This window comes from Streptococcus sp. 27098_8_73 (genome assembly GCF_041432495.1).
Taxonomy (GTDB): domain Bacteria; phylum Bacillota; class Bacilli; order Lactobacillales; family Streptococcaceae; genus Streptococcus.
In genome coordinates, this window is record NZ_JAPVZT010000006.1 from 114,864 (window position 1) to 166,226 (window position 51,363).

Sequence of the window (51,363 nt, forward strand, 5' to 3'; positions counted from 1 at the left end):
CACTGCAAAGTCAGGAATCGGCAATCCAGCAGCCTGCATTTTCAGCAAATGATAGGCCTTGCCTCCGACCTGGTCAAGCCCTGTCTGCTTGATTCTTTTCATCAAAGCACCCCCATCAAGAGATAAACAGCAACGGACAGAACCATGGTCGTCTCCGTGATATAAGTATAGCGCTCCACCCGCTCCCGGATATTAAAGCGAGTCGGATCCTTGATAAACTGCTCAAACTGGACGGTCATCCAGATGACATTCAGCACCAAGACTACCACTCCGACATGGGAAATATTCCAGAGGAGAGCGAAATTGGTCAAGATATCCAGCAGAGTCACCACCTCGATAAAGCGAGTGGCTTTTTTGTAGCCAAAAAGCATAGAATAGGTCACATACTCAGTCTCGTCTTTTGGTGCCCGAATCTTGCGACAGACTTCCCATATCAGACTTGGGAAATACATGGTAAAGGCCAGCAAGACAGTCGGCAAGGACAAGAGAGGCAGATTGTACTTGTAGCAGACAAAGGAGATAGTATAGAGATTCAAAATCATCATGACCGGATTATGGGTTACTAGAGCCAGTGGCAGAGAATTTTGAATCTTGTCACGCTTGAAGAACCAGAAGGACATGAGAGTTCCGTAGATATAGAGAAAGAGGAACCAGCCGATATTGTTCATAAAGAGAACATTGAGAAGTACAGACACAGCTACGATAAAGCTGAGGGCAACAGCCAAGTCCTTCTTTTTCACTCGTCCAGATGGCAATGCCCGATGAGGAAAGAGCCGTCTATCGGTCTCGTAGTCCTTGAAATCATCTGCGATCCGCAGAATCATCAGAAAGACAAAAATCGTAAAAATTCCGATCAACTCCTGATGGTCAAAGTGAAAGGTGGTCACTCCGTCATTGAGCAGGAGAACAAAATAAATCTCAAAAAACATGATGGCAGCCACAAAAAAGCGCGGCAGCAAAGGGAACATTTCCTTATAATAAACAGCTAATCGTTTAAACATAGCTTTTCTCCAATCTTTTCCCCCATTTGAATTTGGGTTTCTATTCCGAGGTCTGAGTAAGTCAGAATATCCTGATCCAAGCGAATCGTGTCTGCTGGATAGAGGACAAGAATGGTTGAGCCACCCAGACCAAAGCAACCCTTCTCCTGTCCCCTAACCAAATGGTCCTGACTGTGATTGTATATTCTTCCGACCAAGAGAGCTCCTACTTCCATCTGCAGGACAGGACCCAGGTCGGTATCTAAAAGACAGTATTCTCTTTTATTTTCCTTGTAAATCAAGCGCCGCTTCTGGGCTACCTGTCTGACCGTATGCAGGCGCCCCTTGATTTTTCGTCTTTGGATAATTCTTCCGGATTCAGTAGCCAAATAGCGGTGCAGGTCTTCCACTCCCAAGCGATAGACTAGCGCTGTTCCACTACTGAACTTCTGAGCTAATTCTTTATCCAACAGTAAGTCAGCTAGCCTGTATGTCTGACCCTTTATCGTCAGCCGCAAGTCCTGACTGATGGTAAAAGCCTCTAGCTTGGCATCCGCCACTGCCAGTACTTGACTGTCAGGACAGACTGGACGCAGACCAGGTTTGATTTTCCGCTGAAAGAAAGCCGCGAAGCTAGAATAGGGGCCATCTTCATAGTCAGCCAGATCCAGCTGATAATTTTCTACAAAAGCTGCTATTTTCTTGCGAGAAAAAGGAGTGTAGTCTTTCAAAGTCAGAAGATAAGACAGGCTAGGTCGGGTCAAGATAGGCAATAGGAATCGACCCCAGGCAGTACCATAAAGCTTGTCTAACAGACCCGCCTTGTATTCAATCGGTTCCAGTACTTGGCCAGTCTTTCTTTGATAGACCTTAACCATGCGGGAGAACCCCCAGACCAATCAGACTTGCAACTGCTAAAATCGCAAAGACCAGATAGGCCAGTTTATTTGGCTTGGGAATTCGGCAGTTGTAGACAAATAGGAAGGTCAGCAAAAGAGACAAGGCCAGCCACGCCCAAGCAAAGAAACCAGGCGCCAGCCATTGACATACCAGATAGGTCAGAGGTAAAAAGAGGGCGCTGTAAGTCACGGGCAAGCCGATAAAATAAGCGCCCGATCCTTCATCATGCTTGGCCAAGCGGTTAAAATGCGCCAAGCGCGTGACCGCAGCCAAGACATAGAGGACAGCCAAGATGATATTGGCCGCTCCCAGGGGTAGCTGGGTCATGAGGAGCACAGCCGGAAGAGCCGCAAAGCTAATCATGTCGCAGAGCGAATCAATCTCAATGCCGAAGCGCTTCTGACTTTCAGTCCGCTTCATCCGTCGAGCCACCACACCGTCAAAGAGGTCACAGATACCGCTAACGATAAAGGCCATCATGGCTAGCCGCAGCTGGGACTGAATGATGGCATAGACTGCCAAAAGTGCAAAAGCAGCGCCCATATAGGTTAGGATTACAGATTTGTCGTATTCACCGATAAACAAAGGTTCATTCTTCTTCATGAATTCTTATTTCTCCTCTTCTTCCATCTAAAGTTACAAGCATGCCAGTTTCTAGCAGCTGAGTTGCATTCTTGGCGCAGACCAGAGCTGGAATCCCGCATTCCCGAGCGACAATGGAGGCATGGCAGAGAACTCCACCGTACTCTGTCACTAGACCGCCTAGAATACCGAAAACATAGCTCCAACCCGTATCTGTATAGCGAGTGACAAGAATTTCTCCCGGCTCAATCGTCTCAATATCAGCCAAATCCAAGAGGACTCGAACCCTACCTGTCACCTGACCACTGCTGGCTGGCATTCCCGTAAGAAGCGCTTGACTATCATGGGCTACTTCTTCCAAGCTCATCTCTTTGTCGGTCAAATCACCTACTGGCTCAAAATTTCGATAGGCCTGGCAATAATGCTGATTATCAGCAGCCTCTTCTTGAAGCTGGTCGGCAGTCTTTTGCCCTTTCATAAAGGCAGTCAGGCTTTCTTTCTTAATGTAAAAAATATCTTGAGAAACTTTCAGAAAGCCTCGCTTTTCATAGGCTCGGCCGAGTTTAAGGCTAATCTGGCGAATGAGGTGGTAATAGCGCGTGGAAATATCCTTGAACTCCTCTCGCCACCAGAGCAATTTCCGCAAGTCTTGACTGATTTTTTCTATCTTTTTCTGCTTGGCTCGAGATAGATGGGCAAGATTCAGTTCAGACTCTGAGACAGGACTGAGCGAGGCTTTGGCCGCTTGGTAATACGCTGAATCAGCAACCAACTGCTGGACTGCTGTCAGGACCTGATGAGCATCTTCTTCGTAACTCGCTACTCGCAAGTCCAGCTCCCGAGCCGAGTGGTAGCCAAAGTCCTTTTGAAAATCCTGAATCTTGATAAAATCTGCTCGCTCAGGATATTGTGCTGCCAGTCGCTGCAACTCTTCCACCGATAACTTCAGCCAGTCGTCTATCAGCTTCTCGTCTGCCAAAATAAGATCCGCAGCTTCCAGCATTCGAGCTAAAGGCTTGGTATGCGAAACATTTCCTAATTTAGCTATCAGTTGGAAAAATTCATCAACCGTCAGGCATTTGAGCAGACTGGTCTTTTTCATGGACAGCTGGACCGTATTGATGTAGGCCTGCCAGAAATATGTTCCCTCACTGTCTAAATAAGCCCGATTTAGCACTAACTGCCAAAGACTCTCGACCTGCTGTAGCGGGCTTTGGTCGTTCAGTTCTCGTATTTCTTGATTCAGGCGGGTAAATTGCTGGCGCAGCTCCTGAAGCTTCTGTGGTGCCTGATGCAGAAAATTCTTAGTTACTTTTTGAGTTTTCAAAGCTACGCGCAGGAAATTCAAGAGCAAGGCTGGACTTAATTTACTGGTAAAACCTTGACCTTGGTAGTCTTTATTAACTCCCAGCTCATCATCAAAGTCTCGCTCAATATAACCCGGAATCTGCTCCATACCTTGCTTGACCACGCCTAAGTTCCAGAAGGGTCGGGCATAATGCAGGCGCATCAGCGGCGGCATCACTCCTTCAGGCTCTAAGCCAATTGCCAGCAAAAAACTGGAGAGTGCCTCTTGCCAAGAATGGCGGTAAAGGCTCCACATCAGATTTGGACAGGACAGGGCTGGGCCGCCACGCCACCATCCCGAAAATTCGCCGTCGTCCAGCGGCCACTGTCGATTTTAGTTGGTACTGTCGTGATGGGCCGAGCCTGCAGCAAATAGACTTGCTCTTGGACAGCACACCACTCAATATCCATCGGCCGACCAAAATACGCCACAATCTGCAAAACCTGGGCATGCAGCTTCTGCAAGACTGCCAGAGAGATTTCAGCCTTTTCAAACTGGAGCCAGTCTGGCTTGTACCAAGGAAGAGTCAGCTGCTCAGGATTAACTTGGCCACTAACCAAGCTCTCAGCCGAGCCTTTTACATACTCAAGCAGCATGGTCTGGTCCTGATTAGTCGCCACATCAAGGGAAAAGCAGACGCCGCTGAAGTCAGGCTCAATCTGCTCCTGAATCAGCACTGCCATGGCACAATTCTGCTCCGCCAGACCCTGACGCTGCCAGTAGGCCAAGGCTTCTGGATTAAAAAGAGAAAGCAGACAGGAACGAATGCCCTGCTCAATTTCTGACAGTGTCCGGCAGTCACCAATCGAGTCATATTGACCAGCAAATGACATGGTCTGTCCGTCTTCTAAGATGGCACTGCTGCGAACGATATAAGCTTGATTTTTCTGACAAAAAGCTGCTAACTCCTGTAGCCAAGCTGGCTCCAAGGGATAATGCTGCAAACGCTCGGCAATTTCCTCCTTGCCCAGTTTGATTAACTCTTCAAGTCCCTCTTTTGAATATTCTGGCAGAGCCGCTCTTAGCCAAGCCATTACTTGATCCGCAGGCAAAATCAAACCCTTAGGAACCGAAAGCCCCAGCTGACAGAGGTTGATTAACTGATTGATTTTACCGCCATAGTCGGTCGAAGGCTCTTTTTCCAGCCATAGTTCTTTCATCAAAAACTCCCATCTCACATACGATTTTTTCTAAGCTTAGCCCAGTAGAGCAAACGATTGACTCCTAGATGCGTGCCCGCCCCTAGGATTAGAATGCCCAGCATCTGCTGCCAAGACAGAGGGATATAGAAAAGCAAGAAAATGATACAGCCAATCAAGGAATCAATCTGGTCGATCCAGATAAAGATCCATTTCCAGCCATTCTCCGCCGTCTTGCCCTCTCTGATTTCCAAACGGCGCTTGATGAAGCTATTGGGCAACTCAAACAAAACATAGGCCAGCCCCAAAAGAGCCCCAAACACTAGATTAAAGAGCACGGTATTTTCGTAGAAGGCATAGACCAAGTGCAGCTTCTCTAGGGGAGGAATACTCTTCAAAAGCAAGCCCCAGACAATCTGCGCCAAAGCTCCCCAGACAATCATGCCAAAGAAACCTTTCCAGGTCTTGTTGTCTCCAAAAAGCCTCTTCCCATCCTTTAACATCAACCCAGCATCCATTGGTCGGTATGCCGCCTCTAGCAGTGAAGACTTGCAAAAGATCATATTGAGAACCCCAGCCAGAATGACCGGCATCAGGGTGATATATAAAGCAAGAATCGAGCGCATACTTATTTCCTATTCTTTTTATGAAAATCAGTTTGAAAAAAAATCAAGAGACTCCTCAAACTTATATATATCATTATACCATAAGTCGTAAAGCCCCTTTTCCAATAAGCCCTACACATCTGTCGCATCTGACAAGGAGCAACCCATGTCTGCCATTCCGATTTATCAACTTCAAATCCGTCATATATTAGAATAATGTATCTTTTAAACCACACAAAAAGCCTCATAAGAACTTCTAAGGAAACCAGCATCTGGTCTATTAAAAGTTACTTATGAAGCCTATAAATATCAGTTTTCTCTAGAAAAGAAACAAACTATTTTTGCTTGGTCTTAAACCACTAACCTTCAAAAGGCGCGCAATTCTTTCATCGATTTTTAGTGTCTAGCAGAATGGTCACTGGGCCATCATTTACCAATTCCACCTGCATATCTGCTCCGAACACGCCAGTCTTGACTGGCACTTGCTCAGCTAACAGCTGGTTAAACTTGTCATAAAAGAGACTAGCCATGTCCGGCTTGGCTGCACCTGTAAAGGCTGGCCGATTTCCCTTTTTGGTATCTGCATGGAGGGTGAATTGGGAAATGGAAAGAATCTCCCCTCCGATATCTTGAACAGAAAGATTCATCTTATCTTCCGCATCGGAAAAAATCCGCATATTGACAATCTTCCTGACCGCGTAGTCCATATCTTCCTGACTATCATCAGGCCCGACACCTACCAAAAGCAGGAGACCTTGTTCAATGCTGCTATGCAGCTGCTGGTCAATACTAACCTGAGCACGTTTGACACGCTGAATGACAATTTTCATATCTTTTCCTTCATTTCTGACTACTATCTACTCTGACAGGCTCGCACTTAGCCATTGGTTCGTTTGACCGAATACACCTCTGGCACACTCTTGATCTTATCCACCACCGTCGTCAGCATGGACAGGTTGGCAATGCCAAAAGAAACATGGATATTAGCAAATTTCATATCCTTAGTTGGCTGGGCATTAACCGTTGAGATGTTTTTGGTGGTATTAGACAGCACCTGCAACACATCGTTAAGGAGGCCAGACCGATTGAGACCATAAATGTCAATGTGGGCTATATACTCTTTGGTCGAATTATTTTCTTCCCATTCCACATCAAGCAAGCGCTGCTCGTAATTTTCCTGAGCCTTGAGATTCATACAATCTTGCCGATGAATAGCTACGCCGCGTCCTTTGGTAATGTAACCAACAATATCGTCACCAGGCACAGGATTACAGCACTTAGCAATCCGAATGAGGAGACCAGACGCTCCCTGAATGACCACACCGCCTTCGTGCTTGACCTTAAGGGTGTCTTTTTTATTTTCAACCTTAACTTCACCACCCTTGACCAATTCCTCTGCTTCTGCTCTAGCCTTGGCTCGCTCTTCCTCACGGCGCTCTTTTTCTGTCAGACGGTTGAAAATGCTAATGGCACCGATCTCACCGAAACCAATTGCCGCAAAAAGCGCTTCTTCGGTCTTATAGCTGGTCTTTTGTAGCACATCTTCCATGTGCTTCTTGTCCATGTACTTATTCGCTACATAACCATTCTCCTGAAATTGAGCCTGCAAGAGCTCCCGTCCTTTAGAGATAGACAGCTCCTTGTCTTGATTTTTAAAGAACTGACGGATTTTATTTCTGGCCTTGCTGGTCTTGACGATATTGAGCCAGTCGCGGCTTGGTCCAAAGGAGTTAGCATTGGTGATGATTTCCACCTGATCCCCAGTCTTCAGCTTGGTATTGAGCGGCACCATGCGGCCATTAACCTTGGCTCCTGTCGCCTTCTCCCCAACCTTAGTATGGATCTCATAGGCAAAATCAATGGGTCCTGAGTCCTTAGGCAAAGAACGCACTGCTCCATCCGGTGTGAAGACATAAATTTCCTCAGCCAGGTAGCTCTCCTTAACCGAATCAACAAATTCCTTGGCATCACCAGACTGGTTCTGCAACTCCATCAGTTCCTTGATCCAATTCATCCCGATGGCAGATTCCTTGCTGTCAACCTGACCCTTCATTCCTTTTTTATAGGCCCAGTGAGCAGCAACCCCGTATTCTGCCACTTCGTGCATTTCCTTGGTTCGAATCTGGAACTCAATCGGACCTTTAGGACCATAAACGGTCGTATGGATAGACTGGTAACCGTTTGCCTTGCGATTAGCAATATAATCCTTGAAACGCCCCGGCATGGGTTTCCAAAGCTCATGGATGTAGCCCAGCATGGCATAGACATCACTGTGAGTGCTCAAAATGCAGCGAATGGCAATCAGATCATAGATCTCATCAAACCGCTTCTTCTTGTCCTGCATTTTGCGGTAGATGGAGTAAATATGCTTGGGACGACCATAAATCTTCCCATGCAGATTGCGCTCACCAGCGTAGGTTTCAATCTTGTGGACAACTTCCTCTACCAGAGCTTCCCGCTCTCGACGTTTCTCCTTCATCATGTGGGAGATTTTATAAAACTCCGTTGGATTGAGATAACGGAAAGACAAGTCTTCCAATTCCCATTTGACACTGGAAATCCCCAAACGATGAGCCAGAGGAGCATAGATTTCCATCGTTTCCTGCGAGATCCGCTCTTGTTTGTCTGGCCGTAAATGATTCAGAGTACGCATATTATGCAGACGGTCAGCCAACTTGACCAAGATCACTCGAAGGTCTTCTGACATGGCCATGAGCATCTTGCGATGATTTTCCGCCAACTGTTCTTCGTGAGACTTGTATTTGACTTTCCCAAGCTTGGTTACACCATCCACAATCACGCGCACATCATGGCCGAATTCCCGCTCCAGATCGTCCAAGGTCGCCGCCGTATCCTCTACGACATCATGCAAAAAACCACAGGCTACTGAAACAGCATCCAGCTTGAGCTTGGCTAAAATTCCCGCCACCTGAATCGGATGGACAATATAGGGCTCTCCCGACTTACGAGTTTGCCCACTATGACATTCCATCGCATAAATCAATGCTTTTTGAACAAAAGCCACATCCTCTGCAGCTAAATATTTTTTTGTTAGGGCTACAACCTGATTCCCCGTTAAATTTTCTTCTTTTGGCATGCATTCTCTCCGCTTTCTTGCCTACTATTTTAACATTTTTAAATCAATATGAAAACCAAGAGGACTAGAATATCAGGGAGGCGCTAGGATGGCACTAAAGTTTCAAACATCCAGCTTGCCTCCCTGTTGCTGAGCTCAGTATTAAAAACTTTCCCAGACCTTACAAATAGTCCCAGCCCCACGAGGTTGCTCGGCAATCCATGGCTATCGAGCAAGCAGTTGCAACCTCAAGGATCTCTTTCTAATAAAAAGCGAGGTCGAGACACTCTTGTCTCAACCTCCGTGATGAAAATGATGTACTTTCTCCATATGAGCTATATCTTTTAGAAACTCATAATAGGCATAGATGAGGTAACCAGCAGAGACCACACCCAAAATAGCTATTGATACTTCAAATAAGGTAGACAAAGACATGATAAACCTCCTCTCCTTATTTCAAACTGCGATGTGCAAAGCGACCATTAGCGGCTGTTTCGTTCCCGATTTTTTCCTTTCTAGCCTGCCTCTGGATTCACCTTCATTATACCAAATTTAAGAGAGGAAAACAATGGAAATCCCTTTATAAAAATACTTTTTCAGGTTTGATGAAGCAAATGATCTGCTTCAGTTGTCCATTTCTCCACCTACTCTTTAATCAAAAAAGTTAGGATTACTTTCCTAACTTTCTTTTTTATCAAGGAACTCTCAGATCAGTCAGTTCGTTCTTAAAAAGGGAGCTCTTCTTCTTCCAGTACCAAATCTGCTAGGTTTGCTCCAGTATTATTCTCACGGAGTGCTCTCTGGGCTCGGCTTTCTAAAAGCTGAAAACCACTGCAAAGAACTTCTGTCACATAATGAGTGGTTCCATCCTTTTCATAGCGGCGGCTCCGCAATTCTCCATCCAGAGAAATCAAACTCCCCTTACTAGCGTAACTTGCCAAGGTTTCAGCCAAGCGCCCCCAGACAACCAGATTTACAAAATCCGCCTCACGCTCCCCATTTTGGCTCTTATACTGGCGATTCACAGCCACTGTCGCACGCGCGACCGACTTGTCATTTGCTGTCTTGTGTAGCTCTGGTGTAGCCGTCAACCGGCCAATGATGATGACTTTATTATACATATTCTTTCCTCCTATCTATTTATTCGCGAGAAAAGACAAAAAAATCGTGAAAATCACGATTTCCTTTAGTAAGTCTTAAGACTGCCAGTGTTTAGCTGGGTCAAAGGCCGTTCCGACCGTTTCACTATCCGCCAATTCAATGATACCACGTTTTTGCGGCGCATTTGGCAACTGGAGCTCCCGCGGACTGCACATCATACCAAAACTCTTTTCGCCACGAAGTTCTCCTGGAAAGATGAGATTGCCCTTCGGCATCATAGCACCAGGCAAGGCCACAATCGTCTTGAGGCCGACACGTGCATTCGGAGCACCAGCCACGATTTGAACTGTCTTGTCGGCTGCCACCTGCACCTGACAAATATTGAGGTGGTCACTGTCAGGGTGGGCTATCATCTCAAGGATTTCCCCCACAACAAACTTAGGATCACGGTCGTTAACCAGCTCAGCTTGGAAGCCTTCTTTGGTCAATTCTTGGTTGAGAGTCGCAACTTGCTCATCCGTCAGCTGAACTTGTCCGCGCTCTGCAATTTCAAAAAGATTTGACAGTTCAAAAATATTCCAAGCTACTGTCTGTCCATTATCTTCGCGGTAAACACGCGCTACATTTCCTTTGCGCTCAGCGCTTAGCTTAGCTCCCTGATCATCAGCAGCAATGACCATGAGAACATCTCCGACATGCTCTTTGTTGTATGTAAAAATCATTTCTTCCTCCAAAAATACTTTTAAAACTTCTTATAAACTCGCTAAAAAATCATTGATTTGACTCTTGGTCTTGCGGTCGCGATTGACATAGCGACCAATCTCTCGTCCATCTTCCACAACAACCAGACTAGGAATCCCATAAACATCCCATTTTTGAGCTACAGCCATATACTGATCCCGATCCACCTCGACAAAGGTAAAGTCAGGATTTTCAGCTTCTATCTCTGGCAGAAAAGGCTTGATAAAGCGACAGTCTCCGCACCAATCTGCTGTGAAAAAGAAGACAGTCTTCCCCTTATGATCCACATAAGAAGCCAGCTCCTCCATACTTTGCGGCCGAATCATCACTCTTCCTCGTAGGTCAACTGACCATTCTCATAGACGAAGGTGAAATGACGGTCGTCTTCTAGGACAACCCCTCCAACTGTACGGCTGTCAGTTGATTCATAAAGTTCCACATAAACCGTTGCAATCGGTCCTCGGCTGGAAAAAAATTCCCGCACGATTTGAACAATTTCTTCTCTATTGCGCAGCCTTTTTTGCTCCTGCACAAGCTTGGCAGCTCCAAAGGCCACGGCTCCTGCCCCCAAAAGAGCTGTTGTGGTTAAAATGATTTTTTTAGCTTTCATGTAGAATATTTTAACACAAAAGCGCAGAGGCGACAAACAATATTACAGATTTCTAAGCTTCTTTTAGTTCATCCTGTTATTCCCTCTAAAAAAGTGATAAAATAGAGGCAGAAAGAAGGTAAATTTATGTCTGACTTATTTTCAAAAATCAAGGAAGTGACCGAGCTTTCAGCAATCTCTGGTCACGAGGCACCTGTCCGCAGCTATCTGCGAGAAAAAATCACTCCTCACGTTGATGAGGTTGTTACCGACGGTCTAGGCGGCATCTTTGGGGTTCGGCATTCCCAAGCTGAAAATGCTCCCCGAGTTCTGGTTGCGGCTCACATGGACGAGGTTGGCTTCATGGTCAGCGAGATCAAGCCCGACGGGACTTTCCGTGTAGTGGAAATCGGTGGCTGGAATCCGTTGGTCGTGAGCAGTCAACGCTTCAAACTCTTCACCCGTCAAGGTCGGGAAATCCCTGTCATCTCAGGCTCTGTCCCTCCTCATCTGACACGCGGTGCTGGAGGACCAGTCATGCCACAGATTGCGGACATTGTCTTTGACGGCGGCTTTGCGGACAAGGCAGAAGCTGAAAGCTACGGCATCCGGCCAGGAGACACCATCGTGCCAGACAGCTCTGCTATTCTCACAGCTAACGGTAAAAATGTCATCTCTAAAGCCTGGGACAACCGCTACGGCGTCCTTATGGTCAGCGAATTGGCTCAAGCCTTGTCTGGTCAAGAACTAGGAAACCAACTCTATGTCGGCGCCAATGTTCAAGAAGAGGTTGGCCTGCGTGGTGCCCATGCTTCTACGACAAAATTTGCCCCTGAGGTCTTCCTAGCTGTGGACTGCTCCCCAGCAGGTGACATCTATGGCGGCCAAGGAGCCATCGGTGATGGAACGCTGATTCGTTTCTTTGATCCGGGTCATCTCATGCTGCCAGCTATGAAAGACTTCCTCTTGACAACCGCAGAAGAAGCTGGCATCAAGTATCAATACTACTGCGGCAAGGGCGGAACGGATGCTGGCGCTGCCCATCTCCAAAGCGGTGGCGTACCATCTACCACCATTGGTGTCTGCGCCCGCTACATTCATTCCCACCAAACTCTCTATGCCATGGACGATTTCCTGCAAGCCCAAGCCTTCCTGCAAGCTCTGGTCAAAAAGCTGGATCGCGCAACAGTGGACACGATTACCAACTACTAATTTCGAAAAGCAGCCCGTTCTTCATTCGGGCTGCTATCTATTTTATCTAATATACTTTCTTTTAATTTTCCAATTTGAAGAAAATTTTGTTATAATGCTTAGCAGAGGTGAAACTATACATGAAAAAAATTGCTTTTGATTCAGAGAAATACTTAAACCTGCAGCGCGACCATATCTTGGAGCGCATTAATCAATTTGAGGGCAAATTGTACATGGAATTCGGCGGTAAAATGCTGGAAGACTTCCATGCTGCCCGCGTCCTGCCAGGCTATGAGCCGGACAATAAAATCAGACTGCTCAAAGAGCTCAAGGACCAAGTGGAAATTGTCATTGCTATCAATGCTAATAATATCGAGCACTCAAAGGCACGTGGCGATTTGGGTATTTCCTATGACCAAGAAGTTCTGCGCCTGATCGATACCTTTAATGAGCTGGATATTTATGTAGGATCAGTGGTCATTACCCAGTATTCTGGCCAGCCAGCAGCCGACCTCTTCCGAGCTCAGCTAGAAAAGAACGGGATTGATTCCTACATCCACTACCCAATCAAGGGCTACCCGACCGACATGGACCATATCATCTCACCTGAAGGAATGGGCAAGAACGACTATATTAAGACCAGTCGAAATCTGGTCGTAGTGACTGCGCCTGGTCCTGGTTCTGGTAAGCTAGCTACTTGCTTGTCCAATATGTACCACGACCAAATCAATGGCATCAAATCAGGCTACGCCAAGTTTGAAACCTTCCCCGTTTGGAATCTGCCCCTGCACCATCCGGTCAATCTAGCTTATGAGGCAGCGACGGCAGACCTCGACGACGTCAACATGATTGACCCTTTCCACCTGCAAACCTACGGCGAAACCACTGTCAACTACAACCGTGATATCGAAATTTTCCCAGTCCTTAAGCGTATGCTGGAGCGCATCCTAGGCAAATCACCTTATGCTTCTCCAACAGACATGGGCGTCAACATGGTCGGCTTTGCCATTGTAGATAATGATGCGGCTATCGATGCTTCTCAACAGGAAATCATCCGTCGCTACTACCAAACTATTCTGGACTTCAAGGCAGAGCGGGTCTCTGAATCTGCTATCAAGAAAATCGAACTCTTGATGAATGACTTGGGCATCACACCGCTGGATCGTAAAGTAACCGTTGCTGCGCGTGCCAAGGCTGAAAGCACTGGCGAACCAGCTCTGGCTTTGGAATTGCCAAACGGCGAAATCGTAACCGGTAAGACCTCTGAGCTCTTTGGCCCTACGGCTGCTGTATTGATTAATGCCATTAAGAAGTTAGCCAACATTGCCAAAGAAACCAAGCTGATTGAGCCCGAGTACGTTAAACCAATCCAAGGTCTGAAAATCAATCATTTGGGCAGCCGCAATCCGCGCCTTCACTCAAATGAAATTTTGATGGCTCTGGCGATCACAGCCATGGAAAATCAAGACGCTGCACAAGCCATGCAAGAGCTTGGAAATCTCAAGGGCAGCGAAGCTCATTCAACCGTAATGCTGACAGATGAAGACAAAAATGTTCTGCGCAAACTAGGCATCCATGTAACTATGGATCCTGTTCATCAGTATGATCGACTTTATAGAAAATAAAAACAAGCTCTGTTAAAAGCTTGTTGAGAAAGCTGGCCCTGCCAGCTTTTTTTGTTAATAGCGCTTGGATAGGAGAAAACGCAAGAGATAGTAAAGTCCCAAAACTAGGATAATGGTCAAGGTCAGAAACTGATTGAGATTTAAAATGATAGGAAAAATCATAGACAGAAGGCTCAGCCCTGCTGCCAGCAGCAAAAGGATATCAAACAGCAGGGTGCGAGTCTTTTCGTCAATCATCCGATTACGCTCATCCGTCACCTGAATGTAGAGCCTATTAAAAGCTTCCTCCCGTTTCAAGGCAAGGTTATAACGTAGAACCATCAAGGAAAGCCCTAGAAGCAGACCAACCATGACCCCTTCCTGCTGATCATCCAAAGAATGAAAGTGGCTCCAGGCCAGTCCCAGCCAGAGGGCTAGAATTAGGATGCGACCGATGATCACTTTCTTTTGTAGTTTTTTCCGAAATTCTTGTTTAGTTATTATTTCCATATCAGCCTCCTATTTTTCATACGGTTGGGAAATTTTCAAGATCACCACAATCAAGATAACTCCCACAAAAGGCAGAATTTCCTTAGGGATAAGATTGGCTTGCAAATGGAGATAAGATAAGCCAACCACCACCAAAATAGCCAATAGCCATTTAGACAAATAAGTCCATTTCATGATTCATCCTCCTCAAAGAGAAACACTTCCTCAATCCTTAAATTGAAAAAGGATGCAATTTTATGAGCCAAAAGGAGCGAAGCATTGTAGCGGCCCTTTTCCAAAGAAATAATCGTTTGTCTCGTAACCTCTAGCTTCTCAGCCAGCTCCTCCTGGCTGAGCTTTTTTCTTTTTCGTAATTCTTGAATTCGATTTTCCAAGGTTGCCTCCTTTTGTCACGTAAAACAAGCTTTACTTTTCAGATATAGTATAGTCTCCTTTACATCTTTTGTCAAGAAGAAAGCGGCAAAAAAAGGGCTGGGACAAAAGTCCTAGCCTCTCAATTGTCTTTGGATCGTCGAGCAAGACGCAGTGGTTGAGTGGGCTCTATTACGCTGATTTCATCAGCTTTTACAGCCCTACTCAACTGTGCGGAGGTGGGACGACGAAATCGAATTCTAACGAATTACCGATTTCTGTCCCACTCTCTTTTATCATCTTTATTGACTTCCTTTGTTATTTGCTTTTTAAAGCCACAGTCAACTCGACACAAGCTCCTCCTTGGTCTGGATTGAGCAGGGTCAGACGACCACTGTGCAAGAGAGCGACCTGCTTAGAAAAGGCTAGGCCGATACCATGATGGGGGTTAGCTGAATTACGGCTTTGGTCACTCTGATAAAAGAGCTGTTCCGCTCCCAGCAGCATCTCCTCTGAAAATGCAGGGCCGTTGTTCCAGATAGCAAAAACCAACTGGTCCTGCTGCACTGATACCGTCAGCTTCACTTCCTTTTGGTTCTGGTCAGCATGTTCAAGCGCATTTAATAAGATATTGAGTAAAGCCCGCTTAAGATAGTCTAAATGAATCGACAAAATCAGACTAAGATCGCAATCTTCTTGGAGATAAAAACGATAGCTTTCCTGTTTGCTGAACAGTGCCCAGTCGTCCTGTAGATCAGCCAAAAAGTCCCCTAAGGAAAGCTGACTGAACTGATTAGAATCAATCTGAAAAGTCTTAGCGTAATCAATCAAAGAGCCACAATACTCTTCCATCTTGTGACTAGCCTGCAAAATCTCAGCAGCATAGTCTGCCTGTGGATGGCTCAACTGCGCCAACTCCAAGAGCTCGGCATTCCCCTTAATCACAGTTAGGGGCGTCTTCAAATCGTGCGATGTCGCTGATAGCTGTAAAATCAACTCCTGATTATGCTGCTGCTCTCTTTCTAGAAGACGAGCATTTTCTTGATGGCTGCTCCGTAAATCGCTATAAACTTCGAGCATTTCCTCGATCCGAAAAAGCTGGCTTTGATTTTCTTCTAAAAGCTTCTTGCTCGTTAGCATTTTTATTTCCCTGTCGATTTTTCGGAGCAATTTCAAAATATGATAAAAAGTAATCAGCAGCAAGCTCCCTGCCCAAAAGAACAAGATGAAAAGGGCATAATCGCTGCCTTGCGTAAATTCATAGCCGATAAGCACAAAAATCAAAACATGGAAAAAGACGATTTTTAGACTGGTTGTCCAGACTAGGCTTTTGAAATTTCGGGTTCTAATTGCCATCTATAGCCTACTCCTCTCACTGTTGCGATTGCTTGCAGCCCTTCTTGTTTGCATTTTTGGCGAATCTGATATACGTATTCTGAGATGGAGCGAAGCTGTGTTTCTGAGCTTTCTGGATAAAGCAAGGTATGCAGGCGTTCAGCTGAAAAGGTCTGCTTGGGATTGCTAGCTAGTAAATGCAGCAACTTAAACTCTCGCTCTGAAAATTTCAAGACTTTACCAAAACAGGCAACTTCATAGCGCTCTGGATAAAATTGACAAGAAGCAATTTCAGAATATCGCTCCTCCCGTCTTTCCTCCCGCCGAAGATGAGCCCTGACACGCGCCAGCAATTCTTTGGTTCCAAAAGGCTTGACAATATAGTCATCTGCTCCACGAAAGAGCCCTTCCACTTTGTCCGCCTCCAACTCCTTGGCCGTCAGAAAGATGATTGGACACGAAAGATGAGGACGAATATAGGAACACAGCTCAAAACCATTAACAGGCTCCATCATCACATCCAGTAGAATCAAGTCATATCCGACAAAATGCGTCAGCTCTAGCTCTTCTATCCGATCAAGCGTCGTCACATCATAAGCATCGAGCTCTAGGACACTTTTCACTAGCTTCAAAATGCTCCGGTCGTCATCAACCACTAAAATACGATACTGTCTCATAATTTCCATTATAGCATACCTCTAGCGAACATCTCGTTTCAAGCTTAAGAATATAGCAGAGCTCCAAACCAAAGCTAACCATAACAGCTGTATTCCCAGCCCTGATAGATCTATTGAATGCTGAAGTCCTTCATACTCAAAAAGATTTAGGGTAGCCAGATCGGGCAGGTATTTTGCTTCTTTGATAAAAGTTGCCAATAAACGGCTGAGACCAATCAGGAGAGGAAAGAGCACCGACACCGGCACAATCCAAGATTGAAAGAGCAAAGCGAGGCCAGCAGTTAAAAAAGCCAGAAAAAGATTGCTGAGAAGACCAAAAGAACTGTAATAAAGGAATTTCCCCAGCAAGGACCAGCTAAAGTCTAGGTCAAATCGAGCCAGCATAACAAAGAAACAGCTACTTATAATGACACTATAGAGAACCAAGAGCAGCAAGAACAGAAAAAGGATTTTCCCAGCCAACCAAGCCCTTCTATTTGATACGGTTAGAAAATTCGTTCGCATCCCAGACTTGACAAACTCCTGGGCAAAATAGAGGGAAGTAAAGATGACGATGACAGGCTGTGCCAGATAGAGGGCATGCAAAGCCTCACTCAGAGCCTTTGTCTGGCCAACTGCTGTTTGACTGTAGTCAAGATTCATCAGAAAAAATGGAACAGCTACCAGAGCCACCAAGGCTGCACCAAGAGCGAGATAGTAAGAACGGAACTTAATCCATTCGCTTCTAAGTAGAGCTTTTATCATCAGTATCGCCCTCCTAAATCCGTCTTCAAAAAGCGCAGAGAGGTCATACCGCCGATGACTAGTAACCATGCACCAAGTATCAACAGCCCTTGCAAGGGATTGTTGGCATATTGGGAAGTTGGCGTTGCCGCAAACAATTCTCCTGCTGGCTGTGGCAAATAAGCCCCCCAACTCGTGTGAGCTGCCAGGTAGTTTCCCAGATTATAGACCTGTGGCACAAGAAAAAGCAGAGGAACCAGCATGGTCCGAGCCAATAAACCTAACAAAAATGAAAGGATTCCCAATAAGGTTAGAGATAAGGTTTTCCACAAAATCAAACTCCAAGCTGCCTGATTGAGCAGAATTGGATCAAGCCCCTCCTTTCCTAAAGCCAGGTGCATGACCATATAACTAAAGTAAATCGATAAAAAGCTACTGGCAAGAGAAAAGCAAACAAAGGTCATGAGTTTCCCCACAAGCAACTTCAGGCGGTTATTACAGGATAAAAGACTGGTTCTCAAGCTATGAGACTGAAATTCCATAGCCCCCAAAATTCCAGCTAAGATGACCAAAACCATGCCTGCCATAGAAGCCCCATTGAGGCCTAGATATTCCAGCGGGTCAATGGCTTCTGCCAGGCCGGGAACCGTCTCAGGCGTGGCATCCAAGCCGACAGATAAATACTGTCGACCCTCCAGCCAAGATACGGCAGGCACCAATAGCAGCATGAAGGCCATACTCACTTTGAAAGCCTTGGTTGAGCGAATTTTCAACCATTCTGAATGCAATAAGGACATCGTTTCTTTCATTTTAAACCTCCTCTGTCAAATCAAAGAAGAGATCTTCTAGACTGTCTGAATCTTGCAGCACCTCTTCCAATCGTCCCTGCTCAATAATTCGCCCATGATGAATCAAGACGACATCATCTGTCACCATTTGCACCTCTGACAGGATATGAGAGGATAGAAGTACCGTTTTCCCTAAGTCAGCCTGCTGACGGATAAAATTTCTAAACCACTTGATCCCACTTGGATCTAGTCCATTAGTCGGCTCATCTAATATAAGAAACTGAGGATCACCCAGCAAAGCTGCTGCCAAACCCAGCCGCTGACTTTCCCCTAGAGACAGGCTTGACAAGAGGTCCTTCCTCTTATGAGCGATTCCAGTCATCTCCAAAACCTCATCGATCCGAGACTTGGGAATAGCATTACTCGCCGCAATAATCCTCAAGTGGTCATAGACCTTTCGATTTGGCAGACCGCCAATGCCGTCAAAGGCTGCGCCTACCGTTCTGAGCGGATAGGTCATTGACTGATAGGTTTGCCCATCAAAAGTCGCAGTCCCAGACGTCGCCCGATCTAACCCCAAGAGAATCCTCAAGGTCGAGCTTTTCCCTGCACCATTTGGACCCAGAAAAGCTGTAATCCGACCGCTTCTAGCTGCAAAAGAAATATCTTCTAAAATCTGCTTGCTGCCATGCTTTTTGCAGACTCCTTCTATTTTCACCATATGTTCCATACTGAACTCCTTTTGTTTTTTCTTTAGTATACAGGGGCAAGTTCAGAGAAAGTTCAGACAATAAAAAAACTTGCCTTGCGACAAGTTTCTTTTCTCATTTTTCAACCGCATCCCAGAGTTGGCGGATGCTTTTTTTCTGCACGGGATCGACAAAGTGTGGGGTGATTTCCACCAGAGATTGCAAGACAAAAGCCCGCTCAGCCACATAAGGATGAGGAACAATCAAATCTGGACTGTATATCTCCTCCTGCCCTATGTAAAGGATATCCAGATCAATCACACGCGGTCCCCATTTGATTTCCCGCACGCGCCCTAGTTCCGCTTCGATGCCCAAGAGCGTCTGCATCAGCTCCTCAGGATTGAGCCAGGTTTCAACTTCAACAACTTGATTGAGAAACGGATCCTGCTCAACCCCACCCCAAGGCTCCGTCTCGATACGACTTGATGCCTGCAAAACTCTTATATTTTGCTCTGCCATTTTTTCCAGAGCAGCATCCAGATTGGCAGTTGGGCTGCCTTGATTGCTGCCCAAAGCTATAAAGGCCTTCCGCTTTCGACGCACTAGCTTGACCGAGCAGGTCTCTAAAGGCAGCGGCACTGGTGCCCAAGGCTTCTTGACCTCCAAGCTGACCTTCTGTACTAAAGGGTGAGTCAGAAAAATCCGATCAATCAGCTTGTAAGCCAGCGTCTCAATCAAGTCTTCCTTGCTCTCCTGACACCAGTGGGTCAGATCCTGAGCCAATTCTCCATAGTGGATAGAAGCTGTCAGGTCGCCTGTTTTAGCCGCCCGAGTCATATCATAGTCCAAAATCAGATCCAGCACAAAACGCTGGCCCAATTCCTTCTCTGCTCCAAACAGACCGTGATAGGCATACACTTCCAAATCCTTAATGCGCAGCTGATCCATTCTCTTATCCTTTCTGATTCAAGTTTCTGCATTTCATCCTTAATAAAACTATCTCGCCCTTCCTGACATGCTCCACCACTGATAAGATCAATGTCCCATCAGTTTGTAAGCTTCATTTTTCAGATCCTTGTCCGTCGCTAAAACGCCGCGCGCTGCTGTTGTAACTGTTGCAGTGCCAGGCTTTCTGACTCCACGCATATTCATACACATATGCTCAGCTTCCACCCAGACCAGGGCCCCTTGAGCACCCAGATAGTCCATCAAGGCCTCAGCAATCTCTACGGTCAATCGCTCTTGAATCTGCGGTTTCTTGGCATAGACCTCTACCGTTCGAGCCAGCTTGGACAAGCCTGCTACCCGACCATTAGGTACATAGGCGATATGAACCTTCCCGTAAAATGGCAGGAAGTGGTGCTCACACATGGAATGAAAGAAAATATCCTTCTCCACTACCATATTATTGTCAATGATTTCAAAAGACTTAGCCAGATGCTCCTCAGCAGTCTCACCCAGCCCAGCAAAAATTTCCTGGTACATTTTAGCAATACGCTGTGGCGTCTCCTGCAAACCTTCGCGGCTTCCGTCTTCTCCAACCGCCTCAATAATCTGGGCAACAGCTGCTTCAATTTTCTTCGTGTCCATATTCACTCCTAGATTCTTTTTCTTTGTCAATAATATAGGCCCTGACCTGAGCCAGGAAATAAAGGGAGCCCGTAATCAGCAAGAGCTCATCGTCCCTATGCTCAGCTTTCAAATAAGCCTCTAAAAAGTCCTGCCAATCAGCATAGTTCAATCCCTGCTCGCAAGCCAGCTCCTCCATTTTTTCTTTGGAAAAGCTCCGTGGATCTGCAAAATTGGTCAAAATTAGCTGACTCTTAGGCACCTGCTTGAGCTGACCCACCATTTCCTCCAGAGACTTAGTCTGGATACAGCTGAAAAGGATTTTCTTATCCAAGTCTGGATAATGCTGGCTTAAGGTCCTCGTCAATCTCTCCATAGCGTGAGGATTGTGGGCGCCATCAAGCAAGATGCGAGGCTGGTTCGAAATCTGCTCCATCCGACCCGGCCAACTGGTTACTAGTAAAGCCGCGCCAACTTGATCTTCTGTTAACAGCGGTAGCTGCCTGCTCTGACAATAGAGGTCACAGAGCTCAATCGCCAAGCCAGCATTATCTACCTGATGTCGTCCCAACAGAGGCGTCAGATAAGGCGCCACCTCCCGATGAGCATTGGAAAAGCTAAAATGCTCTCCTGAGTCAGTCCCGCCCAAGCTCTGAACTTGATAAGACTGCCCATAAACATAGTGAGGCGCTTGCTTTTGATGAGCCTTGTCCTCGATGACCACCAGAGCTTCTGGCTCAAGCCGTCCAGTCACCAAGGGCACATTTGGCTTGATAATCCCCGCCTTCTGCTCGGCAATTGCTGCCAGAGAATGCCCCAGCAGAGCCACATGATCTAAGCCAATGGTCGTAATAGCCGTCAAATCTGGGCGGCAGACATTAGTGCTATCCAAGAGGCCGCCCATACCGACCTCCATAATGGCCACATCAACCTCTTCCTGAGCCAAATAATCATAGGCCAAAGCCGTCATGATTTCAAACTCAGTCACTCCCTGCAAAACCTCATCATTCGCTTGCTCTTCAAAGAGAGCTCGATAAGTCTCTAGCAGGCGCGACAAATCTTGATTGGGAATAGACCGACCATTGATGGCGATTTGTTCATTGTAGCTGATCAGATAGGGGGAAGTAAAGGTTCCTACACGCAGACCTCGCATTTCCAATAGGTGACGCAGGTGGGCAATGGTTGAGCCCTTCCCGTTGGTCCCTCCTATATGAATCACTGACAGCTGCAAATGAGGATTTCCCCGCAGCGCCAGCATCCGCTCTATCCGCTCCAAGCCAAAATTAGGACTATCCGTCCGATAGGCTTCCAGCCAGCTTAAATCTGGCAATTCTTCTTTTATCATACTCACTTATACTGCCGTAAATTTAGATCTTCCATTTTCTGAGCCAGTCGAATAGCATCGCCAATCTCGGCTGCCATTCGGTGGACCTCCACATCATGCACTCGGACAGCCTCGATACCCTGACTGGCTGCAATGCTGGTCAAATGAGCTGAAGCCAGGTCTCTGTTTTGAAAACCAGCTTCCGTCTCTGGGTCAGTTTCAAAACCATTTTCTTCTAATATATTGACCAAAAATCGCTTGCGAGAGACACCCAGAAAAATAGGAAAGCCAGCCTGATGAATGCTATCTAACTCCTGTAAGAGCAAGAGATTTTCCCGCTTTGTCAAACCAAAGCCAATCCCTGGATCCAGCATGATTTGCTCCCGCTCCAGCCCAGCTTGCTTAGCTTTCCCCAGTGTTCTTTCAAAAAATGCCCACATGAGCGCCTGAATACCCAGCTGTTCAAAATTTGCTAATTCTGACTCGGTAAAAGCAGGCCCAAAGCCGAAAGTCGGAAAGATTTTCGAGCTAGCATGTTGGGGCCGAGCCATGACTGGATTGAACATGGCGATAACTGGCGCTCCAGCCTTGGCAGCCACAGCTGCCATTTTCTCATCACCCAAGAGTCCTGTGATGTCATTGATGATATTAGCTCCAGCGGCCAAAGCTACTTCTGCAACTGACGCCTTCCAAGTATCTACAGAAATGAGAATATCAGTCTCCCGACGAAGAGCCTCAATGACTGGTACCACACGACCTATCTCCGCTTCGATGTCCACAAAATGGCTGCCCGGACGAGTCGACTCACCACCGATATCCAGCAGATGAGCTCCCTGAGCTATCATCTTGCGCGCCTGCTCCAGAGCCTTTTCCACCGTATTATATTTGCCCCCATCCGAAAAGGAATCTGGGGTAACATTAAGGATCCCACAAAGGGCCGTCTTGCCCTCTGGAGCAAGTTGTCTTAGATTCATCGTATTTCCTTTCCCCTTGCTACTACTGCCTTTCAACAAAAAAGGCACACCCATCTAGTGTACCGCAAAGCCAACAGCAGATGCAGCATCCAGTCCTATGAACTGCACTTGACTTCACAAGTAGACCTCATCTGCCCCTTGTTTCATTTACCATTTTACCACAATTCCCCTATTTAAGAAAACACTTTTTACAAACAGAAAGGCAAAAGGAGAATCAGAAGTAAATTCCGAAGAAGATGAGCCAGTAAGGACAATTCTAGAGAGCTAACCCAGGCTTTTAAGAGCTGGACAAAAGCCATGCCTAAGCTTAGATAAATTAGAAAACAAGATGATTCTCCGGGATTTCTCAGGAAAGCAAAGAGAGTGATTCCCAAGGCAATCCGCCAACTCTTCCTGTATTTCATCTGCCTGTTTTGCTTAGCCTGTGATGACATACCAAATAAATCCATGCCAAGCAATAGCAAGGAGGAAGCGGAAAAACTGTTTGAGATAAGCTGCTGCAAAGGCGTTAGCTCAGAACTCGACTGCCCACAAAGGAGAACAAGACTCGCTGCGTTGCTTGCAATCATCAAAAAATAGAGGTAGCGCAAGTGCTGAAACCGCTTGGAAGCACGCAACTCTATCTTAAAATCCCGCCACTCACGAGAAAAATAAGAGGCATATCCTAAAAGAATGAACAAAAACAGAGAGATAAAAAGCAAGTTAGGCCTCGATAAAGCGAAACGATTGGTCATCGGATGAACCAAAAGCAGCAAGACCGATTGCATTAGCATAGCTACTAATAAGATTTGGATAGATTTTTGAAATTTGAGACGCATATTTTTCACTCCCTAAAGCTAAGATACAATTATCATTCTAAATCAAAAGATTCGCTCTGTTGGCTCGCTGCGCTAAAAAGTCACTTTTTATCCCTGAAATGTCAAAAAAGAGGTCAATCTGACCTCTTCATCCATGAATGATATCTAGTTAACTTTGTGAGATGATCATCACCAAAATAGCAATGGCATTCCGTAACATATGGGCTAAAATTCCCATTTCCAAACGCTTAGTCTGGTGAACCACCAAAGCTAGAACGCCCCCCATACCAGCATAAAGGACAAAACTACCGATGTTGGTCGGACCGTGGAAAAAACCAAAAAGGATAGAACCAACTATCAGACCAATCAACTCATGCTTTGGAAACAGCTTTTGGGGAATCAAACCACGGAAAATAATCTCTTCCAAAATTGGCGCTGAAAAAACAGCTCCCACAATAAGCAAAACAACGGGCGTACTCTGAAACAAGTTTTGCAAAGCAGTTTGATTGGCTGTCGTTCCTGAAAGTTGGCCCTCTAGAACCATAATAATCGCAGCAAAAATACTAACTCCGAAAGTTATCAGATAGGATAATACTAGCCAGATCACTGATTTTAAATTAAAAAAACTAAAATCAAGGGTCAGTAAGCCTTCTTTTTTAGCCATTCGCAGGGCATAAAAAATGATCACAAAATAAATCATCAGAACAAGTAAAGTGTTTCCCAGTGAGAAACTTTGATCTCGACCTTTGTAAAACTGGATCAGTACAAAAGGAACTTGAGTCTGTACGGCTAAAAACAAAGCCAGTAAACTATATTCTACTTTTTGCAAAAAAATTTTCATTTCTTCCTCCTTTTACTTAGTATATCGAATTTTTCCCTTCCTGTACAGCTAAGAGCCATATAAAATCAAAAAATGTGCCATCATGCTCACTAGGAAGCTCCTTCCCTAAGCTGTTGATTCGATATGGCAACAAAATGGATATCTGAAACCTCCAGTTATATTCTAACTGCGCCCCTCCGTGCAAGCTAACAAAAAAGAAGAGAATACAAGATTCTCTTCCTGATAGACTTTTATATGTAAACTCAAGTAAGTTCTTATGATTCTACACTTGTTTCAACTTCTTCAGTCTCTGCTGTTTCCACAACTTCGTCAATGATTTCAACTTCATTGATTGCTTGTGGTTCCAAGTTACGGTAACGAGCCATACCAGTACCAGCTGGGATAATCTTACCGATGATAACATTTTCCTTAAGGCCAAGGAGATGATCTTTCTTACCACGGATCGCAGCATCTGTCAGGACACGAGTTGTTTCCTGGAAGGAAGCTGCAGACAAGAAGCTGTTTGTCTCAAGGGAAGCCTTGGTGATTCCCATGAGGACTGGACGAGCTGTCGCAGGCACACCGCCTGAGATAACCACATCACGGTTAGCATCTGTAAAGTCTGTGATATCCATGAGAGTTCCCATAAGAAGATCTGTGTCACCTGGATCCATGACGCGCACCTTGCGAATCATTTGGCGAACCATTACTTCGATGTGTTTGTCGCCGATTTCTACCCCTTGACTGCGGTAAACTTTTTGTACTTCAGCAAGCAGGTAAGTTTCAACAGACAAGACATCACGGACAGCCAGTAAGTGCTTAGGCTGAATAGAACCTTCGGTCAAGGCAGCACCACGGGAAACTTGGTCGCCCACTTCTACCTTCATGCGGGCTGTGAATGGCACCACGTATTCACCTTCGCCAGTTGCACCTGTAACAAAGACTTTCTTGGTACGAGTAGATGCATCTTCTTCGATGGCAGTAACTTCACCCTTGACTTCAGTGATGACCGCTTCCCCTTTCGGATTGCGGGCTTCAAAGATTTCTTGGACACGAGGAAGACCTTGTGTGATATCGGTATTAGAGGCAACCCCACCCGTGTGGAAGGTACGCATTGTAAGCTGTGTACCAGGTTCCCCGATAGATTGGGCAGCGATGGTTCCGACTGCTTCACCAACTTCAACCGCATCGCCAGTCGCCAAGTTGATACCGTAACAATGACGGCAGACACCGTGGCGGGTGTTACATGTAAATACGGAACGGATAGTAACTTCTTCCACACCCGCATTGACAATCTCACGCGCCTTGTCTTCTGTAATCAATTCATTTGGACCGATGATAACTGCGCCAGTTTCTGGATGTTTAACCGTCTTCTTAGTGTAACGGCCATTGAGACGCTCTTCCAGAGACTCGATCATTTCCTTACCTTCTGTAATAGAAGTGATGAGCAAGCCGCGGTCTGTACCACAGTCATCCTCACGGATAATCACGTCTTGAGCAACGTCAACCAGACGACGAGTCAAGTAACCTGAATCGGCTGTCTTGAGGGCCGTATCGGTCATACCTTTACGGGCACCGTGAGTTGAGAAGAACATTTCCAATACAGACAAACCTTCGCGGAAGTTTGAAAGGATTGGCAATTCCATGATACGTCCGTTCGGAGCAGCCATCAGACCACGCATACCGGCAAGCTGTGAGAAGTTCGAGATGTTACCACGGGCTCCAGAGTCCATCATCATAACGATTGGGTTCTTCGGATCTTGGTTAGCAACCAAGCGTTTTTCCAGTTTTTCACGGGCAGCACGCCATTCAGCTGTAACAGCATTGTAGCGTTCGTCGTCAGTAATCATACCACGACGGAATTGCTTAGTGATTTGTTCTACACGCTTGTGAGATTCTTCAATGATCTCTGCCTTGTCTTCCACGACTGGAATGTCAGCAATACCCACTGTCAAACCAGCCAGCGTAGAATGGTGGTAACCTAGGTCTTTCAAGCGGTCCAGCAGGGCAGATGTTTCTGTAGTGCGGAAGCGTTTGAAGATTTCAGCGATGATATTTCCTAGATTTTTCTTCTTGAACGGAATATTTAACTCTAGGGCTTCAATGGCAGACTTGATATCTTTACCTGGCTCCAAGAAGTATTTAGCTGGAACACCTTCTGTCAAGTTAGCATTCGTTGGCTCTTGCAGGTAAGGCAGCTCTTCTGGCATGATATCGTTGAAGAGAATCTTACCTACTGTAGTCATGAGGATCTTGTGTTTTTGATCTTCTGTCCAAGGTTTGTTGAGGCTATCTGTCGCGATACCCACACGAGTGTGCAAGTGGACATAGCCATTACGCAAGGCCATCACGGCTTCATCACGGTCTTTAAAGACCATGCCTTCACCTTCACGACCTGCTTCTTCCATAGTCAAGTAGTAGTTACCCAAGACCATATCCTGAGACGGTGTTACAACCGGTTTTCCGTCTTTCGGATTCAAGATGTGCTCAGCAGCCAGCATGAGGATACGAGCTTCAGCTTGCGCTTCTTCAGACAATGGAACGTGAATGGCCATTTGGTCACCGTCAAAGTCGGCATTGTAGGCTTCACAGACCAGTGGGTGCAAGCGAAGAGCTTTACCGTCGATTAGAACTGGCTCAAAGGCTTGGATACCCAAACGGTGAAGGGTCGGTGCGCGGTTAAGGAGCACTGGGTGTTCTTTGATAACATCTTCCAAGACATCCCAAATACGCTCATCGCCACGCTCTACCATGCGCTTAGCAGCTTTCACATTCTGAGCATAGTCACGGGCAACAATTTCCCGCATGACAAACGGTTTGAAGAGCTCGATCGCCATTTCACGTGGCACACCACATTGATACATCTTCAATGTCGGACCAACGGCGATAACGGAACGGCCTGAGAAGTCAACCCGTTTACCCAGCAAGTTTTGACGGAAACGTCCTTGTTTACCTTTGAGCATGTGACTCAAAGACTTAAGTGGACGGCTACCTGGTCCAGTGATTGGACGACCACGACGACCATTGTCAATCAAAGCATCAACTGCTTCTTGCAGCATCCGCTTCTCATTTTGAACGATGATACCTGGTGCATTCAACTCAAGCAAACGAGCCAAACGATTGTTCCGGTTGATAACGCGGCGGTAAAGGTCATTCAAGTCAGATGAGGCAAAGCGGCCACCATCCAATTGAAGCATTGGACGTAGATCTGGCGGAATGACTGGCAGGATGTTGAGAATCATCCATTCTGGCTTATTGCCAGAGCGGTAGAAGGCATCCAAAACGTCCAAACGACGAATAGCCTTGATTCGTTTTTGACCAGAAGCTGTTTTCAATTCTTCCTTGAGAGCCGCAATTTCCGTTTCCAAATCCACTTGTTTCAGCAAGTCTTGGATCGCTTCTGCTCCCATCTTGGCAACGAATGAACCTGCACCATATTCACGGAGGCGCTCACGGTACTCGCGCTCAGTCATGATAGATTTGTGCTCCAGTGGTGTTTCCTTAGGATCAATCACCACATAAGCCGCAAAATAAATGACTTCTTCTAGGGCGCGCGGACTCATATCCAGAGTCAAGCCCATACGGCTTGGGATTCCCTTGAAATACCAAATGTGAGAAACCGGTGCTTTAAGCTCGATGTGGCCCATACGCTCACGACGAACCTTGGTCCGTGTTACTTCAACACCACAGCGGTCACAAATAATCCCTTTGTAACGAATCCGTTTGTATTTACCGCAGGCACACTCCCAATCCTTGGTTGGCCCGAAGATCACCTCGTCAAAGAGGCCTTCACGTTCTGGCTTCAAGGTCCGGTAATTGATTGTCTCAGGCTTCTTCACTTCTCCGTAAGACCATGAACGGACCTTACTTGGAGAAGCTAGGGTGATTTGCATACTTTTAAATCGATTTACATCAACCACTATTTCTTACCTTTCTTATTTATCTAATCAGCGACGAATTATTTTTCTTCATTTCCTTCAGCATCAAAAGCTGCTTTAGCTTCTTGAGCCTGTTTTTGACGTGCTTTTTCCAGATCGTCCACATGGATCACATCTTCATCCATGTCTTCATCCAAGTCACGAAGTTCCACTTCTTGGTCATCTTCGTCAAGGACACGCATGTCAAGACCAAGAGATTGCAATTCTTTCACAAGAACTCGGAAGGATTCTGGGACACCTGGTTTTGGAATTGGTTTCCCTTTGGTAATCGCTTCATAAGCTTTCAAACGTCCGTTGATATCGTCAGACTTGTAAGTCAAGATTTCTTGAAGTACGTTTGACGCACCGTAAGCCTCTAGAGCCCAAACTTCCATTTCCCCGAAACGTTGTCCACCAAACTGAGCTTTACCTCCGAGTGGCTGTTGGGTAACGGTTGAGTATGGACCAACTGAGCGGGCATGGAGCTTATCGTCAACCATGTGGTGGAGCTTGATCATGTACATGACACCGACAGAAACGCGGTTATCAAATGGCTCACCAGTACGTCCATCATAAAGAATTGTCTTAGCATCGCTGTCCATACCAGCTTCACGAACTGTAGACCAGAGATCTTCTGAGCTAGCTCCGTCAAAGACCGGTGTCGCAATGTGGATGCCCAAGTTACGAGCTGCCATACCAAGGTGGAGTTCCATAACTTGACCGATATTCATACGGGATGGCACCCCAAGTGGATTCAACATGATATCGACTGGAGTTCCGTCTGGCAAGTATGGCATGTCTTCCACAGGAACGATACGGGATACAACCCCTTTGTTTCCGTGACGTCCGGCCATCTTATCTCCGACCTTGATCTTACGTTTTTGAGCGATGTAGACACGCACCAACATGTTAACACCTGATTGTAGCTCATCACCGTTAGCACGGGTAAAGATCTTGACATCACGAACAACACCATCGGCACCGTGTGGTACACGAAGAGAAGTGTCACGTACTTCACGAGACTTATCACCAAAGATAGCGTGCAAGAGGCGTTCTTCAGCTGAAAGGTCTTTCTCACCCTTAGGTGTTACTTTACCGACAAGGATATCGCCTTCTTTAACCTCAGCACCGATACGGATAATCCCCATTTCGTCAAGGTCTTTAAGGGCATCTTCACCAACGTTTGGAATTTCACGAGTGATTTCTTCAGGCCCAAGCTTTGTATCACGTGTTTCTGATTCGTATTCTTCGAGGTGGACAGATGTATAGACATCGTCTTTCACCAGACGCTCACTCATGATAACCGCATCCTCGAAGTTGTAACCTTCCCATGTCATGTAGGCAACGATTGGGTTTTGTCCAAGCGCCATTTCTCCATTTTCCATAGAAGGTCCGTCAGCGATAAAGTCGCCTTTTTCAACGACATCGCCAACTTTTACAAGGGTGCGTTGGTTGTAGGCAGTTCCTGAGTTAGAACGACGGAATTTTTGGATGTGGTACACATCTAGTGAACCATCTTCGCGACGAACTTCTACCTTATCCGCATCCGCATAGGTAACCTTACCATCATACTGAGCAATAACCGCCGCACCAGAATCGTGGGCAGCTTGGTATTCCATACCAGTACCGACATAAGGCGCTTTTGGATCAATCAAAGGCACAGCCTGACGTTGCATGTTGGCACCCATGAGGGCACGGTTGGAGTCGTCATTTTCCAAGAAAGGAATACATGCAGTCGCAACGGCAACTACCTGCTTAGGTGATACATCCATGTAGTCTACTTGGTCTGAAGGGAATTCTTGGTTATTACCTTGGTGGCGTCCCATAACGATAGGCTCTGCAAAGCCACCTTTCTCATTAAGTTTAGAGTTTGCCTGAGCTACGATAAATTCATCTTCCTCATCAGCTGTCAGCCAAACAATTTCGTTGGTCACCACACCAGCTTCACGGTCTACCTTACGGTAAGGTGTTTGAATAAATCCGTATTTGTTAAGATGTCCGTAAGAAGACAAGTTATTGATCAAACCGATGTTTGGTCCTTCAGGCGTTTCAATCGGACACATACGACCATAGTGAGTATAGTGCACGTCCCGCACTTCATAACCAGCGCGGTCACGTGTCAAACCACCAGGTCCTAAGGCAGACAGACGACGCTTGTGAGAAAGCTCAGACAGTGGATTGTGTTGGTCCATGAACTGAGACAACTGTGAAGAACCAAAGAATTCTTTAATAGCAGCAGTTACAGGACGAATGTTAATGATTTGTTGCGGTGTGAGAACCTCATTGTCCTGAACGCTCATCCGTTCGCGAACGTTACGCTCCATCCGAGAAAGTCCCAGACGAACCTGGTTAGCCAAAAGCTCACCAACCGCACGAATACGACGGTTCCCCAAGTGGTCAATATCATCCACACGACCGATACCTTCTGCCAAGTTGAGGAAATAGCTCATTTCAGCCAAGATATCAGCTGGTGTTACAGTCCGAACCTTGTCAGATGGGTTCGCATTGCCAATGATGGTCACAACACGATCTGGATCGCTCGGTGCGACAACCTTGAACTTCTGCAATTCTACAGGCTCTGTCAAGACAGCTGAGTCGTTTGGAATATAAGTGATCTTGTTCAAACCATTGTCCAGATGCTCTGCAATGCTGTCAATCACACTGCGAGTCATGACTGTACCAGCTTCGACAAGAATTTCACCTGTTTCAGCATCTACCAGATGTTCTGCCAATGTTTGATTGAGGAGGCGATTCTTGATGTTGAGCTTCTTGTTAATCTTGTAACGACCAACGGCAGCCAAGTCATAGCGATGTGGATCAAAGAAACGAGCCACAAGCAGAGAACGAGAACTTTCAGCCGTCTTAGGCTCGCCTGGACGAAGGCGCTCATAGATTTCTTTCAGAGCTTCATCCGTACGAGAGTCCATTGGGTTCTTGTGAATATCTTTTTCGATGGTGTTGCGCACCAAGTCGCTGTCACCAAAGATGTCCAAGATCTCATCATCACCTGAGAAACCAAGCGCACGCACCAAAGTAGTAAATGGAATTTTACGAGTCCGGTCAATACGAGTGTAGGCAATGTCTTTTGAGTCTGTTTCCAACTCTAACCAAGCTCCGCGGTTAGGAATGACCGTTGAACCGTAGCCAACTTTACCGTTTTTATCAACTTTATCGTTGAAGTAAACCCCTGGCGAACGCACCAACTGAGACACGATAATCCGCTCACCACCGTTGATGATGAAGGTTCCCATTTCAGTCATGATTGGGAAATCACCAAAGAAGACTTCCTGTGTCTTGATTTCACCGGTTTCCTTGTTAATCAGACGGAAAGTCACAAAGATTGGCGCTGAGTAGCTGGCATCGTGAATGCGTGCTTCTTCTAGCGTATATTTAGGCTCACGGATTTCATAGCCGACAAATTCCAATTCCATGGTGTCGGTAAAGTTTGAAATAGGAAGCACATCCTCGAAGACTTCTTTCAAACCATGGTCCAAGAAATCTTTAAACGAGTCTGTTTGAATTTCAATCAAGTTTGGTAAATCAAGAACTTCTTTGATTCTTGAAAAACTACGACGGGTCCGATGTTTCCCGTATTGAACGTCATGTCCTGCCAAGTTTCTAACTCCTTTTTTATTATAAAGTACAGAGGGAGGGAATCGGAGAGAATTGAGATTTTCTGATTATTGGAATACTAACCATTTGCCTCTCATATCGTACTCTTCTTCACTCTTACCAAGGGGAGACCCCTTCTACGCCATTGACTCTCGTCAAAACAGCTACAATCAGTCCTTTTTGCTAAGTTTTTAGAATCTTTAAATTTGCGTTACAAATCCTAGAATTCTGAAAAATAGACACAAAAAGAGCAGCTAAATCTGACTTATAAAAAGTTTGATTTAACTGCTGCAAGCTTTAATCGGACAATATTTCAATTAAAGCACACGACAAATTATTGGTACTATTATACCATATTTATGTAAAAATTCAAGTAGTTTTATCTAATTTCCAGGACACTTTCACTTTAATCTTGAAATAGAAGCATGTTTATTTTAAGTCGCTCTCATCCACTTCCTCGTCGTCATGAACATGTTCACCCTGGATTTTGATGTATCCTTCATGTTTCCTATCCAATTCTTCCCAGAGTGGCTCATCAATAGCCTTCCGAATCTTTATTTATGATTCTTTTATTATATTTCCTATTTAGAAGCTAGTTGCTGTTCCATTTTTTCAAAGAACTGATTCAATTCTGTTTGAACCTGATGTAGTAGCTCTTTTTCTTGAGTCTTATCTATTTCAATTTTTTTCCTAATAGCATCCTTATCTATATAAGTATATCTTGAATAAGTCAATTTTAATTCTTTATCCACGAAAAAACCTGCATCTATTTCTTTACCATCAATTGTAGTAGAAAAATGAATCAGAAGCTCACTGTCTTCCAAACTAGTCGGTGGGCGTACATCCAAGTTTAATTTACCAGGTATTTTAAGTTCATTTATTCCCCATCGGCGAATCACCGGGTCATCCGGAATTCCATAGCCAGCATCTCGGATAATATCCTCGTTATTACCTGCGAGAATACTTGCCAGTAGTTCAATTTTATTGGCAGAAGAAAAATCTGGTTCAGGTTTATCATCAGGGCCAAAGAGCAACCAAATGGCAAAAGCAGTTATTATCAAAAGTAGGATGCTTATTATTTTTTTACGTACCGACATTTTTATCTTCTCCTCGCTTCAAATAATCATAAAAATCTTCTTTTGATTTTTTATGCTCATCCGTATCTGGTTTCCATAAGAAATCCCATCTTTTCCCGTGCTTGATAAATTGTCCACCTGCTGTATTATTTTCAATAAGGTAATTTAGGAAGTTCCTACCGTTTTCTTTATCACCATTTCCCAAGGTCTTATAAAACTCGGCAACTCGATTTGTTTCATTTACAGCAATCTCATTGTTATAATTTGCTTGTATTTTAAAAACATTGTCAGGCTGACCATTTTTAGATATTCTATCATAAACATTTATAGCATCTAGATCCGAAGTGAAGTCATTATCATCATATCTTGTTGAATCTACATCTCCTTTGAAGGAACTTTCATATCGTTCTGTATTAATAGGAAGTTCACCTATTGTCATAGAATTTCCGAGGGTACTTAGTACGTGAGCCAACAGTTCTTTCATGCCTTCTTTCGTAGATAAGTCTCTATCTCCCCAAGCTTGTTCTGTAAACGTTGATAATTGAATGGCTTCATGAGCAAGATCTTTCTTACTGGGAGAAGAGCCTTGTTGGTTTTCAATACTCTCAATAAATAAACCTGCTTCATAATCAGAGAACCCATAATCTTCTTTTAATGTTTTTCGTAACTTATCAATTTTTAATACACCTCCTAAACCAGACCAAGCTGCACGTCCTGTATCCCCAGCATAGACTGGCGAGGCAACCAATCTGTTAAATTCATAAATCACTCTCTCTTTAGACCATCCTTTTGTTTCAGCTTTTTCAAGAATTGATTGCTGCAACTGGTATAAGAGATTTGCTGTTTCAATATCAAAACCATATATATTTACAAAATCATCCACAATAACTTTCTTTTCCTTCTCAGCTTTAGTCACTGGGATATTCTTATCCAGCTTATGTGACTCAATCTTCTGCTCTTTCATCTTCTTGGCCCAACTCATGTCCACACCATCCGCATAGTAGTTTCCATCACTATCGACAATGATTTCACTTAGTTGTGTGGCTCCTTGAATAGCTAGACGAAGAACTTCTAGACTGTCGCTGAAATATTGGGAGACTTGAGCGACAAAGAACTCCAGCTTTTCAATCTTCTCTTCCAATTCTTTAATTTGTGATTCAATTTGCGACTCTGCACTAGAAAGAATCACCAGAGACTCCATGTGAGAAACGATATTAAATGTAGCAATAGACTTCATGCGCTCTAAGAATGATTCTTTTGCTTCAATAGCCTTTTTGATAGAGGCTAGCTGTTTCTCTCTCAATTCTTTTGTCTTCTTCAGCTGATCCAGATCGAGGTTGCCATACTCTGATACCTGAGCATCGGCAATCCTATATGAATTTAACTCCGTTTGAAGGTCGTCCACTGCAGCCTGTAGCTTCTTAATGGCAGGAATGATAATTTCTGAAAAAAGGCCCTTACCTGCTGTATAGGCTGCTCCCATGAGTTCTCCAGAGTCTAGGTGGCTATCAGGTGGTCACATCCCTGAGACAATCGGTCTGTCACCTCATTGGCCACTTGAATATTATTAGCCATAGCCTCCATCAGCTGTGAGGACTCCGATGCACTGTACTTTACTCCCATGGTAAAGAGTTCCTTTCTTTCGTCAATCTTTCTCGATTTTCATCTAATTTTTGCCGAACTTTCCTTGTTTGTTTGGAAACATTGTCCAACTCTTGCTCTACGTAGCTGTCAATTGCTTGTTGCAAGGCTTGGTTTTCTTCCCATATTTTACGATTGGTATGGCTTGTCTCTGATACGGGATCTATCAAGTTTTCTATTTGGGCATTTATCGTCCAGATATCTGCACGAAAATCCATTACCTTCTCTTCGTAACGTCTTTTGATAACTAAAAGATCTTCTTCTTGATTCTCAAGCTGGATGATTTGCTTATATAATTGTTCACGTTTTTCTTGATTTTTATCTTTTATCATCAGTTGCTCCAACGTTGTGCCTGCTCTATATCGCGTTTCTCAATTTTTGCAGCAATTTCTGGAAATTTATTAGCCTGAGTTAAGACGGCCGAACTGAAGTCACTGACAGCCTGCAACATTTGATTGCAGGCTTGACGACCAGCTTCCATTCCAGCAATATCACTTGTATAGCCAAATTCAACTTGATTGTTCCTGAAGGCTGAAGTATCCACTCCTACTAATTCACTAATTGCGGAACTTGCTGCGATAGTATCTGAAGAAATCTTCCCTGACATCTAGTATTCCCTACCTTTCGTTCTAATTGTTAGGCAATTTCTCATTGGCTATTACGATTGGTGTTGCCAGTGGTACCACCCAAGATTGCTCCCCAAGCTTTCTGATAATCCGCATCAGATGCACCGATACCAAAGCGATAGCTCGTCGTTGGAGCGCCATTCTTAGCCCAGTAGCTAGGAACAGTCGGACCGCTTAGATTGATGGAGCGACCGTTAATTGTGACGGTTCCTGGTCTTTCTCCAGTAGACTTGAGAACATCCGACTTGATAACACTCGAATCAAGATTGAACTTCTCTCCGATTCCCCAGGCACTTGGATCCGCCTCATAAATGGCATTGGCTAAATAAGCCATATAGGCTGCATTATTATTGTAGCCTGTCAGAGCAGCCATAGAAGTATTGTCATCATGACCAATCCAGCCTCCAAGGGTCATCCGAGGAGTGGAAAGCATGAGCCACATGTCACCATTGCTGTTGGTTGTACCTGTCTTACCAATCCAGTCTGCACCTGCCAAGGTACCATTGACTTGACTAATCCTTGATTTAAAGGTCGTAGTTGCACCAGAATTGAGCACACCTCGCATCAATCCTTGCATAATCGTTGCAGTAGCAGGCGAGTAAACCTGAACTGGTTTTGCCTTATGCTCATAAACCACCTTGCCGTCAGGAGCTGTGATCTTATCAATCATATACTTTTCTTGATAAGAACCGTTATTCGCCAAGGTCTGGAAACCGTTGGTATGCTGGGCAACCGAAACCTCGATCCCCCCACCCATTGGTAGACTTTCAATATCGTAGTTGTCAATATGGTAGCCCATTTTTTCCATATAGCCTCGGACATTCACACCCTTCTCGCGAAGTGCACGATAGGTCCAATAAGCTGGAATATTCCAAGAAGTATTGAGGGCTTCCTGCAGATCCATCATGCCTGTCCCGCGACTGTCCACGTGCATAATTGGCTCACCGCTAGAGAAATTCGTCGGATAATTAGAAAGGACACTCGCGCTTCCCATCAGCCCTTGGTCAATGGCGATCCCATAAGCTAAAATCGGCTTGATAGTCGAACCAGGAGATCTTTCCGTATCAAAAGCATGGTTGTTTTGATTAGAACTATAGTCTCTACCACCGACAAAACCAATAATGGCTCCTGTTTTATTGTCCTGAAGGACATTTCCAACCTCGACCATTCCTGTCCCATCATCCAAGAGACCACCGTAGTTGGCAACAGCATTCTGCATCGCCTGATGAATAGAATGATTGATGGTTGTTGTGACCGTATAGCCACCCTCGCTCAGCTCTTTTCGAGCTAACTCTTGATAAGCTTCAACCGTTGCATTATTTTTTAATTCTTGCTGAGATACATTGTCCCGCTGAATCAAATATTGATACATGGCCGTCTGCGCTTCTGAAAAAGCTGTATGGTAGAGGTAGCTATGCGAGCTCTTTTGAAGGCTCTCCGTCGGTTTAAAATCTTGCGTCAGATCATAGTCCTTGTACTGCTGATAGTCTTCCTCACTCAGTCGACCTGTACGGTACATATTATATAAAACATTCCGAGCCCGCTCTAGACCTAAAGCCATATCATCTGGACTCTTCATACTGCCATCAGAGGCATAGGGTGAATAGACAATCGGGCTCTGAGGCAATCCTGCAATAAACGCAGCCTGTGGAATGCTCAAATCCTTGGCTGATACACCAAAAATCCCTTGAGCTGCTTCTTCCACTCCAGCAATATTTTGTCCTTTGTTATTCCGGCCAAAAGGTGCCACATTCAAATAAGCAGTCAGAATGTCATCCTTAGACATATAGCGTTCCAAAGCCAAGGCATCAACAATCTCTACTGCCTTCCGCTTGAAAGTCGGAGCATCCCCCACGACCTGCTGCTTGATCAACTGCTGAGTTAAGGTCGAGCCCCCGCTGGATGAACCGACTCCAACTACTGAACCCAAGGTTGCCCGCAGAACAGCCTTGGGCACAACACCATTGTGAGTTTCAAAGTTCTCATCTTCCGTCGCAATGATAGCATTTTTGACATTATCCGAAATTGCATCGCTGGAAACTGGGATCCGCAACAAATCATTATCGATTTCAGAAATCAACTCTCCGTTAGCATAGGTCAGCTTCGAAATCCCAGAAATCTTATTGACCTGACTTACCAGCTCCTCCTGCTTAGGCACGGAGACATCACTAAAAAGGCTAGCGGCATAGCCCAATCCGAGTCCAGCCCCCAATACTATTCCAAAAAAGATAAACACAAAAGCGACATTTAAGAGTAGTTTTACTGTCCGAAAAATAACGGAAACAATATCAAGTACCGACCATGTCTCTCCTTTTGGCTTAGACGTCTTAGCAGGTGAGGGCTCCCCCTTACCAAACTGTTTTAACTTTTTTATAAATGGTTTCAACATAGATTCTCCTTATCGACTATTATAGCAAACATCAGCAGATTATATCAAGAAAGAGCTAATTCTAGCGCTTTTACAGGAATTATTTTCTGGCTACTCATTGCTATTTATCGGGTTTGTGATACAATAGAGAGATAAGACAAAAAATAATTGAGCAAGGGCAACTGTCTTTGCTATCTTAGAAAAGGAGAGACAACTATGCACATTTTTGATGAGCTAAAAGAGCGTGGTTTGATTTTTCAAACTACGGATGAAGAAGCTTTGCGTAAAGCCTTAGAAGAAGGGCAGGTCTCTTATTATACTGGATACGATCCAACAGCGGACAGTCTGCACTTAGGTCACTTGGTGGCTATTTTGACCAGTCGCCGCTTACAATTAGCTGGTCACAAACCTTACGCCCTCGTCGGTGGTGCAACAGGTTTGATTGGTGACCCATCCTTTAAAGATGCAGAGCGTAGCCTGCAAACCAAGGAAACCGTTAATGGCTGGGTTCAGTCTATCCAAGGCCAACTGTCACGCTTTCTTGACTTTGAAAATGGCGAAAACAAAGCTGTCATGGTCAACAACTACGATTGGTTTGGTAGCATCAGCTTCATTGACTTCCTCCGTGATGTTGGTAAATACTTCACTGTCAACTACATGATGAGCAAAGAATCCGTAAAAAAACGGATTGAAACAGGAATTTCTTACACAGAGTTTGCTTACCAAATCATGCAAGGTTACGACTTCTTTGTCCTTAACCAAGACCACAATGTTACCCTGCAAATCGGTGGTTCTGACCAGTGGGGAAATATGACAGCTGGTACCGAATTGCTTCGTCGTAAGGCTGATAAGACTGGCCACGTTATCACCGTTCCCCTTATCACTGATGCGACTGGTAAGAAATTTGGTAAATCGGAAGGAAACGCGGTCTGGCTCAATGCCGACAAGACTTCTCCATACGAAATGTACCAATTCTGGATGAATGTTATGGATGCTGACGCTGTTCGCTTCTTGAAGATCTTTACTTTCTTGTCGCTCGATGAGATTGAAGACATCCGTAAACAGTTTGAAGCAGCCCCACACGAACGCTTGGCTCAAAAAATCCTCGCTCGTGAAGTTGTAACTCTTGTCCATGGCGAAGAAGCCTACAAACAAGCCCTTAACATTACCGAGCAACTCTTTGCTGGAAATATCAAAAACCTTTCTGTCAAAGAACTCAAACAAGGACTTCGTGGCGTGCCAAACTACCAAGTTCAAGCCGACGAAAATCTTAACATCGTGGAAATCCTCGTGTCATCTGGCGTGGTCAACTCAAAACGCCAAGCCCGCGAAGATCTTCAAAACGGAGCAATTTACGTCAATGGCGACCGTATCCAAGACCTTAACTATGTCTTGAGCGACGCAGATAAGTTAGAAAACGAACTGACTGTTATCCGCCGCGGTAAGAAAAAATACTTTGTATTGACTTACTAAACTGTTCAACATTTATCTATAAACAAAGGAGTTAACCTCGAGAAAGGTAACTCCTTTTTGCTGTTAATAACTCTCATCTATCTATTTTTAATAGACAGACTACGCAAGACAATGCGCAAGGTTGTTAGATTATGTAAGATAGAGAGATTTGAAGGACTGAGCCAATTAAACAAGCCAAAGCCAATCAAACTACTATTTACGACAATGGTATCTTGAATATTCTTCTTGATGAGTATTTGCAAAGATGATGATAGCGAATCCAACTCTTGGAAGAAATCCAAGCGATTATCTAACAATAAGATATCACTCATCTGCTTAGAAATATCTGCGCTCTCATTCATCACCACACCGATATCTGATAGGGTTAGAGCAGCTGAGTCATTCAACCCATCCCCAACCATCAAAATAGTATGACCTGCTTTCTGCAGTTCCTCTACTAACTCAAATTTCCCATCAGGTTTCAAGTCTGTATAGACCTGATCAAAGGGCAAATCTTTGACTAATTCCTCTGTTCTAACCAAGGTGTCCCCTGTTGCCAGAATCAATTTTTTCCCTTGTGCCTTAAGTTTCTCCAAGGCTGCTTTTGCTTCTTTTCTCAAAGGAGTATGAATGCAGAACATTCCAATCAATTCATTCTGGTAGGCTAAGAATAAGAGATTGTAGTGATTCTTGTACTCTTCAATCAAAGCATGTTGTTCCAAACTAATATGAATCTGCTCATCCTGCATCAAGACATAATTCCCAATAACAACTGGTTGGCCATCAATATGTGACTTAATTCCCTTGCTTGCAATATATTGGAGTTTCCCATGCATTTCCTCATGTTCAATTCCCTCTATCTCGGCTTGTTTGACAATGGCATTAGCAATAGGATGATAAATGTGTTCCTCAAGACAGGCACTGATTCTGAGAATATCTTCCTCACTATAGTCTCCAAAAGGTAACACCTTTTCAACTATAGGATAGCTAGTTGTGATTGTCCCCGTCTTATCAAATAAGAAGGTATCGACTTCCAGATATTTCTCCAGAACATCCCCATCCTTAATCACCATTTCACGATTCAAACCCTCCTTAATAGCCGTTAAATAAGCTACAGGAGTAGAGATTTTCAAAGCGCAGGAGAAATCGACCAATAAGAAAGAAATAGCCTTAGAAAAAGAACCTGTTAATAGGTAAGTCAGACCAGCACCCAAGAAATTATATTTGACGACCTTATCCGCCATCTTGATGAAATAGCGTTGTTTCGTTTTCTTGTTTTCTTCAGATTTCTTCATCAACTCAATCAGCTGTAAAATACGACTGTTCATCTGATTATCGGTTACACGAATGCGTAACTCTCCAGTTTCTAATACTGTATTTGCACAAACCAAATCAGACTCTCTTTTTTCAACTGGAAAACTCTCTCCTGTCAAGGAGCTTTCGTTGACCATACCTAAACCTGAAACTACTTGTCCATCAAACAAAATTTCATTTCCTTGAGATAGGACCAAGACATCTCCTATTTGAACATCGGAACTCTTGATACTAACGACCGTATCGCCCTGTACTAAGAATACATCGCTCTCTTTTGCAAGAAGACTCTGTTCTAAATCCGTTGCAGTTTTTTTCAAAGACCACTGATCCAGACAATTCCCTAAATCAAGCATAAACATGATATTACTAGCTGTCTTGGATTGGTTCATAAACAAGGACAATAAAATGGCTGAACAATCCAAGACCTCCATGGTCAGTTCCTTGCTCGCTAAGGTTTGATAGGCCTCTTTTACATAGCCTAGAGCCTGATAACAAGTCCAAATATAACGAACAGGATAAGGGACAAAACTTCTAAATAACCAACGCTTAATCGCTGCACCTGAAACGATAGAATAGGCACTCTCTTCTCTACGAACAGGAAGAGTCATCAACTCAGAAACTTTCCCTTTATCAATTCTTTTTAAAAAGGCTTCTGCATTGTCTAATACAGAGAAGCCTTCTTTTATACGTAGGGTAAAGCGCTGTTGATCCATGTAAAACTGGATAGACTCAATTCCCTTCTCATCTCTCGCCAAGGAATGAAGATAGTCTTGAATATCCAAGGTGAGTGAAAAAGAAGATGATAGTCGGATATGTTGATATCCTCTATATAGCACTTTAAAAGACATATTATTCTCCTATAAGGCTATCTAATTGCTCTTCTTTTTTCTCTTGCTCATACAAATATTTAGCATCTTGCAAAACATCGTCTCCATGTTGCTTCACAACAGAAACAGATGCATCTAGCTCATCTTTCAACTTGTAAGCCTTAGCCAAAGCTTTAGAATAACCTTTTTTAGCTTCCTTACTTGCTAAGATTTTCAAACCAAGGGTACCAAATACGACACCACCCAAAAATAGTGAAGATTTTTTCGCAACTTTTGCAACGGTTAATACTTCTTTTAACATACTTATTTCCTCCTTATCATTATTATATAGAAATTTAGATATAAAAGCAATTTCATTTTATAAATTGGAGAATTAGTTTTATTTCTACTGAATCTCCCATCTACTTACTCCTAAAGTTGCTTTCACTTGTCTCTTTTGATACACTTAAACTATGAATACAAACCTCAAACCCAAACTCCAGCGCTTTGCTACTGCGACTGCCTTTGCCTGTCCCATCTGCAAGGAAGAGCTGCAGCTGATGGAAAACAGCCTCAAATGCCGACATCGTCATTCTTATGACTTGGCCAAGTTTGGCTATGTCAATCTAGCACCTCAAATCAAGCAGCCCAAAGACTACGATAAGACTAGTTTTCAAAATCGGCAGTTGATCTTAGAAGCAGGATTTTACCAAGCTATCTTAGAAGCTGTCTCGAACTTACTTGCTAGCTCAGAAACTGCCAAAACAGTCTTAGATATTGGCTGCGGCGAGGGCTTCTACTCTCGCAAACTCCAAGAAACCCATCCCCAAAAAACCTTCTATGCCTTCGATATTTCAAAAGATTCCATCCAGTTGGCAGCCAAGAGCGACAGCTCTTTCGCAGTCAATTGGTTCGTTGGTGATTTGGCTAAGCTGCCGCTACAAGATGCCAGCATGGACATCATTTTAGACATCTTTTCTCCAGCCAATTATCAGGAATTTCGGAGAGTCATGTCTAGCAATGCCCTCCTCATCAAAGTCATTCCCACCGAGCACCATCTTCAAGAAATTCGCCAAAAAGCCGCTAGACAGCTCAGCAACAAGGATTACTCTAACCAAGAAGTCATCCAGCATTTCCAAGAGCACTTCGATATAATCTCCGATATTACTGTCGAGTCCAGCCAGTCCTTGACTGCCGAAAGTAGAGCCGCTCTTTTAGCGATGACACCACTCCTCTTTCACGTTGAGCAAGACCAGATCGACTGGACTGACCTCACCCAAGTAACCATTGCCGCTACCATTCTTGTCGGAAAAGCAAAATAAAGAAAAGATAGTCCGCAGACCAAATGCATTCCGTTTGGCTTGCTGACTATCTTTTCTATAACTTATATTTTAATAAACCGTTTTCTCTGTTTCGAAATCAAAGAAATGTGCCTTGTTCAGATCAAAGCCAAGGTCAATTCCAGCACCTGTTTCTGAGTAGTCACGAGCATCTACACGCGCGATAAACTCGCTGTCGCCAACTTGGCAGTAAAGGTGAGACTCAGAACCCAAAAGCTCAGAAACAGAGATGGTCGCATGGACCACAGAGTCTGGGAAGGTCTCTAAGAAGGCAGGTTCTGTATTAATGTCTTCTGGACGAATACCAAAGATCAATTTCTTACCATCATAACCCTTCTCACGCAAAACCTTCAGTGTTCCCTCTGGCACGGTCAAACGCAAGCCATCGGCAACGATTTCATTCCCCTCAAGTGTCACAGTGATAAAGTTCATGGCTGGGCTACCAATGAAGCCCGCCACAAACTTGTTGACTGGATTTCTGTAGACTTCTTGTGGGCTACCGATTTGCTCCACTCGACCAATGGTTCCAGTTCCAGCAGGATTCTTGGTTGCTGACATGATAACAATCCGGTCAGCCAGCGTCATCGCTTCTGTCTGGTCATGGGTAACGTAAATGGTTGTTGCTCCGATACGGCGGTGGATTTTGGCAATCTCAGCACGCATGGACACCCGCAGCTTCGCATCCAAGTTTGACAAAGGCTCGTCCATTAGGAAAACCTTTGCATCACGCACGATGGCACGCCCCATGGCAACACGCTGACGTTGACCACCTGACAAGTCCGCTGGCTTACGATCCAAGAATTCTTTCAATCCAAGGATTTCAGCTGCTTCTTGCACCCGCTTGTCAATATCTTCCTTGCTGTACTTGCGAAGTTTAAGCCCGAAAGCCATGTTGTCGTAGACTGTCATGTGTGGATAGAGGGCATAGTTCTGAAAGACCATGGCGATATCGCGGTCTTTCGGTGCCACGTCATTGACCACTTTACCGTCGATTGACGCTGTTCCTTCTGTGATATCCTCAAGTCCCGCAATCATACGAAGCGTTGTGGATTTCCCACATCCTGACGGACCAACGAAAACGATAAATTCCTTATCCTTAATGTCCAAATTAAAGTCTTCAACAGAATAGTGCTCACTATTTGGATACTTCTTATAAATATTTTTTAGATTTAATTCAACCATAAGTTCCCCTTTACTTTATGTGAAAATAGTTGCCTTTGAAACCCCTAAAAATTTCAAAGCGCTTTCATAAAAATATTATATCCTTTTTTAATTATTATTTCAAGCATTTATTCAAACGTTTGCACAATTTTTTATCATATTTCAACTAACTACTCTTTTAAAACAAAAAATAGGATAGAAAATTTCTATCCTACACGACTAGTTAGTAACACGATAATAAAATTGACCTTGTTCATCAAAGCTATTCATCCCAACTCCCGTCCACAGACGATCTTGGCTGGCATCTGAGCTATCTTGGAAATTTTCTTTATTCGCAAGCTTGACACCTTTTGGAATGAACTCTAGCAAGAAACCACCAGTTTCACCGCCGTATACACCGCCAGAAGCCGTTCCATAATCCGTTAACGATGCTCCGTACAGCTCATAGCTATCAGAAACTAACCCTTTATCATTGAACACCAGCTGGTGACCAGCAGCATTCTGCCAGGTTCCTTTTACACTGGAGTAGTCTCCATTGGCCAAGGCCGAAATATCCATTGCTTTTTTCTCCTCTTGCGTCTTTTCTGGACTAACTTCTGCTGAGCTTTGACTGCTTGTTGCAGAAGAAGACGATTCTGCAACACTCTGGCTAGAAGCTACTTGAGAAGATTCCTGAGTAGTACTCGAACTTGTCTGAGTAGAATTAACTGACTTACTAGAGCAGGCTACCAAAGTCGATAGAGCTAAGCAACATAACAAAGGATAGACTATTTTCTGCTTCATGGCTTTCTCCTTATCCATTAAATAATTACTAATATTATAGACTTTTTCAGCCTATTTTACAAGTTGGCTCAGCTATCCTGCACCGCTAAGACCTTATAGATGGTTTTGCTCAAAGCCGCCTGATAATCCTCTGCACTCAAGGATCTATCCGCAATAACTGCTGCTGTTTGCTTGTCCAGATCTACTGTCACATCTGACACTCCCTCCATAGATAGGAAATGCTTGGTGACGTGTTTGACACAGTTTTGACAAGATAAGTTTTCTAATTGGACAGTTTGTTTCATAGTTTTATTCCTCCGTATATTCCTTCATTTTAAAATTTAAAGCGTCCTAGACGCAGAGCATTGGCCACAACTGACACTGAGCTTAAGCTCATGGCCAGACCAGCCAACATAGGATTGAGCAAGGGGCCGCCAAAAAGATGCAGCAGACCCATAGCAATCGGGATGCCTAGTGTATTGTAGGCAAAAGCCCAGAAGAGATTTTCTTTGATATTGCGGATGGTCGCCTGGCTGAGCTTGATAGCCTTGACTACATCCTGCAAATCACTATGCATGAGCACTACATCTGCGGACTCAATAGCTACATCAGCGCCTGATCCGATGGCAATTCCAACATCTGCCTGAACCAAAGCTGGTGCATCATTGATACCGTCTCCGACCATGGCTAGTTTTTTGCCAGCTTCCTGCAAGTCCTTGATAGCAGCGGCCTTACCATCTGGCAATACTCCTGCGATAACTTTTTGGATTCCAGCTTTCTGGGCAATAGCCATCGCGGTTTCTTCACGATCTCCTGTCAGCATGATAACTTCCAGCCCCATAGACTGGAGCTCCTGCACAGCCGACAGGCTGCTGGATTTCATCTCATCTGCTACCGCTAAAATACCAGCCAGGTGTCCATCTATTGCGACAAACATGGCTGTTTTTCCTTCCTGAGATAGCTCTAACAACTGTTCCTGAAAAGAACTGCTATCAATGTGCTCTTCTTTCATCAAAGACTCATTTCCCACCAGAAGCCGTCTGTCCTCAACCTGAGCTAACAAACCTCGTCCAACCATAGCCTCAAAATGACTGACAGGCAGCAAGTCAAGTTCCTCCTCTTCAGCTGCTTCTAAGATAGCCTGAGCCAAAGGATGCTCAGAATGCTGCTCAGCACTGGCTATTAGCTGCAACAAGTCAGAGCGATTAAAAGCACCTAAAGGTAACAAATCCGTCAGACTGGGCTTACCAACCGTAATCGTCCCAGTCTTATCCAGAACAATAGTATCCAGCTGATAAGCCGCTTCCAAAGCCTGACCAGACTTAATCAAAATTCCATTTTCAGCCCCTTTGCCAGTCCCAACCATGATGGCTGTCGGAGTGGCTAATCCCAGCGCACAGGGGCAGGCAATGACCAGAACTGCGATAAAGATTGACAGAGAAAAGCTAAGACTCTCACCAGCTAGAAAATACCAGCCAAGCGCGGAAAAAGTAGCCAAGCTCAGCACGATTGGGACAAAATAAAGCGAAATCTTATCGGCCAAAGCCGCTATCGGTGCCTTAGACCCCTGCGCTTCCTCCACCAATCTGACAATCTGAGCTAAGGTCGTATCCGAACCCACCCTAGTTGCTTGATAGTCAATGCTACCATTTTGATTGATTGTTGCACTGGTAATGGTATCACCGATCTTCTTTTCAATCGGGACACTTTCACCAGTCATCATGGACTCATCCACAAAGGTCTGTCCCTCCGTCACAAGGCCATCTACCGGCATACGCTCCCCTGGCTTGATACGGATAATGTCTCCAACTCGGATGTCCTCTGTATCAATGGTCACAGCCTCACCATAGCGAATCACTGTCGCCTGACTAGGCACTAGCTCAAGCAGAGACTGAATTGCCTGAGACGTTCGACCCTTTGCTGAACTTTCCAGATATTTACCCAGAAGAACTAAGCTAATAATTACTGCAACCGACTCAAAGTAAAGCTGATGAACAAAGGCATGATGACCTAGAAAAACCTGACTGACCGAGTAGAGACTGTAGAAAAATGCTGCACTGGTTCCCACCGCAATCAAACTATCCATATTAGGATGTCGCTTGATAAGATTGCGAAATCCTCTCTGATAGAAGCCGCGCCCGATCCACACAGCAGGCAGAGTCAAAAGCAGTTGTGAAAGAACGAAGACCAAGGGATGCTTCATATGGTCCAAGAAGCTAGGCAAGGGAAGACCAATCATACTTCCCATAGAGATATAAAGCAAGGGCAGAGCTGTAAATAAAAGAATCAGTAGCTCTTTTTTCTTTCTTCGTAATATTTGCGCTCTAGCTACAGCCTCTTCGTTTACGTCAGACGGCTTGTTTTTCCCTTTTTCTTCAGCTTGATAACCGGCCTCGGCTACAGCATCCAGCACTTGCTGGCTATCAAATCCCGCCTTAGGCAGCAAACTGAGACGTTCTGTCGCCAGATTGACACTGACATCCTCGACCGTTTCTAAGTCCTTGACCGCCATCTCCACCGTCATAGCACAGGCAGCACAGGTCATGCCTGAGAGCTTGTATTCTTTCTTCTCGCTCATCAATGTGTCTCCTTTCCGTGCCCGCAACGACACTGACCTTGAGGGCAGTGGCATTTGATTTCTAGCGGAGCCGAAGCTCTTTTCTTATCAATGACTTGGCTGAGCCGCTCCAAGTCCCCTTGACTGAACTGACTTCTCTCAATCATCGAAATCAAAAGATCTCCATGTTTAGTATTACAGATATTGTCAAAAAGAGCCTGCCAAGTACTTTCCAGATGGTCCGCTTCTAAAATCCGAGCATTGTAGTAAAATTTACCTTCTATTTTTTCCATAGCGATAAATTCTTTGGTTTTCAGACGATTCAAAAGGGTCTTGATGGTTGCCGGTTTCCAGGAAAAATCGGCTTCCAACCGCGCTATAATCTCTGTACTGCGACTGTGTGGATACGCCCATAGCACACGCATCACTTGCCATTCTGCTTGGCTCATATTTTGCTGTTCCATTGTTTAACACTTCCTTGATATTTACATTTGTAATCCAGTTCTATATTAGTTTACATCTGTAATCGAAAATTGTCAAGCCTTTTTATCGTCACTTCCTCATCTATAAAAAAGAAGGCGGGATAGTCCCGTCTTCTTACTTTATTCTATTAGTGCGCCAACATCTCTTGGGCAATTTCTTGACCGGTCAACTTACTTGGATAATAGGTTGGCCAGTTTTCCAGCTCATTAAAGAGCGCTTCCTGGCTCTCACCACCATAGAAGATATGGAAGTGAGCTGCCTTGGTCGGTGCAATGTTGTGGTCGCTAAACTGAACATATTTGTACTCCCCAGCATCCGCATCTGTCGCTTCAAACATAAAGCGAACTCCACGATTTCCCTTAGAGTAAGTCAGTGTGTGCTTACCAACGTATTTATACGTATATTTCTTGGATTTTCCATCTACCACAAATTCCATGGTCTTGTCTGTGATATTGATATTGGAAACATCCGTCTTGTAGCCCTTGTCATAGTAGTCCTTGTATTCAGCTGCCGTCATTTTGCCAGTCAGCTTAGCCTTGTAGTCAAAGACCTGGTCCAAGGTGCCGTCTTTCAGATAAGGATATACAGACTGCCACTCGCCAGCATAGTCAGACAAAGTTCGATCCTTGACGGCGCTGTCTTCAAAGTAGCCATTTTGAACTATCTTAGTATCCTCTTCTTTCTCAGCCGTAATCTCTGCTCCCTCTTGGTCCGTCGTTTTCTTGAGAGCCTTTAGATTAGCCTGCATGATCGAAATATAGTCTGACCCGTCCTTGGTCTGCTTTTCTGTCAAGCTTTCCAGCGGATTCAATACATCAAGCTCTACTCCTGTTTCCTTAGCCAAAGTAGAAGCCAAAGCCTGGGAAGCATTTTCTTCGAAGTAGATATACTTGATTTTATTTTTCTTGATGTACTCGGTCAATTCAGCCAAGCGTGAAGCGGATGGTTCACTGTCTGGTGAAAGTCCAGAAATTGGTACCTGTTTCAAGCCATAGTCCAATGCCAAATAGTTAAAGGCAGCGTGCTGAGTGACGAAGCTCTTTTGCTTGGCATTAGTCAAACCATTTTCAAACTCCTTATCCAAGGCTTCTAGCTTCTTGATATAAGCCGCTGCATTTTTCTCAAAGGCAGCTTTCTTGTTAGGATAGGCCTTGCTCAGACTATCTCGAATATGCTCCACCATTTTAATAGCCCGCTTTGGAGACAGCCAAACATGGGGGTCGTATTCATGATGGTGTCCCTCTTCCCCATGGTCATGGTCTTCTTCCTCTTCACCACCAGGCAGCAAAAGCATATTTCCAGTCGCTTTGATAACCTTTTCTTCCTTATTTTTCAAGGTTTTTAGCAAATCAGGAACCCAAGTCTCCATATTTTCATTTTCATAGACAAAGGCATCTGCATCCTGAATGGTAGCAACTGCCTTAGCTGAAGGCTCATAATCATGCGGCTCTGTACCAGCCCCGATTAGAAGTTCCACATTGGCCTCATCTCCAGCAACCTGCTTAGTAAACTCGTAAACCGGATAAAAAGTCGTGACAATACTGAGCTTGCCATCTGCATTTTTTTGATTGGAACAAGCTACCAAGAAAATACTCAGTAAACCTGCTAATAGTAAACCAATTTTTTTCATTTTATGCTCCTATTTCATAAATTTTTTGACCAGATTGACCAGCAAGAACAAGCTGACGAAGATAATCGTAATGCTGGCGCTTGCTGGCGTTTCTGCATAGTAAGAAATATAAAGTCCGGCAATCATACCAAAGAAGCCGATGACATTTGCCAGCAAAATAACCGACTTGAAATTTTTCCCAATCCGCAGGGCAATACTAGCCGGCAGGACCATAATGGTCGAGACCAGCAAGGCTCCCGCAGCTGGAATCATGAGGGCAATCGCAACACCCGTCACAATATTAAAGAGAATAGACATAGTCCGCACAGGCAGCCCATCCACAAAGGCCGTATCCTCATCAAAGGTCAAGATATACATAGGCCGAATGAAGAGGAAAGTCAAGACAAGCACCACAGCAGCAATGACAAAGAGAGAAATCACCTGCTCCCTACTGATAGTCACAATCGAGCCAAATAGATACTGATCCAAACTCATCGAGCTTGAACTCTTACCCTTACTCATAACAATCAAGGAAACCGCTAATCCCGTTGACATGAGAATAGCTGTACCGATTTCCATGAAATTCTTATAGATAGTCCGCAGGTACTCCAAAAATACTGCTGCAATGATAACCACCACTACCGTTGTGAAGGTCGGTGACAAACCTAGAACCAAACCAAAAGCTACACCTGCCAATGAAACGTGACTGAGCGTGTCACTCATGAGGCTCTGCCGACGTAAAATAAGGAAAGTACCTAAAATAGGTGAGAAGAGGCTCATGGCAATAACTGCTAAAAAGGCTCGCTGCATAAAATCATAGGAAAATAGATTAAGCATGACTCACCTCCAGTCCGCTATCACTTTCATGCACATTGAAGCAGCGCCAAGGTGAGTCCTGATTCCGAACTAAATGAATGTTGCGATCAGCATATTTGCGAACTTCCTCCGGATCGTGTGTAATCATCAAGACCGCTTTTCCATGCTTGTGAGCACTATGATGCATAAGCTTGTAAAATTCATCCTTGCTGCCTGCATCCATCCCAGTTGTCGGCTCATCAAGGACAAAAATATCCGGATCCGAAGCAAACATACGAGCAATCACAGCCCGCTGCTTTTGACCACCAGAGAGAGAACCAATCCTCTTGTCCCGATGTTCCCACATTCCAACCGACTCCAAACTAGCCTTGATATGCTCCTCATCGTGTTCATCCAAACGACGAAACCAACCCTTACGCGGATAACGTCCCGACTTGACAAACTCATATACAGTACTAGGAAAACCAGCATTAAAACTAGCAATTTGCTGAGGTAGGTAAGCAATCCGCAATTTCTTGCCTCGCACATTGGTCTTGGAAATCTTCACTTCCCCATACTTAGGCTGCAAAATACCCAAACTAGCCTTGATAAGCGTCGTCTTAGCAGCCCCATTCTCCCCTGTCAAGGTTACGAACTCGCCACTATCCAAAAAGTAATGAATATGCTCTAACACAGGTTCCTTGTCATAGTAAAAGGACAGATTTTCCACTGTGATATATCTCATTTCCCAATTTCTCCAATCAAACCATCCAAAAACTTCACAATCACTTCTTGCTCATCAGAAGAAAATTTGTCTGCCAATCTCTGGTAAGTATCCAAAGTATGAACATGATGATGTTGATGCTCTTCTGCAATCGGTCGTGCCAAATCAGTCAATCGGTAAAAAGTCACACGAGCATCCTTCTTATCCTTGAATGTTTCCAACATCTTTTGCTCCACCAAAGACTTAACAGCTTTAGTTACAGCAGCCTGACTAACATTCAGCCTTTTAGCTAGATCAGAATTCGTCAAAGACTCCTGAGACAAGAGCATTAAAATATGTTCCTGCGTGTTCGTTAGCCGCACATCGCTCGTACAAGAACCAACCAAAATTTCATGTTGATTCTCAGCTGTCAATATAACCTCATTCAAAAAATGATTAATTTTTTCTGCTAAATGCCCCATTCTTCGCTTCCTTTCTTAACCAGTTGAAACTTTACCGGTTAATTATACCACAAAAAAGAAAAGAGTCAAGCTCCAACTATAGTAACACTCTGATTCTAAAACAATGCAAAAGCATCGATAGAGAGGAAGAAAAAAGAGCTAACTGCTCTTTTCTCATATACTCATTTACTCCGCCAGTAGGACTCGAACCTACGACATCATGATTAACAGTCATGCGCTACTACCAACTGAGCTATGGCGGATAAT

Annotated in this window: 48 protein-coding genes, 1 tRNA gene and 1 pseudogene (1 of these 50 cut by a window edge); 4 read left to right on the forward strand and 46 right to left on the reverse strand. The window is 44.6% G+C overall.

The genetic code is table 11. The features are described from left to right. From O3651_RS05765 to O3651_RS05825, 13 genes and pseudogenes are all read right to left on the reverse strand, one after another. A protein-coding gene (locus O3651_RS05765; RefSeq protein WP_371609856.1) for a phosphoenolpyruvate synthase crosses the window boundary here: on the reverse strand, positions 1-102 show its 5' portion. It extends 2,382 nt beyond the left edge of the window; the window shows 102 of its 2,484 coding nt (coding positions 1-102); its start codon is at positions 100-102; its stop codon lies off the left edge, out of view. Next, the gene (locus tag O3651_RS05770; protein WP_223368306.1) at positions 102-1,001 is read right to left on the reverse strand and encodes a UbiA family prenyltransferase; all 900 of its coding nucleotides are present in this window, start codon (positions 999-1,001) and stop codon (positions 102-104) included. Before O3651_RS05770 ends, O3651_RS05765 begins: the two co-directional genes overlap by 1 nt. Continuing rightward, a complete protein-coding gene (locus O3651_RS05775) occupies positions 986-1,858 on the reverse strand; it encodes a phosphatidylserine decarboxylase (RefSeq protein WP_371609857.1) in 873 nt (290 codons plus the stop codon). The genes O3651_RS05770 and O3651_RS05775 overlap by 16 nt, the downstream gene beginning before the upstream one ends. Next, positions 1,851-2,483 carry a phosphatidylcholine/phosphatidylserine synthase gene (locus tag O3651_RS05780; protein ID WP_371609858.1) on the reverse strand — a complete coding sequence of 211 codons (633 nt, stop codon included), beginning with the start codon at positions 2,481-2,483 and terminating at the stop codon, positions 1,851-1,853. Before O3651_RS05780 ends, O3651_RS05775 begins: the two co-directional genes overlap by 8 nt. After that, positions 2,470-4,970 (reverse strand): annotated as a pseudogene (locus O3651_RS05785) (PEP/pyruvate-binding domain-containing protein). The gene O3651_RS05780 and the pseudogene O3651_RS05785 overlap by 14 nt, the downstream one beginning before the upstream one ends. Positions 4,971-4,984: 14 nt before the next feature. Then, entirely contained in the window at positions 4,985-5,575 is a 591-nt protein-coding gene (locus tag O3651_RS05790; protein ID WP_371609859.1) for a CDP-archaeol synthase, read from the reverse strand. A 365-nt stretch (positions 5,576-5,940) separates the two neighbouring features. Then, positions 5,941-6,384, reverse strand: a complete 444-nt coding sequence (dtd, locus tag O3651_RS05795; protein WP_371609860.1) for a D-aminoacyl-tRNA deacylase — start codon at positions 6,382-6,384, stop codon at positions 5,941-5,943. Positions 6,385-6,431: 47 nt separating this feature from the next. Then, positions 6,432-8,651: a bifunctional (p)ppGpp synthetase/guanosine-3',5'-bis(diphosphate) 3'-pyrophosphohydrolase gene (locus O3651_RS05800; RefSeq protein WP_371609861.1), complete on the reverse strand. Its 2,220-nt coding sequence runs from the start codon at positions 8,649-8,651 to the stop codon at positions 6,432-6,434. Positions 8,652-8,924: 273 nt separating this feature from the next. Further along, positions 8,925-9,065: a hypothetical protein gene (locus O3651_RS05805; RefSeq protein WP_166492642.1), complete on the reverse strand. Its 141-nt coding sequence runs from the start codon at positions 9,063-9,065 to the stop codon at positions 8,925-8,927. 290 nt (positions 9,066-9,355) lie between these two features. Beyond that, entirely contained in the window at positions 9,356-9,751 is a 396-nt protein-coding gene (locus O3651_RS05810) for a single-stranded DNA-binding protein (protein ID WP_371609862.1), read from the reverse strand. Positions 9,752-9,826: 75 nt separating this feature from the next. Then, positions 9,827-10,453: a YtpR family tRNA-binding protein gene (gene ytpR / locus O3651_RS05815; protein WP_371609863.1), complete on the reverse strand. Its 627-nt coding sequence runs from the start codon at positions 10,451-10,453 to the stop codon at positions 9,827-9,829. A gap of 30 nt (positions 10,454-10,483) precedes the next feature. Next, positions 10,484-10,798: a thioredoxin family protein gene (locus O3651_RS05820; protein ID WP_149556275.1), complete on the reverse strand. Its 315-nt coding sequence runs from the start codon at positions 10,796-10,798 to the stop codon at positions 10,484-10,486. After that, complete coding sequence (locus tag O3651_RS05825) at positions 10,798-11,082, reverse strand: DUF4651 domain-containing protein (RefSeq protein ID WP_015604288.1); 285 nt, start codon at positions 11,080-11,082, stop codon at positions 10,798-10,800. The genes O3651_RS05820 and O3651_RS05825 overlap by 1 nt, the downstream gene beginning before the upstream one ends. 126 nt (positions 11,083-11,208) lie before the next feature. Here O3651_RS05825 and pepA point away from each other — a divergent pair, with 126 nt between their 5' ends. Together pepA and O3651_RS05835 are read left to right on the forward strand one after the other, a co-directional pair. Beyond that, complete coding sequence (gene pepA, locus O3651_RS05830) at positions 11,209-12,273, forward strand: glutamyl aminopeptidase (protein WP_371609864.1); 1,065 nt, start codon at positions 11,209-11,211, stop codon at positions 12,271-12,273. A gap of 119 nt (positions 12,274-12,392) precedes the next feature. Next, positions 12,393-13,877: a DUF1846 domain-containing protein gene (locus O3651_RS05835; protein ID WP_371609865.1), complete on the forward strand. Its 1,485-nt coding sequence runs from the start codon at positions 12,393-12,395 to the stop codon at positions 13,875-13,877. A 54-nt stretch (positions 13,878-13,931) separates the two neighbouring features. Here O3651_RS05835 and O3651_RS05840 read toward each other — a convergent pair whose 3' ends face one another. The 21 genes from O3651_RS05840 to pbp1b all read right to left on the reverse strand — a co-directional run bounded on the left by O3651_RS05840 (position 13,932) and on the right by pbp1b (position 37,674). Next, positions 13,932-14,366, reverse strand: coding sequence for a hypothetical protein (locus O3651_RS05840; protein WP_371609866.1), 435 nt, complete (start codon positions 14,364-14,366; stop codon positions 13,932-13,934). Positions 14,367-14,375: 9 nt separating this feature from the next. Then, on the reverse strand, positions 14,376-14,540 hold the full coding sequence (locus tag O3651_RS05845; protein WP_148878318.1) for a hypothetical protein: 165 nt from the start codon (positions 14,538-14,540) through the stop codon (positions 14,376-14,378). Next, complete coding sequence (locus tag O3651_RS05850) at positions 14,537-14,740, reverse strand: helix-turn-helix transcriptional regulator (protein ID WP_002896748.1); 204 nt, start codon at positions 14,738-14,740, stop codon at positions 14,537-14,539. Before O3651_RS05850 ends, O3651_RS05845 begins: the two co-directional genes overlap by 4 nt. Before the next feature lie 295 nt (positions 14,741-15,035). Continuing rightward, entirely contained in the window at positions 15,036-16,073 is a 1,038-nt protein-coding gene (locus tag O3651_RS05855) for a sensor histidine kinase (protein ID WP_371609867.1), read from the reverse strand. Then, entirely contained in the window at positions 16,040-16,738 is a 699-nt protein-coding gene (locus O3651_RS05860) for a response regulator transcription factor (protein ID WP_371609868.1), read from the reverse strand. Before O3651_RS05860 ends, O3651_RS05855 begins: the two co-directional genes overlap by 34 nt. Before the next feature lie 12 nt (positions 16,739-16,750). Beyond that, entirely contained in the window at positions 16,751-17,473 is a 723-nt protein-coding gene (locus O3651_RS05865; protein WP_371609869.1) for a lantibiotic ABC transporter permease, read from the reverse strand. Beyond that, the gene (locus O3651_RS05870) at positions 17,473-18,261 is read right to left on the reverse strand and encodes a lantibiotic ABC transporter permease (protein WP_371609870.1); all 789 of its coding nucleotides are present in this window, start codon (positions 18,259-18,261) and stop codon (positions 17,473-17,475) included. The genes O3651_RS05865 and O3651_RS05870 overlap by 1 nt, the downstream gene beginning before the upstream one ends. Before the next feature lies 1 nt (position 18,262). Continuing rightward, positions 18,263-18,970, reverse strand: coding sequence for an ABC transporter ATP-binding protein (locus O3651_RS05875; RefSeq protein ID WP_371609871.1), 708 nt, complete (start codon positions 18,968-18,970; stop codon positions 18,263-18,265). Positions 18,971-19,064: 94 nt separating this feature from the next. Beyond that, positions 19,065-19,877 (reverse strand): 2-amino-4-hydroxy-6-hydroxymethyldihydropteridine diphosphokinase, encoded by an 813-nt coding sequence (gene folK / locus O3651_RS05880; protein WP_371609872.1) that lies wholly within the window; start codon positions 19,875-19,877, stop codon positions 19,065-19,067. A gap of 87 nt (positions 19,878-19,964) precedes the next feature. Next, positions 19,965-20,519, reverse strand: a complete 555-nt coding sequence (folE, locus tag O3651_RS05885; RefSeq protein ID WP_002896758.1) for a GTP cyclohydrolase I FolE — start codon at positions 20,517-20,519, stop codon at positions 19,965-19,967. Continuing rightward, positions 20,500-21,843, reverse strand: a complete 1,344-nt coding sequence (locus tag O3651_RS05890; RefSeq protein WP_371609873.1) for a folylpolyglutamate synthase/dihydrofolate synthase family protein — start codon at positions 21,841-21,843, stop codon at positions 20,500-20,502. Before O3651_RS05890 ends, folE begins: the two co-directional genes overlap by 20 nt. A gap of 2 nt (positions 21,844-21,845) precedes the next feature. Continuing rightward, the gene (gene folP / locus O3651_RS05895; RefSeq protein ID WP_371609874.1) at positions 21,846-22,796 is read right to left on the reverse strand and encodes a dihydropteroate synthase; all 951 of its coding nucleotides are present in this window, start codon (positions 22,794-22,796) and stop codon (positions 21,846-21,848) included. 188 nt (positions 22,797-22,984) lie between these two features. Next, positions 22,985-23,614 (reverse strand): hypothetical protein, encoded by a 630-nt coding sequence (locus tag O3651_RS05900; RefSeq protein WP_371609875.1) that lies wholly within the window; start codon positions 23,612-23,614, stop codon positions 22,985-22,987. A 148-nt stretch (positions 23,615-23,762) separates the two neighbouring features. Then, positions 23,763-24,434: a CPBP family intramembrane glutamic endopeptidase gene (locus tag O3651_RS05905; protein ID WP_125380191.1), complete on the reverse strand. Its 672-nt coding sequence runs from the start codon at positions 24,432-24,434 to the stop codon at positions 23,763-23,765. A 254-nt stretch (positions 24,435-24,688) separates the two neighbouring features. Then, positions 24,689-28,333 carry a DNA-directed RNA polymerase subunit beta' gene (rpoC, locus tag O3651_RS05910; RefSeq protein WP_125406411.1) on the reverse strand — a complete coding sequence of 1,215 codons (3,645 nt, stop codon included), beginning with the start codon at positions 28,331-28,333 and terminating at the stop codon, positions 24,689-24,691. A gap of 38 nt (positions 28,334-28,371) precedes the next feature. Then, the gene (rpoB, locus tag O3651_RS05915) at positions 28,372-31,944 is read right to left on the reverse strand and encodes a DNA-directed RNA polymerase subunit beta (RefSeq protein WP_148887344.1); all 3,573 of its coding nucleotides are present in this window, start codon (positions 31,942-31,944) and stop codon (positions 28,372-28,374) included. A 579-nt stretch (positions 31,945-32,523) separates the two neighbouring features. Further along, positions 32,524-33,039: a hypothetical protein gene (locus O3651_RS05920; protein ID WP_125388023.1), complete on the reverse strand. Its 516-nt coding sequence runs from the start codon at positions 33,037-33,039 to the stop codon at positions 32,524-32,526. Further along, positions 33,026-34,423, reverse strand: a complete 1,398-nt coding sequence (locus O3651_RS05925) for an ATP-binding protein (protein ID WP_371609876.1) — start codon at positions 34,421-34,423, stop codon at positions 33,026-33,028. The genes O3651_RS05920 and O3651_RS05925 overlap by 14 nt, the downstream gene beginning before the upstream one ends. 208 nt (positions 34,424-34,631) lie before the next feature. Further along, entirely contained in the window at positions 34,632-34,991 is a 360-nt protein-coding gene (locus O3651_RS05930; RefSeq protein WP_125388025.1) for a hypothetical protein, read from the reverse strand. Continuing rightward, entirely contained in the window at positions 34,991-35,266 is a 276-nt protein-coding gene (locus O3651_RS05935) for a TIGR04197 family type VII secretion effector (protein ID WP_125388026.1), read from the reverse strand. Before O3651_RS05935 ends, O3651_RS05930 begins: the two co-directional genes overlap by 1 nt. 41 nt (positions 35,267-35,307) lie before the next feature. Next, entirely contained in the window at positions 35,308-37,674 is a 2,367-nt protein-coding gene (gene pbp1b / locus O3651_RS05940) for a penicillin-binding protein PBP1B (RefSeq protein WP_371609877.1), read from the reverse strand. A gap of 195 nt (positions 37,675-37,869) precedes the next feature. On the opposite strand from pbp1b, the gene tyrS reads away from it, so the two are divergent. Then, a complete protein-coding gene (gene tyrS, locus O3651_RS05945) occupies positions 37,870-39,126 on the forward strand; it encodes a tyrosine--tRNA ligase (protein WP_371609878.1) in 1,257 nt (418 codons plus the stop codon). A gap of 77 nt (positions 39,127-39,203) precedes the next feature. Here the strand turns inward: tyrS and O3651_RS05950 are convergent, their stop codons facing one another. Together O3651_RS05950 and O3651_RS05955 are read right to left on the reverse strand one after the other, a co-directional pair. Next, on the reverse strand, positions 39,204-41,267 hold the full coding sequence (locus O3651_RS05950; protein WP_371609879.1) for a heavy metal translocating P-type ATPase: 2,064 nt from the start codon (positions 41,265-41,267) through the stop codon (positions 39,204-39,206). Between the two features lies 1 nt (position 41,268). Next, entirely contained in the window at positions 41,269-41,547 is a 279-nt protein-coding gene (locus O3651_RS05955; RefSeq protein ID WP_371609880.1) for a DUF6110 family protein, read from the reverse strand. Between the two features lie 151 nt (positions 41,548-41,698). Here O3651_RS05955 and O3651_RS05960 point away from each other — a divergent pair, with 151 nt between their 5' ends. Then, complete coding sequence (locus O3651_RS05960; protein WP_371609881.1) at positions 41,699-42,547, forward strand: methyltransferase domain-containing protein; 849 nt, start codon at positions 41,699-41,701, stop codon at positions 42,545-42,547. A gap of 69 nt (positions 42,548-42,616) precedes the next feature. Here the strand turns inward: O3651_RS05960 and O3651_RS05965 are convergent, their stop codons facing one another. From O3651_RS05965 to O3651_RS06010, 10 genes are all read right to left on the reverse strand, one after another. Then, positions 42,617-43,747: an ABC transporter ATP-binding protein gene (locus O3651_RS05965; protein WP_005591277.1), complete on the reverse strand. Its 1,131-nt coding sequence runs from the start codon at positions 43,745-43,747 to the stop codon at positions 42,617-42,619. Positions 43,748-43,945: 198 nt separating this feature from the next. Then, positions 43,946-44,509 carry a DUF6287 domain-containing protein gene (locus tag O3651_RS05970; RefSeq protein ID WP_185760293.1) on the reverse strand — a complete coding sequence of 188 codons (564 nt, stop codon included), beginning with the start codon at positions 44,507-44,509 and terminating at the stop codon, positions 43,946-43,948. 68 nt (positions 44,510-44,577) lie between these two features. Continuing rightward, the gene (locus O3651_RS05975; protein WP_125406420.1) at positions 44,578-44,793 is read right to left on the reverse strand and encodes a heavy-metal-associated domain-containing protein; all 216 of its coding nucleotides are present in this window, start codon (positions 44,791-44,793) and stop codon (positions 44,578-44,580) included. Positions 44,794-44,822: 29 nt separating this feature from the next. After that, complete coding sequence (locus O3651_RS05980; RefSeq protein ID WP_371609882.1) at positions 44,823-47,066, reverse strand: heavy metal translocating P-type ATPase; 2,244 nt, start codon at positions 47,064-47,066, stop codon at positions 44,823-44,825. Further along, positions 47,066-47,509 (reverse strand): CopY/TcrY family copper transport repressor, encoded by a 444-nt coding sequence (locus tag O3651_RS05985; protein WP_045498194.1) that lies wholly within the window; start codon positions 47,507-47,509, stop codon positions 47,066-47,068. The genes O3651_RS05980 and O3651_RS05985 overlap by 1 nt, the downstream gene beginning before the upstream one ends. Before the next feature lie 146 nt (positions 47,510-47,655). Beyond that, positions 47,656-49,158, reverse strand: coding sequence for a zinc ABC transporter substrate-binding protein AdcA (locus O3651_RS05990; RefSeq protein WP_371609883.1), 1,503 nt, complete (start codon positions 49,156-49,158; stop codon positions 47,656-47,658). Between the two features lie 9 nt (positions 49,159-49,167). After that, entirely contained in the window at positions 49,168-49,974 is an 807-nt protein-coding gene (locus O3651_RS05995) for a metal ABC transporter permease (protein ID WP_061423435.1), read from the reverse strand. Continuing rightward, positions 49,967-50,677, reverse strand: coding sequence for a metal ABC transporter ATP-binding protein (locus O3651_RS06000; RefSeq protein WP_371609884.1), 711 nt, complete (start codon positions 50,675-50,677; stop codon positions 49,967-49,969). The genes O3651_RS05995 and O3651_RS06000 overlap by 8 nt, the downstream gene beginning before the upstream one ends. Beyond that, a complete protein-coding gene (locus O3651_RS06005; protein ID WP_187421823.1) occupies positions 50,674-51,117 on the reverse strand; it encodes a zinc-dependent MarR family transcriptional regulator in 444 nt (147 codons plus the stop codon). Before O3651_RS06005 ends, O3651_RS06000 begins: the two co-directional genes overlap by 4 nt. A 168-nt stretch (positions 51,118-51,285) precedes the next feature. Further along, positions 51,286-51,359, reverse strand: a tRNA-Asn gene (locus tag O3651_RS06010). Between the last annotated feature and the right edge of the window lie 4 nt (positions 51,360-51,363).

Excerpts from the sequence above, each read along its gene's own strand:
- O3651_RS05770 (WP_223368306.1), bottom strand. The coding sequence starts at position 1,001 with ATGTTTAAACGATTAGCTGTTTATTATAAGGAAATGTTCCCTTTGCTG.
- O3651_RS05775 (WP_371609857.1), bottom strand. The coding sequence starts at position 1,858 with ATGGTTAAGGTCTATCAAAGAAAGACTGGCCAAGTACTGGAACCGATT.
- O3651_RS05780 (WP_371609858.1), bottom strand. The coding sequence starts at position 2,483 with ATGAAGAAGAATGAACCTTTGTTTATCGGTGAATACGACAAATCTGTA.
- O3651_RS05790 (WP_371609859.1), bottom strand. The coding sequence starts at position 5,575 with ATGCGCTCGATTCTTGCTTTATATATCACCCTGATGCCGGTCATTCTG.
- dtd (WP_371609860.1), bottom strand. The coding sequence starts at position 6,384 with ATGAAAATTGTCATTCAGCGTGTCAAACGTGCTCAGGTTAGTATTGAC.
- O3651_RS05800 (WP_371609861.1), bottom strand. The coding sequence starts at position 8,651 with ATGCCAAAAGAAGAAAATTTAACGGGGAATCAGGTTGTAGCCCTAACA.
- O3651_RS05805 (WP_166492642.1), bottom strand. The coding sequence starts at position 9,065 with ATGTCTTTGTCTACCTTATTTGAAGTATCAATAGCTATTTTGGGTGTG.
- O3651_RS05810 (WP_371609862.1), bottom strand. The coding sequence starts at position 9,751 with ATGTATAATAAAGTCATCATCATTGGCCGGTTGACGGCTACACCAGAG.
- ytpR (WP_371609863.1), bottom strand. The coding sequence starts at position 10,453 with ATGATTTTTACATACAACAAAGAGCATGTCGGAGATGTTCTCATGGTC.
- O3651_RS05820 (WP_149556275.1), bottom strand. The coding sequence starts at position 10,798 with ATGATTCGGCCGCAAAGTATGGAGGAGCTGGCTTCTTATGTGGATCAT.
- O3651_RS05825 (WP_015604288.1), bottom strand. The coding sequence starts at position 11,082 with ATGAAAGCTAAAAAAATCATTTTAACCACAACAGCTCTTTTGGGGGCA.
- pepA (WP_371609864.1), top strand. The coding sequence starts at position 11,209 with ATGTCTGACTTATTTTCAAAAATCAAGGAAGTGACCGAGCTTTCAGCA.
- O3651_RS05835 (WP_371609865.1), top strand. The coding sequence starts at position 12,393 with ATGAAAAAAATTGCTTTTGATTCAGAGAAATACTTAAACCTGCAGCGC.
- O3651_RS05840 (WP_371609866.1), bottom strand. The coding sequence starts at position 14,366 with ATGGAAATAATAACTAAACAAGAATTTCGGAAAAAACTACAAAAGAAA.
- O3651_RS05845 (WP_148878318.1), bottom strand. The coding sequence starts at position 14,540 with ATGAAATGGACTTATTTGTCTAAATGGCTATTGGCTATTTTGGTGGTG.
- O3651_RS05855 (WP_371609867.1), bottom strand. The coding sequence starts at position 16,073 with ATGGCAATTAGAACCCGAAATTTCAAAAGCCTAGTCTGGACAACCAGT.
- O3651_RS05860 (WP_371609868.1), bottom strand. The coding sequence starts at position 16,738 with ATGGAAATTATGAGACAGTATCGTATTTTAGTGGTTGATGACGACCGG.
- O3651_RS05865 (WP_371609869.1), bottom strand. The coding sequence starts at position 17,473 with ATGATAAAAGCTCTACTTAGAAGCGAATGGATTAAGTTCCGTTCTTAC.
- O3651_RS05870 (WP_371609870.1), bottom strand. The coding sequence starts at position 18,261 with ATGAAAGAAACGATGTCCTTATTGCATTCAGAATGGTTGAAAATTCGC.
- O3651_RS05875 (WP_371609871.1), bottom strand. The coding sequence starts at position 18,970 with ATGGAACATATGGTGAAAATAGAAGGAGTCTGCAAAAAGCATGGCAGC.
- folK (WP_371609872.1), bottom strand. The coding sequence starts at position 19,877 with ATGGATCAGCTGCGCATTAAGGATTTGGAAGTGTATGCCTATCACGGT.
- folE (WP_002896758.1), bottom strand. The coding sequence starts at position 20,519 with ATGGACACGAAGAAAATTGAAGCAGCTGTTGCCCAGATTATTGAGGCG.
- O3651_RS05890 (WP_371609873.1), bottom strand. The coding sequence starts at position 21,843 with ATGATAAAAGAAGAATTGCCAGATTTAAGCTGGCTGGAAGCCTATCGG.
- folP (WP_371609874.1), bottom strand. The coding sequence starts at position 22,796 with ATGAATCTAAGACAACTTGCTCCAGAGGGCAAGACGGCCCTTTGTGGG.
- O3651_RS05900 (WP_371609875.1), bottom strand. The coding sequence starts at position 23,614 with ATGCGTCTCAAATTTCAAAAATCTATCCAAATCTTATTAGTAGCTATG.
- O3651_RS05905 (WP_125380191.1), bottom strand. The coding sequence starts at position 24,434 with ATGAAAATTTTTTTGCAAAAAGTAGAATATAGTTTACTGGCTTTGTTT.
- O3651_RS05920 (WP_125388023.1), bottom strand. The coding sequence starts at position 33,039 with ATGTCGGTACGTAAAAAAATAATAAGCATCCTACTTTTGATAATAACT.
- O3651_RS05930 (WP_125388025.1), bottom strand. The coding sequence starts at position 34,991 with ATGATAAAAGATAAAAATCAAGAAAAACGTGAACAATTATATAAGCAA.
- O3651_RS05935 (WP_125388026.1), bottom strand. The coding sequence starts at position 35,266 with ATGTCAGGGAAGATTTCTTCAGATACTATCGCAGCAAGTTCCGCAATT.
- pbp1b (WP_371609877.1), bottom strand. The coding sequence starts at position 37,674 with ATGTTGAAACCATTTATAAAAAAGTTAAAACAGTTTGGTAAGGGGGAG.
- tyrS (WP_371609878.1), top strand. The coding sequence starts at position 37,870 with ATGCACATTTTTGATGAGCTAAAAGAGCGTGGTTTGATTTTTCAAACT.
- O3651_RS05950 (WP_371609879.1), bottom strand. The coding sequence starts at position 41,267 with ATGTCTTTTAAAGTGCTATATAGAGGATATCAACATATCCGACTATCA.
- O3651_RS05955 (WP_371609880.1), bottom strand. The coding sequence starts at position 41,547 with ATGTTAAAAGAAGTATTAACCGTTGCAAAAGTTGCGAAAAAATCTTCA.
- O3651_RS05960 (WP_371609881.1), top strand. The coding sequence starts at position 41,699 with ATGAATACAAACCTCAAACCCAAACTCCAGCGCTTTGCTACTGCGACT.
- O3651_RS05965 (WP_005591277.1), bottom strand. The coding sequence starts at position 43,747 with ATGGTTGAATTAAATCTAAAAAATATTTATAAGAAGTATCCAAATAGT.
- O3651_RS05970 (WP_185760293.1), bottom strand. The coding sequence starts at position 44,509 with ATGAAGCAGAAAATAGTCTATCCTTTGTTATGTTGCTTAGCTCTATCG.
- O3651_RS05975 (WP_125406420.1), bottom strand. The coding sequence starts at position 44,793 with ATGAAACAAACTGTCCAATTAGAAAACTTATCTTGTCAAAACTGTGTC.
- O3651_RS05980 (WP_371609882.1), bottom strand. The coding sequence starts at position 47,066 with ATGAGCGAGAAGAAAGAATACAAGCTCTCAGGCATGACCTGTGCTGCC.
- O3651_RS05985 (WP_045498194.1), bottom strand. The coding sequence starts at position 47,509 with ATGGAACAGCAAAATATGAGCCAAGCAGAATGGCAAGTGATGCGTGTG.
- O3651_RS05990 (WP_371609883.1), bottom strand. The coding sequence starts at position 49,158 with ATGAAAAAAATTGGTTTACTATTAGCAGGTTTACTGAGTATTTTCTTG.
- O3651_RS05995 (WP_061423435.1), bottom strand. The coding sequence starts at position 49,974 with ATGCTTAATCTATTTTCCTATGATTTTATGCAGCGAGCCTTTTTAGCA.
- O3651_RS06000 (WP_371609884.1), bottom strand. The coding sequence starts at position 50,677 with ATGAGATATATCACAGTGGAAAATCTGTCCTTTTACTATGACAAGGAA.
- O3651_RS06005 (WP_187421823.1), bottom strand. The coding sequence starts at position 51,117 with ATGGGGCATTTAGCAGAAAAAATTAATCATTTTTTGAATGAGGTTATA.